Here is a 55749-nt window from a genome sequence, read left to right on the forward strand (position 1 = left end):
AGCTGTGTTCGGGCGCGGGGGGGCCCGCCGCCGCGGGCCGCCGCCCCCCCCCCCCCCGCCGGGGCCGTACGCGAACCGGGTCGGCCGCCGCCGCTCGCCGAGGGCGAAATCTCCGCTCCGACCAGGGGATTCGTTCGGGGATTCCCGGTCGACACCTCCTGACGAACTGTACGTCCTGTACATTTTTTACAGACGACAGGCCCCGAGGAACGAGGTACGCCATGACCAGCCGTCCCGCCGCCCGCTATGTCCTTCCCCAGCTCACCGAGCGGACCAGTCGGGGCGTCCGGACCATGGATCCGTACAGCAAGCTGCTGGAGGAGCGGATCATCTTCATCGGCACCCCGGTGGACGACACGGCGGCCAATGACGCGATCGCCCAGTTCCTCCATCTCGAACACGCCGACCCGGACCGGGACATCGCCCTCTACCTCAACTCCCCCGGCGGCTCGCTCAGTGCGGCGCTGGCGGTCTACGACACGATGCAGGTGATCACCTGCGATGTGGAGACGACCTGTATCGGCCAGGTCGCCGCGGCGGCAGCCCTGTTGCTCGCGGCCGGGGCGCCGGGGAAGCGGATGGCGCTGCCGGGGGCGCGGATCGTGCTCCGGCAGCCCGCCCTCGACGAGCCGATGCGGGGGATGCCGTCCGATCTGGAGATCGAGGCGCGGGAGTTGCTGCGCCAACGGGCCGTGGCGACGGAGGTGCTGGCCCGGCACACCGGCCGGACGGAGCGGGGGGTGGCGGCCGATCTGGAGCGCGATCTCTTCCTGGACGCGGCGGGCGCGAAGGAGTACGGCCTGGTGGACCAGGTGATCGGCAGCCGGAAGAGCTCTGGGCCCGGCGGCTCGCGATGACCCCTGCCGTACCCCGTCCCGAGCTTCCGCCGCTGCCCGCGCTCACCCGTGCCGAGGGGGAGTTGCTCGATGCCTATCTCGCCGTCGCCGATCTGGTGGGCCGGATCAATCCGGCCCGTTCGGAACATACGTACGGCGCCCTGCGGGCCGCTCAGGCGCTGGTGGCGCGGGCGATCGAGCTCCGGGACGCCCTGACGCTGATGCATCGCCGGGGCGAGAGCGAGCTGCATACCGCGACTCTCGCGCAGGCTTTGCGCGTACTCGACGGCGAAAGGCGGACATTCCGGGTCACGATCCCGAAGTCGCCGTCGCACTGACGCCCCGTCGGCCGTCCGTCAACCGCCGTTCGAGTGGGATAACTCCTCCCTCGATCGGTGGAGTCGAACCGCGGGTAACGACTACGGTCGAGTTGCGCCGGGCCGACGATCCCGCTAACGGAAAGTCCTATCCCCGGCCTGGTGAGCGACCCTTCGGGTGTCCACGGAGGCGCGCCGCGCCGGCCCGATTCATACGAACGGCGCATTCGTGGCGAAACTCACATATCGCCGTTTTGGCTTCGAAATCCGGCACTTGATGGGTCAAGATCCGTGGGACGACAAGCCCCCGTCACCTCGGCGGGGCGGTCCGGGCGGACGCCGAGTCCTGCCGCTGTCCCGGATGACTGGTCGACAGAAGTGCATTCGGCAGGAGTGGAGGACCCAGGCAGTACGGGACGGCCGGAGCGATCGATCCGGAAGTCCCTAGGGGTGAAGCCGCGCCAGCGGCCGGGCACCTTCGTCCGCCCGAACCCGACAGGTCATCCTTCACAGGCGGCTGACGAAGGGTTGCGCATGAGTGCGCAGATGAACGTCCCGTCCCTGCTCGGCCGGGCGGGCACCGTGTCCGCCCTGACGATCGCGGCGCTCGGTGCCTCGATGGTCGTACCGGGCGGTACGCCGGAGGCGCAGGCCGCCGCCACGGCGCACGCGGGCAAGGCTCTGAAGGTCGCCGCGTCCAAGAAGGGGGCACCGTACAAGTACGGCGCGGCGGGCCCGTCCCGCTTCGACTGCTCGGGGCTGACGGTCTACTCGTACAAGCAGGCAGGGAAGAAGCTCCCGCGGACCGCGCAGCAGCAGTACAACAAGACCCGCAAGATCTCGGTGAAGTCGCGCCAGGCCGGAGACCTGGTCTTCTTCCACGGCAGCGGCGGGGTCTACCACGTCGGGATATATGCCGGGAAGGGGAAGATCTGGCACTCGCCCAAGCGGGGTTCCTGGGTGAAGCTGGACAAGATCTGGACCAAGAGCGTGTCGTACGGGCGCGTCAAGTGACGCTCCGGCGGAGCTGAGCCGCGTAGTGGCCCCGGGGGGGGGATCCTCCTCCGGGGCCGCCGCGCGTCCTGGGTGCCCCGGCGCCGCCCGGGCGGCGGAGCGCCGGTGCCTACGGCTCACCGGGCCCGCGGCCCCGGTCCCGGCCCTGGTTCCGGCTCTGGTTCCGGTCGGCGCCGTCCCGGGCCGTCGGGGCCCACGGCAGGGCGACCCAGACGGTCTTGCCGCCGTCCGGCGTCGGTGTGACCGTCAGCCGGCCGCCGCTGTGCGCGGTGAGGCTGCGGACGATGACCATCCCCCGCCCGTTGTCCTGCCGGACCGCGGCGGGCAGCCGCTGCGGCCGGCGGGGATGGCTGTCCGTCACCCCGATCCTCAGCTCCTCGTCGCGCTCCAGCAGCAGATCGACGGTGAAGGTGGGCGACTGGCCGAAGGTGTGCTGGACGGCGTTGGTCGTCAGTTCGGAGACGATCAGCCGGATGGTGTCGGCCATGTCCCCACCGGGCGGCAGCCCCCACTCGGCGACGACTTCGGTGACATGTCCGCGCGCCACGGACACCGACCCGGGGTCGCTCGGCAGAGTGATCGAACTCTCCAGCAGATCCGCCATGGCGACGCCGTCCCTTCCCAGCCGCGGCCGTGCCTCGGCCGCGCCTCCGACGTCCCGGTCTCCCGGCTCCCGGCGGCCCGGGGCGGGGCCGCTCGGACGGCTTCGGCGGGGCACCGAGCGTCGGACTGCCCTCATCCTGCCGCCGCAGGCACGATCCGCCAAGATCTGTGGACAACTGTCGCCCGAAGCGGTGAACTCTGCCACGCAAGACCGTTTTTAGCCATACCCATACGCAAATGTCCGGCCTCGGTGCGCCGTTCAGCGCTCCGGAGCCGGGCGGACGGGTGTCCGGCCCGGAGGCAGGGCCTCGGGCGGCGCGGTGCCGATCACGGTGGCGACCGCCGCGGCGATCTGCTCGTCCGTGAGATCGGCCCGGGCGGTCAGCCGGAGCCGGGAGACCCCGTCCGGAACCGACGGGGGCCGGAAGCACCCCACCTGGAGCCCCGCCGTCCGGCAGTCGGCGGCCCAGCGGACGGCGGCCTCGGGCGAGGGTGCCCGTACCGACACCACCGCCGCGTCGGGGCGCGCGGCGGTCAGCCCCGCCCCGGTGAGCCGGGCGTACAGTTCGGCGGCGACCGCGCGGACCCGGTCGGCGCGGCCCGGTTCCCGTGCCAGCAGCCGCAGCGACGCCCGGGCCGCGCCCACGGCCGCCGGGGCGAGTCCGGTGTCGAAGATGAACGTCCGCGCGGTGTTGACCAGATGGGCGATGACCCGGGCCGGGCCGAGTACCGCGCCGCCCTGGCTGCCGAGGGACTTGGAGAGGGTCACGGTCGCCACCACGCCCGGGTTTCCGGCGATCCCGGCGGCGTACGGCGTACCGCGCCCGCCGGGCCCGAGGACGCCGAGCCCGTGCGCGTCGTCCACCAGGAGCGCCGCACCGCGTTCGGCGGTGATCGCGGCGAGTTCGGCCAGCGGTGCCGCGTCGCCGTCGACTGAGAAGACCGCGTCCGTGACGACCAGCGCCCGGTACCGGGGGCGGGCGTCGAGGATCTTCCGTACGGCCGCGGGGTCGCCGTGGGCGGCGATCTCGGTCTCGGCCCTGGCGAGCCGGCAGCCGTCGACGATCGAGGCGTGGTTGGCGGCGTCCGAGACGATCAGGGACCCCGGTCCGCCGAGCGCCGTGACGGCGGCCAGATTGGCGGCGTAGCCGGAGGCCAGTACGAGGGCGGCCTCGAAGCCGCAGAACGCGGCGAGTTCGCGTTCCAGGGCGGCGTGCGCGGTGGTGCTTCCGGTGACCAGCCGCGAGCCGGTGGCGCCCGCGCCCCAGCGGTGCGCGGCGGCAGCGGCGGCGGCCACCACCTCGGGGTGCCGGGTGAGGCCCAGATAGTCGTTGCCCGCGAGATCGAGCGTCTCCGGGTCGGCGGTGCGCGGCCGGAGCGCGCGGACCAGCCCGGCGCGCTCCCGGCGCGCGGACTCGTCGTCGAGCCAGCCGAAGGGGTCATCGGGCATCTGTCGCGCTCCCCCGCTCGTTCCCGTGGGTTCCGCCGCCGGGCGGTCGTGGCCGCCGCGCGGGCGCCGCTCCGGCGTCCGCCGTCGACCAGTTCGTTTTGTAGGCAGCTCACAGAGGCTAACCGGGTGCGCCCCGGCTCCACATGTGGTCATACACACACTTCGTCGGCGGTCTGTTGTGAGATTCCGACTTTCCCGGGGGGAGTCCGGTACGCCAGGATCGGCGCCATGGAGCTTCTCGACAGGCTGGTGGAGAAGGGGCTGCGGCGCGAGCCGCCGACCCGGGACGAGGCGCTGGCGGTTCTGGCGACCTCCGACGACGACGTACTCGATGTGGTGGCCGCGGCGGGCCGGGTGCGCCGCCAGTGGTTCGGGCGGCGGGTGAAACTCAACTATCTCGTCAATCTGAAGTCGGGGCTCTGTCCCGAGGACTGCTCGTACTGCTCGCAGCGGCTGGGGTCGACCGCGGGCATCCTCAAGTACACCTGGCTCAAGCCGGAGGAGGCGTCCGAAGCGGCCGCCGCCGGGGTCGCGGGCGGCGCCAAGCGGGTCTGTCTGGTGGCGAGCGGCCGGGGTCCGACCGACCGCGATGTGGAGCGGGTCTCCCGCACCATCGAGACGATCAAGGAACGGAACGAGGACGTCGAGGTCTGCGCCTGTCTCGGGCTGCTCTCCGACGGGCAGGCGGAGCGGCTGCGGGCGGCTGGCGCCGACGCGTACAACCACAATCTGAACACCTCCGAGGCGACCTACGCGGACATCACCACCACCCACACCTACGCGGACCGGGTGGAGACCGTCGGGCGGGCGCGGACGGCCGGGCTCTCGCCCTGCTCCGGGCTGATCGCCGGGATGGGTGAGACGGACGAGGACCTGGTCGATGTGGTCTTCGCCCTGCGGGAGCTGGATCCGGACTCCGTTCCGGTGAACTTCCTGATCCCCTTCGAGGGCACCCCGCTGGCGAAGGAGTGGCATCTGTCGCCGCAGCGCTGTCTGCGGATCCTGGCGATGGTCCGGTTCGTCTGCCCCGATGTGGAGGTACGGCTCGCCGCGGGCCGGGAGATCCATCTGCGCACCCTTCAGCCGCTCGCGCTCCATCTCGCCAACTCCGTCTTCCTCGGCGACTACTTGACGAGTGAGGGGCAGGCGGGCCGGGCCGATCTGGAGATGATCGCCGACGCGGGGTTCGAGGTGGAGGGCGCCGGGACGACGACACTGCCGCCGCACCGGGCCGCCGCCGGGGGCTGCGGCGGGTCCCACGCCCATGCGCCGTCCGGGGCCGACGCCGCCGCTACCGGCGAGGCGGCCGGTGGCTGCGGCGGGGCGGCCGGATGCGGCTCGGTCTGCGGCCCGTCCGCCGAAGCCGACGTGACCGCGGACACCGGAGGCACCGAGCGGGCCGGGGATGCCGGGGGTGCCGGAGACGGTACGGAGGCGGACGCGCCCGGCGCCGGATCACGGCCGCGCCCCGATCTGGTGGCGGTACGCCGCCGGGGCGCGGGCACCGAGGTGGCCCCCAATGCCTGAGCTGCCGGTCCCGGAACTGCTGGCGCTCGACCGGGCCCATGTCTGGCATCCGTACGCCCCGATGCCCGGCCGGACCGACCCGCTCGTCGTCTCCTCCGCGTCCGGCGTACGGCTGCGGCTCGCGGAGCCCGTACACGGCCGCCGTGAGCTGATCGACGGCATGGCGTCCTGGTGGTCGGCGCTGCACGGCTACAACCACCCCGTCCTCAACGAGGCCGCGCGCGGCCAGCTGGACCGGATGAGCCATGTGATGTTCGGCGGGCTCACCCACGAGCCCGCCGTTCGGCTCGCGACCCGGCTGGTGGAGATCACCCCCGAGCCGCTGCGCCATGTCTTTCTCAGCGACTCGGGATCGGTCTCCGTCGAGGTCGCGGTGAAGATGTGCCTCCAGTACTGGCGTTCGGCCGGGCGGCCCGCGAAGCGGCGGCTGCTGACCTGGCGCGGCGGCTATCACGGCGACACCTGGCAGCCGATGTCGGTCTGCGACCCCGGCGGCGGGATGCACCGGCTCTGGTCCGGGGTGCTGCCCGAGCAGTTGTTCGCCGACGCGCCGCCGTCCGGTTTCGACGACTACGACGCGTCGTACGCGGACCATCTGCGGGAGATGGTGGCCGAGCACGCCGACGAGGTGGCCGCGGTCGTCGTGGAGCCGGTGGTGCAGAACGCGGGCGGCATGCGGTTCCACTCCCCGGCCTATCTGCGGGTACTGCGGGAGGCGTGCGACGAGCACGGCGTCCTGCTGGTCTTCGACGAGATAGCGACCGGATTCGGCCGTACGGGCACCCTGTTCGCGGCGGAGCACGCCGGGGTCTGTCCCGATGTGATGTGTCTGGGCAAGGCGCTGACCGGCGGCTACGTCTCGATGGCGGCGACGCTCTGCACGCCGCGGATCGCCGACGGGATCTCCCGGGGCGAGTTCCCGGTCCTGGCGCACGGCCCCACGTTCATGGCCAACCCGCTGGCGGCGTCGATCGCGTACGCCTCGATCGGGCTGCTGCTGGACCAGGACTGGGCGTTCGAGGTCAAGCGGATCGAGGGCGCGCTGCGGGAGGGGCTGGCACCCGCGGCGGAGCTGCCGGGGGTGGCCGACGTCCGGGTACTCGGCGCGATCGGGGTGGTCCAGCTCGACCACCCGGTGGACATGGCGGCGGCCACGGCGGCGGCGGTGCGCGCCGGTGTCTGGCTGCGGCCGTTCAACGATCTGGTCTATGTGATGCCGCCGTTCGTGATGGACGACGAGGACCTCGGCACCCTGTGCGAGGCGGTCGTGGCGGCGGCGACGGCGGGATGAGGGGCGCGATGCGGAACGGTACGGACCCGGCGGTCGTGGTGGTCTCCGGGACGGGCACCGAGATCGGGAAGACCGTGGTCACGGCCGCGATCGCGGCGCTCGCGCGGGCGCGCGGGCGGAGCGTGGCGGTGGTGAAACCGGCCCAGACCGGAGTCGGGCCCGGTGAGCCCGGTGATGTGGCCGAGGTGGCGCGGCTGGCGGGCCCGGTGCGCGGCGTCGAACTGGCGCGCTATCCGGAGCCGCTGGCTCCGGCGACAGCCGCCCGGCGGGCGGGAGCGGTGGCCGTACGGCCCCGGGACGCCGCGGACGCGGTCGCGAAGGCGGCGGTCGAACACGAACTGGTACTCGTGGAGGGCGCGGGCGGGCTGCTCGTCCGGTTCGACCCGGACGGCGGCACCCTGGCAGACGTCGCCGTACTGCTGGCCGCGCCGGTACTGATCGTGGCACCCGCCGGGCTCGGCACCCTCAACGGTGTCGCGCTCACGGCGGAGGCGCTGCGGGCCCGCGGGGTCGAGCCGCTGGGGGTCGTCGTGGGCAGCTGGCCGGACGACCCCGATCTGGCGGCACGGTGCAATCTGACCGATCTCCCCGTGGTCGCGGACGCGCCGCTGCTGGGCGCGGTGCCCGAGGGGGCGGGCACGCTCCCGCCCGAGGTGTTCCGGGACCGCGCGGCCCGGTGGCTGGCCCCGGAACTGGGCGGGGTGTGGGACGCGGCGGCCTTCACCGCGGGCCTCGACGTGGCCTTCACGGCCGCGGAATAGGCCGCAGGGCGGCGGCCCCGGCCGCCCAGGGGCGGGTCCCGCGGCGGTTCCGGTCCGTAGGCCGTGTCGTCGAAATGGCGCCGTCCGCCCGAAGGGCGGGGCCCGCGGCGTCCGGTGCGTACGGTCGCGATGGCGGTGGGGTCCCCCGGCGGAGCCAGGGGGGGCGGTTTCCCTCGTACGGGACGTACTCGGGACATCCCGACAACGCCGGGGGGGCACGCCCTCTGGGCTCCGCCCCGGGAGGACCTCACCGTGCCCGAAGGGCTACGGGGGAGAACGCGCGTGCCGGGCGCCACGGGCCGGGCGCGATTTCGACGACCCGGCCCGGGCGGCGCCGGGCCGTGACCCGGCGCCCCGAACCGGCGCGGGGCGACCCGTGGTGGTGTCCCGTACCGGAACCGGAGGAGAATGGGGGCTGACGCGCCCGCCCGCCGAGGAGGCCCGCGATGACCGTGCGCCGAACGTCCGCGCCGTCCCGGGACGGCGTGCACCACCCCGTCTTCTCCCGGTTCTACGCCCGCCTCAGTACCCGGCTCGACACCCGGGCCGGGATCGTGGACCACCGTCGTGAACTGCTCGCCGGGCTCTCCGGCCGGGTGATCGAGATCGGTGCGGGCAACGGTCTGAACTTCGCGCACTACCCGCGGGCCGTCTCGGAGGTCGTGGCGATCGAGCCGGAGCCGGTCCTGCGGGGGCTGGCGCTGGAGGCGGCGCGGCGGGCCGGTGTACCGGTCGACGTGGTGCCGGGGACGGCGGAGGCGCTGCCGGTGAAGTCGGAGGCGTTCGACGCCGCCGTGGTGTCGCTGGTGCTCTGCTCCGTACGGAGCGTCCCGCGCGCCCTCGCGGAGCTGCACCGGGTCCTGCGGCCCGGCGGTGAGCTGAGGTTCTTCGAGCACGGACCGGCCTCGTCCCGGGGGATGGTCCGGGTGCAGCGGGCCCTGGACGCGACGGTGTGGCCCCGGCTCTTCGGAGGTTGCCACACCTCGCGGGACACCCTGGCGGCGCTGGACGAGGCGGGGTTCGACCTGGGCGCGTACCGCCGGCTGACGGTGCCCGAGGGCGGCGAGCGGCTGCCGACGTCCGCGTGTGTGCTGGGGGTGGCCCGGCGTCCGTTCCCGGCTCCGGGCCCGGAGGGCCGGGGCGCCGCTCCCGGCGGGGAGCCGGGGACGCCCGGCTGACCGTTCCCGTCCGGACGGCGGAACGGGGAACCCCGGTACGGGGCCCGTCCGTTGGGCGGATGTGCTGACCACCGTGCTGTGGACGACCGGCGGACTGGCCGCCGCGGGCTCGGCCGCCCTGCTCGCGGACCGGGTGCTGCTGTGGATGGAGGCTCGCCACTGGATCTACTGGCGGAGAACGAAGACGCTCTCGTCCATCGGCGCCGACTTCCTCCAGGAGTCGGATCCGACGGCCCGGGCCGTCAGTACCTCCATGGAGCGGGAGCGGGTCCGGCGGAACGTCCGGCCGGCCGACGAGCCGCCGTTCCGGGTGGATCTGGACGCGGGGACCGTGGTGGTACGCCGTCCCCGGCAGGACGGGGACGGATGACGGCGGGCTCCCCGGGTCGCGGCCCGTGACCCGGGCCCGGCCGCGTACGGGCCGGAATCCGGTGGCGGGCCGAGCTCTCGCCGTGTTTGGGTCGCGCCATGAGCGATCTCCGCATATACACCCGTACCGCCCGGATCGACGAGGCCGGAGCCGTGCTGCGGTTCTGGCGGGAGGCGGCGGAGGGGACGAGCATCACCGACGACCCCGAGGGCGTCACCGCGTTGATCACCCGGGATCCGGAGGCGCTCGTCCTCGCCGAGACCTCGGACGGCACCCTGGTCGGTACGGTGATCGCCGGGTACGACGGGTGGCGCTGCTCCCTCTACCGGCTCGCCGTCCACCCCTCGTACCGCAGGCGTGGTGTGGGTTCGGCGCTGCTGGCGGCGGCCGAGCGCCGGTTCACGGCCGTGGGCGGCCGGCGCGGCGACGCGATGGTGCTGGAGAGCAACGAGCCCGCGCACCGGGCCTGGGCCGCCGCCGGATATCACCGCGAGGACCACTGGCGGCGCTGGGTGAAGCCCTTCGCCCCCTCGGAGGTCTGAGCCCCGGACGGGCCGCCGTCCCCGGGAAGTCCGGAGCCGCCCCGGAGGCCGGGGCCGTTGTCCCTCGTACGGGGGACACGCCCCGAGGGGCCCGCCGGGCGGCGGGCCGGACCGCCGCGCCGCCCGTGGCGTACACCACGAGCCCTCGGCACGGAGGGGTCGGGGATGTCACGATGGAACGGGTGCCGTCGCACCCGGTCCACTCCCCCGGCTCCGCCCGCGGACCTTCACCGGGACTCCGCGAAGGAACTTTGCCGCTCCTTTACTATGGGTGGACCAACTGTCGTCATCGAGGAAAGGTGTGAGCGTCCGTCCATGGACGAGCCTCCCAGTAGCAGACATCGATTCCGCCTCCCGAGCCCGCCCCGCCGTGGGACGGAGGTGACCCGATGACCGAATTGCTCCTCCTGTTCGTGGCGCTGCTGCTCTCCCTCGCGTGTGGTGTCTTCGTCGCGGCGGAGTTCTCCCTCACCACCGTGGAGCGCGCGGACCTCGAAGCCGCCGTCGCCCGCGGTGAACGGGGCGCCGCCGGTGCCCTCAAGGCCGTGAAGGGTCTGACCTTCCAGCTCTCGGGCGCCCAGCTCGGCATCACCGTGACCAATCTGATCGTCGGCATGCTCTCCGAGCCGTCGATCGCCAAGATCATCCGGGGCCCGGTCGAGGACCTCGGTCTCTCGCCGTCCGTGGCGTCCTCCGTGGCGCTCGTCCTCGGTACGGCCGTCTCGACGGTCGTCCTGATGGTCGTCGGCGAGCTGGTCCCGAAGAACTGGGCGATCTCCTCGCCCCTCGCGGTGGCGAAGGTGGTGGCTCCCCTCCAGCGGTTCTTCACCGCCGCCTTCAAGCCGCTGATCAGCCATCTCAACAACACGGCCAACCGGATCCTGCGCCGGCTCGGCATGGAGCCGACCGAGGAGCTGGCGTCCGCGCGCAGCCCCCAGGAGCTGGTCGCCCTCGCCCGGCACTCGGCGAAGGAGGGCGCGCTGGAGGCGGACACCGCCGAGCTGTTCGTCCGTACGCTGAATCTGGCCGAGCTGACGTCGGAGAACGTGATGACCCCCCGGGTCCAGGTCACCGCCCTCGACGTCCAGGCCACCGTGGAGGACGTGGCCAACGCGACCCGGGCCACCGGCCTCTCCCGCTTCCCGGTCTACCGCGGCAATCTGGACACCGTCGTCGGTATCGCGCATATCAAGGACGTCCTGGCGATCCCCGCCGACCAGCGGCCCCGCAAGAGCGTCTCCGAGGTGCTGCGCGAGCCGCTGCTGGTCCCGGAGACACTGACCGTGGACCGGCTTCTCGACCGGCTCGGCGGCCGTTCCACCATGGCCGTCGTCATCGACGAGTACGGCGGCACGGCCGGTGTCGTGACGATGGAGGACATCGTCGAGGAGGTCGTCGGCGAGGTCCGTGACGAGCACGACCCGCAGGAGACCCCGGATCTCGCCCCCGCCGGGCGGGACGCCGACGGCCGCGCACTGTGGTCGGCGGACGGCGCCGCCCGCACCGACCAGCTGGTCCGGATCGGCCTCAAGGCCCCCGACGGGCCGTACGAGACGCTGGCCGGAATGATCGCCACCGAACTCGGCCGGATCCCGGTCGAGGGCGACCGGATCGACCTGCTGGGCTGGCGCCTCGACGTGGTCGACGCGTCGGGCCGACGGGCCGCGCGCGTGCTGATGCACGCACCGCTGCCCACGGCGGAGGACGAGCCGCGGGACGGCGTACGGAAGGCCCGGGTGGGGCACGGCACCGCCGGCCCCGAATCCGGCCGTGACGGCGGGGAGGCCGGACGATGACCACGATCCAGTTGCTCATCGGCCTGGCGACCCTGGTCGTCAACGCCTTCTTCGTCGGCGCGGAGTTCGCCCTGATCTCCGTGCGCCGCAGCCAGATCGAGCCGGAGGCCGAGGCGGGCAACCGCCGGGCCAAGAGCGTCCTGTGGGGTCTGGAGCACGTCTCCGCCCTGCTGGCCGCCGCCCAGCTCGGCATCACCCTGTGCACCCTGGTGCTCGGTATCGTCGTCGAGCCCGCCATCGCCCATCTGCTGGAGCCGGTCTTCCACTCCCTGGGCGTACCGGAGGGGCTGATCCATCCGATCTCGTTCATGATCGCGCTGGCTCTCGCCACCTATCTGCACATGCTCCTCGGCGAGATGGTGCCGAAGAACATCGCCCTGGCCGAACCGACCCGCACGGCGCTGATCCTCGGCCCGCCGCTGGTCGCCATCGCCCGGGCGCTGCGTCCGGTGATCTTCACGATCAACGCCTTCGCCAACACCCTGCTGAAGCTGATGCGGGTGGAGACGAAGGACGAGGTCGCGGCGACCTTCTCGGACGACGAGCTGGCCCGGATGGTCGACGACTCGGGTGACGCGGGGCTGCTGGACGGCCGCGCCGCCGGACGGCTCCGGGACGCCCTGGAGCTGGGCCGCCGCCCGGTCCGGGACGTGGTGATGCCGGAGGAGCGGGTGGTGTACGCCCGCGCCGGGACGACTCCGGAGCAGCTGGAGCTGCTGTCGGCGGAGTCCGGCTTCTCCCGCTTCCCGGTGATCGACTCCAGCCGCACCATCCTCGGCTACCTCCATGTGAAGGACGCCCTGGACGCGGTACCGCGCGATGTCGCCTTCCCGGTGACGGCCATGCGGCCGATCGCCCGGGTCCGGGCGACGACCCCGCTGGACGACGTCCTGACGGCGATGCAGCGCAGCGGTACGCATCTGGCCGCGGTCCTCGACGAGGACGGCGCCCCGGAGGGTCTGGTGACCATGGAGGACGTGCTGCGCGAGCTGGTCGGCCGGACGGACTGACGTCCCCCACCGCACGGCCTCGCACGGCCTCGTGTCACGGCGGCCCGTTCCGTACTCCTCCGGGGAGTCGGGGCGGGCCGCCGCCGTTTCCCCGGGGGCGCCGGGCGGGACCGGGCCGGGCTCTCCGCCCGGAGGCGGGGCGGGTGCCCGTCGAGTCCCCGCCCGGGACGGGGGCGAGCGGCGGCCGGGCTCCCGCCACCTCGTGCCGGGGCGAGCCGCCGCCGGACCCCGCTCGGCGACCGAACAGCCGGGGTCCCGCCCGGAACGTGCGGCGGCGCGTCCCCGACCCGGGGCGGGGACGCGCCGGACCGGGCCCCTCGCCCGGGCTCCCCGGCGGTCCGCCACCGGGTTTCCGCCCGGAGCAGGGCAGACCGCCCGGCCGGGGCGAGCCGCCGCCGGATCCCGCTCGGCGACCGCACAGCTGGGGCCCCGCCCGGAACGCGCGGCGGCGCGTACCCGAGTCCCCGCCCCGGACCGGGCCCCTCGCCCGGGCTCCCCGGCAGACCGCCACCGGGTTTCCGCCCGGCCGGGGCGGGCCGCCGCCGTTTCCCCGGGGGCGCCGGGGCGGAGCCGGGCCGGGCGGCCGGGAGCCGGGGCGTACCGCCGGGTTTCCCGGCCACCGGGCGGCGGCCGGTAAGCACCCGTTCCGCGTTCCGCGACCCCCGCGGCCGGGCGGCTACCGCGCGGTAGGATCGCTCCGCCATGGAGATCAGCAGCGACCCCGCGACCCACCCGGGCCCCAGCAGTCTCGTCGCCCTGGGCGACTCCTTCACCGAGGGCATGTCGGATCTGCGGCCGGACGGCTCGTACCGCGGCTGGGCCGATCTGCTGGCCGCCCGGCTCGCCGCCCGCTCCCCCGGCTTCCGCTACGCCAATCTGGCGGTACGCGGCAAACTCCTCGGGCAGATCGTCGACGACCAGGTCGCCCCGGCGGCGGCCATGCGGGCCGATGTGGTGACCTTCGTCGGCGGGCTCAACGACGTACTGCGGCCCCGGATCGACATGGACCGGGTACGCGCGCTGCTGGACCGGGCGGTCGGCACCCTGGCCCCCGGCTGCGGCCGGCTCGTCCTGATGCACAGCCCCGGCCGCCACGGACCGCTGCTGGACGCGGGCAGGCCGCGGATGGAGGAGCTGTACGCCCATCTGGACGCCCTGGCAGCCCGGCACGGCGCGGTGGTCGTCGATCTGTACGGCGCCCCGGTGCTGGGCGATCCCCGGCTCTGGGACGCGGACCGGCTGCATCTGACCGCCGAGGGGCACCGGAGGGTGGCCGAGGCGGTCTGGCAGGCCCTCGGTCTGCCCGCCGAGGAGGACTGGCGGGCCCCGCTGCCGCCCGCCGCCCCGCCGGGCTGGGGCGACCGGCGCGCGGCGGACTTCCGGTTCGCCCGCCGCCATCTCGCGCCCTGGATCGGCCGCAGGCTGACCGGCCGCTCCTCGGGCGACGGCCGCCCGGCCAAGCGGCCCGAACTGCTCCCGTACGACTCCGGCACCGACGCCTTCCCCCGCTGAGCGGGCCCGGAGCCGCGGGGTCCGGCGCCCCGGCGGCTGGTCCGTACCGCGGACCGGCGCACTGGCCTGGGCGGATCGCCAGTAGAATCCGGCCACGTGACTGCTGTGTCTGCGAAGCCCCGCATCCCCAATGTCCTGGCCGGCCGGTACGCCTCCGCCGAACTGGCCGCCCTGTGGTCCCCCGAGCAGAAGGTGAGGCTGGAGCGGCGGCTCTGGCTCGCGGTGCTGCGCGCGCAGCGCGATCTGGGGATCGACGTCCCCGAGGCCGCCCTCGCCGACTACGAGCGGGTGCTCGACCAGGTCGACCTGGCGTCGATCGCGGAGCGCGAGAAGGTCACCCGGCACGATGTGAAGGCGCGGATCGAGGAGTTCAACGCGCTCGCGGGTCATGAGCAGGTCCACAAGGGCATGACCTCCCGCGATCTCACCGAGAACGTGGAGCAGCTCCAGATCCGGCTCTCCCTCGAACTGGTCCGGGACCGTACGGTCGCCGTGCTCTCCCGGCTCTCCCGGCTCGCCGCCGACAACTCCGAGCTGGTGATCGCGGGCCGTTCCCACAATGTCGCCGCGCAGGCGACGACGCTGGGCAAGCGGTTCGCCACCGCCGCCGACGAGCTGCTGGTGGCGTTCGGGCGGCTGGAGGAGCTGATCGCCCGCTATCCGCTGCGCGGTATCAAGGGCCCGGTCGGCACCGCCCAGGACATGCTGGATCTGCTCGGCGGCGACGCGGAGAAGCTGGCGGAGCTGGAGCGGCGGGTCGCCGGGCATCTGGGCTTCGGCCGGGCGTTCACCTCGGTGGGCCAGGTCTATCCCCGCTCCCTCGACTACGACGTCGTGACGGCGCTGGTCCAGCTGGCCGGGGCGCCCTCGTCGCTGGCGAAGACGATCCGGCTGATGGCCGGGCACGAACTGGTCACCGAGGGCTTCAAGCCGGGCCAGGTCGGCTCGTCCGCGATGCCGCACAAGATGAACACCCGCTCCTGCGAGCGCGTCAACGGCCTGATGGTGATCCTGCGCGGCTATGCCTCGATGACCGGGGAGCTGGCGGGCGACCAGTGGAACGAGGGCGATGTGTCCTGCTCGGTGGTGCGCCGGGTCGCGCTGCCGGACGCCTTCTTCGCCCTGGACGGGCTGCTGGAGACGTTTCTGACGGTCCTGGACGAGTTCGGCGCCTTCCCGGCCGTGATCGCCCGGGAACTGGACCGCTATCTGCCGTTCCTGGCCACCACCAAGGTCCTGATGGGCGCGGTGCGCGCCGGGGTGGGCCGGGAGGAGGCGCACGAGGTCATCAAGGAGCACGCGGTGGCGTCGGCGCTGGCGATGCGGGAGCGGGGCGCTGAGCGGAACGAGCTGCTCGATCTGCTGGCGGCGGACGCGCGGATCCCGCTGGACCGGTCGGCGCTGGACGCGCTGATGGCGGACCGGCTGTCGTTCACGGGTGCCGCCGCCGCGCAGGTCGCGGAGGTGGTGTCGCGGGTGGACGAGGTCGTGAAGCGGTATCCGGCCGCCGCCGGGTACGCCCCCGGCGCGATCCTCTGACGGCCGTCGGCGTCCGTGCCGCTGCCGTCGCCGGAGGAGCTGCGGGCCGCCCGTGACAGCACCGTGGACGATGTCGTCGCACCCGGGCTCTCGGTGCTGTTCTGCGGGATCAACCCGAGTCTGATGTCCGCGGTGACCGGCCACCACTTCGCCCGGCCCGGGAACCGGTTCTGGCCGGTGCTCCGGCTGTCGGGGTTCACCCCCCGGCAGCTGGCCCCGGCCGAGCAGGGCGAGCTGCTCTCGTACGGACTGGGGATCACCAATGTGGTGGCGCGGGCGACCGCGCGGGCCGACGAGGTGTCGGCGGCCGAGTTCCGCGAGGGTGGCCGGGTCCTGCGGGAGAAGGTGGCGCGGCTGCAGCCGGGTTGGCTCGCGGTGGTCGGGGTGACGGCCTACCGGGTCGCCTTCGCCGAGCCGAAGGCCCGGATCGGCCCGCAGGAGCGGACGATCGGGGAGACCGGGATCTGGGTGCTGCCGAACCCGAGCGGGCTCAACGCGCACTGGACCGCGCGGACCATGGCCGAGGAGTACGGGCGGCTGCGGACGGCCGCCGGATGATTCGGCGGCCTGGCGCGTCCCCGGCACCCCCGGAGCGGCCGTCCCCGGGGCAGCCGGGGCGCCTGTTCCCGGGGCGACCGGAGGGTTCGCGCCCGGCGTGCCGCCTTGCCCCGGGCCCATGAACGGTGCGACGGGGGCGGTCAACGAGTACCATCCGGCAGACAACGCGCCCGGGCTGCACGAGCCGGGGCTGGAAGGACACACGGTGGGGCGGCTGACCGGCGGAGACCCGTCCTTGCTGCGGCGGATCAACTCCGCGGTGGTACTCCATGCGCTGCGGGGCGCGGGATCTCCCACGCTCACGGATCTGACCCGGGCCACGGGCCTGTCCCGGCCCACGGTCGAGGGCGTGGTCGAGGGGCTCATCGAAGCGGGGCTGGTGGCCGAGAGCGTGCCCGAGGAGGGCGGCGCCCGGCGCCAGGGCAGGCCCGCGCGCAGATTCCGGTTCCGGGTGGAGGCGGGGCATCTGCTGGGGATCGAGATCGGCCCGCACCGGGTGGCGGCGCTGCTCTCGGGTCTCGACGGGCGGATCATCGGCGCGGCGTCGCGCGATGTGCCGGACACCGCGTCGGCCGACGACCGGCTGGACCGGGTCCGGGTGGTGGTCGCCGACGTACTGCGGCGGACCGGGGTCTCCCGGTCCAATCTGCGGGCCGTCGGGGTGGGTTGTCCGGGGATCGTGGAGACCGACGGAACGGTTCGGCTGGGGGTGGCGCTGCCCGGCTGGACGGGGCTCGCCCTCGGCCAGCGGATCCAGCGCTCGTTCCGCTGCCCGGTCCTGGTCGAGAACGACGCCAACGCCGCCGTCGTGGCCGAGAAGTGGAAGGGCGTCGCCAAGGACTGCGACGACGTGGTGTTCGTCCTGGCCGGGCTGAGCCCCGGGGCGGGCTCGCTGATCAACGGGCGGCTGCACCGGGGCTTCGGAGGCGCCGCCGGGGAGATCGGGGCGCTGCATCTGCTGGGCCGGGAGATGCGGCCGGAGAAGCTGCTGTCGCCGACGGACGAGCCGTTGCACCCGCTGGACGAGCAGGCCGTGACCGAGGTCTTCGCCCTGGCCAAGCACGGGGACCTACGGGCCCAGGCCGCCGTCGACCGCTATCTCCACCGGCTGGTGCACGATGTGGCGGCGCTGGTGCTGGCGCTCGATCCCGAGCTGGTGGTGATCGGCGGCTGGGCGGCCGGGCTCGACGGGATCCTCGCCCCGCTCCGGAGCGAGCTGTCGCGCTACTGCCTGCGCCCGCCGCGGGTGGTGCTGTCCCTGCTGCGGGAGGCGGCGGTGGCGACCGGCGCGCTGCGGATCGCCCTCGACCACGTCGAGGACGAGCTGTTCGCGGTGGAGGCCATGGCGGCGCGCAACTGACGCCGGGAGCCGTCAGGGGCGCGGGGCCCCTGACGGGGCGCACGACCGGCCGTCGGGGCCCTAGGCCGTATCGTCAAAATCCCGCCTGGCCCGCGACGCCCGGCACGCACATTCTCCCCCGTAGCCCTTCGGGCACGGGGGCGCCCCCAGCGTTGTCGGGATTTCCCGAGTACGCCCAGTACGAGGAAAACCGCCCCCTGGCTCCGCCGGGGGGACCCCCACCGCCATCGCGGACTGCACGCACCGGACGCCGCGGGCCCCGCCCTTCGGGCGGACGGCGCCACTTTCGCAACACGCCCTAGCGGGCGGAAGCCGTACGGGAGGGCCCTCCCGCGCCCGATGCCGCGCCCGGGTCCGGATCGAGGGGCACGCCGACACCTCCGCCGGGCCGTACGGTGCCGAATGGCGAACCGGCCGCCGCCGGGCCCTGATCCGGTGGGGGACGGATCGGGGCACCGGCGGCGGCCGGTCGGTGAGCTGTCGGGCCCGGGACGGACGGTGATCCTCCGTCCCGAGCCGCGCGGGGCGGCTGCCCCGGGTCGTGTCCGGGAAGTTCCGAACACCGGCGCGCGTACACGAGTTGCCCTCCGGCGGTGGCCGTACGGAGGTCGCCGTGGGGGGCGGACCCGTACGGAAACCGGCTCAGGAGGCCCGGCGTTCCTCGGTGTGGTGGCTGATCCGGACATCGCCGGAGTCGCCGAAGGTCAGCCGGCAGGTGTCCGCCCGGTAGGTGGCGACGGAGACCGCGACCGTACGACCCTGGGAGAAGTAGCGGGTCGTGACGACGAGTACGGGCGAGCCGGGCAGCCGGTCCAGTTCCCTGGCGTCGTCGGCCCGGGCCGAGCCCAGTTCGACGGAGCGGTCCTGGCCGTCGAGTTCGAGGCGCTGCAACTCCCGCAGGACGCACCGGGCACGGGCCGCGCCCGAGGGCACGTCTATGGCCGACAGGTCGGGCACGGAAGCGGCGGGCACATAGAGCTGTTCGGCGGCGAGCGGCTGGCCGTGGCTGACCCGCAGCCGCCGCAGGGCGTACGTCTCCTCCCCCGCCGCCGTCCCCAGGATCACGGCGACCGCCGCGGGCGGTGCCGTACGGTCGCAGTCGAATGCCTGCCAGGCGTCCTGGGGGGCGCCGGGCCAGGTGTGCTGGGTCGTCGAGACGTCCACACCGAGCCGGGGCGGGGCGACCGTGGTGCCCACCCCGCGACGGCGCTGGAGACGCCCTTCCAGTTCGAGCTGTTCGAGGGCCTGGCGGAGCGTCGCGCGGGCGACCCCGAAACGGGCCGCCAGCTCACGCTCGTTGGGCAGGATCTCCCCGACCGCGAAGTCCGAGTCGAGGGCTTCACCGATCACGTTCTTCAGGTGCCAGTACTTCGGCTCCGGCACAGTTTCCAGCTGCGTGGTCCCCACCCTGATCCTCCGCGATCGCCGTGTCAGCGGCGGCTATTCCGCGCCTTTGTTTACGTTCTTTTTTAAAGGTTCCTGCACTATGCCCTGTGACCATAGGGCGGCCCGGAAACTTGGTCAAGACCAATCCTGCCCTGGTTACGCTCTGAAGTCGACCGGTTCCCCTGCGCGTTCACGAGCTGTTAGCACCCCGGACAGGAAGATGCGGAAACCAATCCGAAGGTTTCCGGACACCGCCCCCGACGTGCGGGAAATCCGCGTCAGACCAGCAAGGGGGCGGGGCGGTTTCCGGACGGCGGAAGATCCTTCAACGCACCCAGCTTGTCGGGGTTGCGAAGGATGTACACACACGAGATCCGATCGTCCACAACACCCAATTGGAGTACGGAATCGGGCATTCCGGCGGAGAGCACGAGAATCGAGGGGACGCCGTTGACCACCACGGGCCGGAACTCCATGTCCACCGGCGGGCGTCCGGCCGCGCCGATGAGGAACCGGCCCACCTTGTCGGCGCCCTCGATGACCCGCAGCGGTGCCTTGGACTTGCCGCCGCTGTCGCCGACCAGGGTCGCGTCGGGGGCGAGCAGGACGAGGAGTTCACCGAGATCGCCGCCCCCGGCGGCGGCCAGGAACCGCTCGGTCACCTCACGGCACCGGGCGGGGTCGACGTCGTACCGGGGTCTGCGGTCCTCGACATGGCGGCGGGCCCGGCCCGCCATCTGCCGTACGGCGGCCTCGGAACGGTCGAGCGCGGCGGCGATCTCCGCGTACGGGAAGCCGAACGCCTCACGCAGTACGAACACCGCGCGCTCGGCGGGCGACAGCGCCTCCAGCACCACCAGGACGGCGAGGGAGACGGTGTCGGTCAGCACGGCCCGCTCGGTCGTGTCGGGGACCGGGCCGCCCGGTGCTCCGAGGGCGGCGGTGGGGACGGGTTCGGGCAGCCAGGGGCCGGGGTACGACTCGCGGCGGGCGCCGATCTGCCGCAGCCGGTCGACGGCCAATCGCGTGGTGATCCGTACCAGGAAGGCCCGCGGTTCCAGTACCCCGGAACGGTCTCCGGCCGACCACCGCAGCCATGCCTCCTGGACCACGTCCTCGGCGTCGGCGATCCGGCCGAGCATCCGGTAGGCCACACCCGTCAGCAGCGGACGGTGCTCCTCGAAGACATCGGTCAGAGCGTCGGCAGCGGGGTCGTTCACCACCGTCCCATCCCAGCTCACGGGAGTCGGTGTGTCCAGGAGAACGGGGCCGTGCGGGCGTCGGCGTGACGGGACTCACGGTCCGGGGCGCGGACGGCGGACGCCGGGGCGCCGGAACTCCGGGATGCGGACGAGGGAGGCGCGGGGCGCCCGGTGAGCCGGTGGCGCCGACGGGGACCTGTCACAGGGTCCCCGTCGGCGTCCGGCGGCGACGCTCCGCCGCCGGTCCCCCGAGGGGTCGGGCGGGCCGTCACCCGAGGGTGACGACCCGCCCCGGGGGCCGCTGTTACCGCTTCCCGGGAGCGGATGCCGGGCAGGCGCCGGGCGCCGCCGACGGGGAGTCGCCGGAGGCTTCGGGCACTTCGGGCACTGCGGGCGGGGCGTCCCCGGACGCCCGGGCGCGGCTCCGGCGCAGGGTGAGGACCCCGGAGCCCAGGGCCGCCCCGGCGCCGACCAGGACCCCGCCCGCGGCCTGGGCGGCGCCGAACGCGCCCACCCCCACCAGCGGCGCGGTCAGGGCGGCGGAGACCGGGATCATCCCGGTGAACAGGGTGGCGCGTTCGGTCCCGATCCGCTGGACGCCCATGTACCAGGCGACGAAGCCGATCACGGTGACCACCGCCGCCTGCCAGAGCAGGGCGGCCGTCTCGGCGCCGGTCGGTACCCGGACCAGGCCGGCCCCGTCCACGATCAGTCCGATCAGCACGGACTCGACGGCGGCCACGGCGCAGACACAGGCCGTCAGCAGCCGGGGGCCGAGGGGCCGCAGGACGGGCGCCGCCAGGACGGCGAAACCGACCTCGCCGACGAGCGCGGCCACCGACCAGACGATGCCCGCCGTGTCGGTACGCCCCCAGCCCTGGACGGTGAAGGCCCCGGCGGCCACCAGCAGCGCCCCGTACAGCACCGGCCGGGTGGGGCGGCGGCGGCTCGTCAGCGGCACCAGGACGGCGACCACCACCGGCGCGCAGCCGACGAAGACCCCCGGAACAGCCGGTTCCGCGGTGCGTTCGGCGGCCAGTACCGCCAGATTGAATCCGACCATGCCGATCCCCGCGACCAGCCCGATCCGGACCCACTGGCGGGTCGTGAGGGCCCGGACGGGGCCGAGGGCCGCACGACCGCCCACCAGGGGCAGCAGGAGCAGGAAGGCGAGGCCGTAGCGGAGGGCCTGGCCGCCCGCGTAGGGGTAGTCGCCGAGCACGCTGTTGGCGGTGAAGGAGGCCCCGACCAGGGCGTAGGCGAAGGTGACGAGGAGGATGCCCTGGACGGCCGCGGCACGGCCGGGGACGGGGGCCGGGTCCGCCGCGGCGGGGGCCCGGGTGGCGCGTTGCTTCATGGACACGACGCTAGGGACCGGGGCGGTCCCCTTTAAGGTCCACTTCCATGACGTCATCGAGGACCACTTCCCGCCGCCCGGCGGCGGACGGAACACCTCCGGGCGGCGGCTTCGCCTGGGAGCTCCTGCTGCCGACGGCCGCCGCCCCGGCCCGGCGGCGCGGCCGGGCCCTCCAGGAGGCGCTGCGGGACGCCGTCCGGTCGGGGCGGCTGGCGGCGGGGACCCGGCTGCCGTCCAGCCGGGCGCTCGCGGCCGATCTGGGGGTCTCCCGGGGACTGGTCACGGAGGCGTACGAACAGCTCGTCGCGGAGGGGTACCTCCGCAGCGGCCGGGGTTCGGGCACCTGGGTCGGGGACGCGGTGCGCTCCGGTGTTCCGGCGGCCCAGGGGCCCGTACGGGGGCGGCGGTCGGCCGTGGTGGACTTCCGGCCGGGGTCGCCCGATCTGTCGCTCTTCCCGAGGGCCGCGTGGGCGGCCGCGTTCCGGACCGTGGTCGGTGAGCTGCCGCACCGGGGGCTGAGCTATCCGGACCCGCGGGGGCTGCCCGGGCTGCGGACGGCGCTTGCGGCGCTGCTGACCCGGCGGCGCGGGGTGGTCGCCGACCCGGACTGTCTGGTGGTGTGCGCGGGCGTCACCCAGGCCACGGCCCTGCTAGGGCTCGTCCTGCACGGGCACGGGGAGCGGGCGATCGGGGTGGAGGATCCTGGGAGCCCGGTCCACGGTCCGGTGTTCGCGGCGTGCGGGCTGCGGATGACGGGGCTGCCGCTGGACCCGGAGGGGCTGGCGACCGGGCCGTTGCGGCGGTCGGGGGTGCGGACGGTGATGACCACGCCGTCGCACCAGTTCCCGACCGGAATCGCCTATTCGGCCCGGCGCCGGGTCGAACTCCTCGACTGGGCGCGGTCCGTGGACGGGCTGGTGGTGGAGGACGACTACGACGGGGACTTCCGGTACGACCGGGCCCCGGTGGGCGCGCTCCAGGGGCTCGACCCGGACCGGGTCGCGTACACCGGTTCGGTGAGCAAGTCCCTGGCCCCGGGGCTGCGGATGGGCTGGCTGCTGGTGCCGCCGCGACTGCTCGACGAGGTCGTGGAGCGCAAACGCACCATCGATCTCGGCAATCCCTCCCTCGACCAGGCGGTGATGGCCCGGTTCGTCGAGCACGGGGACTACGACCGGCAGCTCCGGCGGTGCCAGCGGGCGTACCGGGAGCGGCGGGACATCCTGGTCGGGGCGTTGACGGAGCGGTTCCCCGGGGTCGAGGTGAGCGGGATCGCCGCCGGGCTGCACATCATCGCCCGGCTTCCGGAACGGTACGGTCCGGAGGAGCGTTTCATGGCGGCGGCACGGGCGGCGGGGGTGTCCGTACGGCCGCTGACGGAGCACGAACTGACCCCGGTCGCGGAACCGGGGCCGGGGGTCAGGCTGGTGCTGGGCTACGCCCATCTGGCGCCGTCGGAGATCGTCCGGGGGGTGGATCTGCTGGCGGCGGGGGCCGACGGCTGAGGCCGGGCGGGGGCGGCGGTCCGGCCGGGCGGCACGGGTGTCCGATCCGGTTGCCCGGCCGTTCATCCGGGGTTGGGGCGGGCGTACGGCCGGGACGTTAGGCAGGGACCGCCACCGTTTCCGGCTCCTCTCGGAGGTTCACGATGTCCCTCGGCACAGGCGATTCCCCCGGCATGTCCTCACCCGGTCCGTCCACTTCTCGTACGTCCGGCCCGGACGTCCCTGCGGGCCCGGGAGCGGGTACGGGTACGGGAGGCGGTACGGGTACGGGGCGGCGGGCCCTGCTCCGGGGGACGGCCGCCGCGTCCGCCGCGCTGGTGGTGCCGCTCGCGGCGGCACCGGGCGCGGGGGCCGTACCGGGCCCGGCGCCGGGGCTGGTGCTGGGGGGACGGCCCCGGGCGTCCTGGGGCGTCCAGTCCGGTGGGGTGACGTCGTCGTCCGGTCTGGTGTGGGCGCGTTCGGACCGGCCCGCGCGGATGATGGTGGAGTTCTCCCCGACCCGTTCGTTCCGGCGGGTACGACGGGTGCCGGGGCCGTTTCTGGGCCCCGGCACCGACTTCACCGGGACGACGGCGCTGCGCGGACTGCCCGCCGGTGAGGAGGTCCACTACCGGGTCGTCCTCGCGGACCCCGGTGACGGGCGCCGGACCGGGGAGCCGGTGTACGGCTCGTTCCGTACCGCGCCCGACCGGCGCCGCGACGGGGTCCGCTTCCTCTGGTCGGGCGATATCGCGGGCCAGGGTTGGGGGATCAATCCAGATATCGGCGGATTCCGGGTCTACGACGAGATGCTGCGGCTGGATCCCGACTTCTTCCTCTGCAGCGGGGACTCGATCTACGCGGACGGGGTGGTCGAGCCGTCCGTGACCCTGCCCGACGGCCGGATCTGGCGCAATGTCACCACCGAGGAGAAGTCGCGGGTGGCGCAGTCGCTCGACGACTTCCGGGGCAACTTCCGCTACAACCTGCTCGACGAGAACGTCCGCCGGTTCAACGCGCGGGTGCCGACCGTGGCGCAGTGGGACGACCACGAGGTGCGGAACAACTGGTATCCGGGGCAGATCCTGGACGACCCCCGCTATACGGAGAAGCACGTGGACGTGCTGGCGCGGCGGGCGCTGCGGGCCTTCGCGGAGTACTTCCCGACCCCGACGCTGCCGGTCTCCGGCCGCCGCCCGGACCTCGGGTACGAGGGCCTCGCGGGTCGGGACTCCGGCGGGCCCGGCGGACCCGGCCCGTCCGGCGGCCGGATGCACCGGGTCGTCCGGTACGGGCCGCTGCTGGACGTCTTCGTCCTCGACATGCGCTCGTACCGGAATCCGAACTCGCCGGGGCGGCGGGCCGATGACGAGCAGGGCATCCTCGGCGCCGGACAGCTCGCCTGGCTGAAGCGGGAGCTGGCCCGGTCGCGGGCGGTCTGGAAGGTGCTCGCGGCGGATATGCCGATCGGGCTGGTCGTTCCCGACGGGTCGGCGGACTTCGAGGCGATCGCCCAGGGCGACCCGGGCGCGCCGCTCGGGCGGGAACTGCAGATCGCCGAGCTGCTGCGGTTCGTCAAGCACCGGCGGATCACCGGCACGCTCTGGCTGACGGCCGATGTGCACTACACCTCCGCCCAGCACTACGCGCCGGAGCGGGCCGCGTTCCAGGACTTCGCCCCGTTCTGGGAGTTCGTCTCCGGGCCGCTGGCGGCGGGCGGCTTCCCGGCCAACGCGCTGGACGCGACGTTCGGGCCCGAGCGGGTCTTCGTCCGGGCGCCCGAGCGGGCCAATGTCTCGCCGATGGAGTCGCCGCAGTACTTCGGTGAGGTGGAGATCGACGGCGGCAGCGGCGCGCTGACGGTACGGCTGCGGGCCGAGGGCGGGCAGGTGCTGTTCAGCCGGGTGCTGGAGCCGGGGCGCGTCGGGCAGTGACGGCAGTACGGCGCCGGTCGCTTCGCCCCCCGCCGGTCGAGCGGGTCGGGGCGGCTCGGCGGCGGCCCCGGCGTGCGGGCCCTGGGCGTCGGGCTCGCGGCGCGTCACGGCGGATCCCGGCCGGTGGGGGCCACGGTGGCAGTCACGGTCCGGGGCTGGCGAGTTCTCGCCAAACCGGACTCGGGGACGGACAATCGGCACTGGTCGAGCCGGGTTCCCCAGGGTAAGGGCCCGGGGAGTGCCGAGGGGGCGAACCCCTCAGGAAGCCGCCGGGTGGGGTCCGTTGTCAGTGTCGGGCCCTACGGTCCGTTCCATGACACGCACAGTGCAGGCGCTCGCCTACACCCGTCCCTCCGCGCTCAGCGCCGCGGCGGACGGGGACCTTCTCGGCCTGGAGACCTCCGGGGGACTGACCCCGGCGGGGGCCGAGGACAGCCCGAACTTCTTCTCCGGTTTCCTGGAGTCGCCGCAGACGGCCGCCCGGGGGCTGCTCGCCGTGGCCGATGTGGCGGCGGCCCGCTATGTCCGGCCGGAGCTGCGGCGGCTGCTGGACCCGGTGGTGACGGGGAACGGCGACCGGCTGCGCTTCGAGTCGTTCTCGGGCTGCTGCGGGGTGTACGCGCGGCTCGACGTACTGCGGGACGGTCTCGGTGGCACGGAGACCGGGCGCGGCACGACCAATGTGGATGTCAACGATCCGCTGCGGAACGCCCTGTCGCGGCTGACCGGCGACAGCCCGCTCCATCTGCGGGTGGGCCCCGGTGAGATGGCCGTGACGACCCTGGACGGCTCGATCGTGGAGAAGAAGGTCCCGCTGCCGGACCGCTGGCTGCGCGGATTCGCGGAGGCCCAGGTGGCGACGGCCGGGTTCGATCTGCGGGCCGAGCTGTCGGCGGCGGAGGCGGTGCGGTTCCTGCGGTCGCTGCCCCGGTCCCGGACGGGCGGCTCCTCGCGCGGCGCGATGTGGGTGGTGCCGTCGGGCCGGACCCTGCGGCCGACGACCCGGCCGGTGGCGGGCGCGGTGTGCCTGCCCGGGCCGGAGCGGCTGGAGGCGTTCGGACGGCTGCTGCGGCAGGCGAAGTCCCTGCGGGTGTACGGGCCTTCGGTGGTCGACGGCGCGCCGGTGCCGACGGCGTGGGAGCTGACGCTCCCCGGGATGCGGCTGACGCTGACGCTCTCGCCCGACGCCTGGCGGGGCTTCTCCGGCGAGGGCGGGGTACTGGAGTCGCTCTCCGCCGACGAGGCCGAGCAGGACGCCGAGCTGCTGTCGGTACTGCTCGCCTGGGAGCCGGAGATCGATCCGGCGGAGCTGGCGGACCGCTCCGGTCTGCCGGTCGCCCGGGTGAAGGCGGGGCTGGTCCGGCTGGGAACCTCGGGCCGGGTGGGGTACGACGTCGCGGACGCGGCCTACTTCCACCGCGAGCTGCCGTACGACGCCGGGCGGGTGGAGCGGCACAACCCCCGGCTGACCTCGGCCCGGGAACTGCTGGCGGCGGGCGCGGTCACCGTGGACCCGGACGGCCTGTCGGCGGCGGTGGCCTCGGGGGACCGGGTCTACCGGGTGCGTGACACGGGCCGGCGGATGAGTTGTACCTGTGTCTGGTGGGCGGAGCATCAAGGGGGGCGGGGGCCCTGCAAACACGCCCTGGCGGTCCGGATGGCCCGGCGGGGCCCGGCGGCCGGACGCGGGGAGTCCGGCGGAGCCGCGGTCGTGCCGTCGGGCGCGGCGGTGACCGGCGGGACCGTGACGGGCCGGGGAGGCGCGCGATGAAGGAGCTGATGGAGGCGGTCCGCAAGGGCCGGGCGCACAAGGTTCCCGGGCTGCTGGAGCCGCTCGGACCGGCGGAGCGCAAGGAAGTGCTGGCGGAGCTGAAGAAGTTCCGGGCCGAGCTGCGCGACTGGAACTGGCAGCGGTGGGATGAGCGGTCCAAGGCGTCGATCGCCGTCCTGGTCGCGGGAGCGGGCTGCCAGCCGGGCGCGGTGGCGGCGGCGACCTGGATCGGGGCCGCCCAGCTGCGCCTCGGGCGGGCCGTGCCGTCCAAGCTGATCCTGGAGGTGCTGGCGCACCGGGACGACGTATGGGTGGGGAAGGTGGCGCACAAGCTCGCGACCCGCGCCTCCAGCACCCCGGACGACGTCCGGCTGATCGAGGCGCTGGTGGCCCGCTCGGGCTGCGAGATCCCCACCGCCGACGGGCATGTGACGGGCTGGGTGGGGATGCTCTCCCAGCGGGGCGGCCAGGTCATCGCCGCGATGGCCGACGACCCCAGGGCCGCGGTGCTGGCGCCCCGGATCTTCGGGCTGTCCCGGATCCCGGCCACCATCCTGTGGGAGGGCTTCCGCGAGCCCGGTGATCCCTGGCCCGCCGGGATCGCGGAGCTGGCCCGGCGGGGGCTGGTGGAGCGGTCGGCGCTGCTCGACGCCTGCGTCGCCCGGATCCTGCGCGGCGGGCGGCCGGGCGAGATGACGTTCTGTCTGGCGGTGCTACGCGCCCTGGAGCCGGACGGCGCGGAGCTGCGGGCCAGGATCCCGGACTGGCTCGGCATGGTCTCGGACGGCACCCCGATGGTGGCGACGTACGCCCAGAAGACCCTGACCGAACTGGAGCAGCGGGGCGAGCTGCCGGAGGACGCGCTGGTGGCGATGGCGGAAGCCGTGCTGTTCCGGCCGGAGAAGGCCCTGGTGCGCTCCCAGCTCACCCTGGTCGACCGGGTGCTGAAGCGACGGCCGGAGGCGGCGGAACGGCTGCTGCCGGTGGTCGGCGAGGCGTTCGGCCAGCCGGACACCGGGCTCCAGGAGCGGGCGCTGAAGCTGGTGGCCCGCCATCTGAAGGACGTCGGGCCGACGGTCCGCGAGGACCTCGCCCTGGTCGCCGACCGGCTGAGTCCGGCCCAGCGTGAGGAGGCCCGGGCGCTGCTGGGCGGCTACGGGATGGCGGAGGACGAGCCGTACGAGGAGGTGCTGCCGCCGGTCGTGCCCCCGCGGGCCGTCGAACCGGCGCCGGCGTCGGTGGCCGAGCTGGTGGAGCGGGCGCTGGTGGTCCGGTGGTCCGGGGAGCGGGCCCTGGACTTCGAGCGGGTGATCGACGGGATGGTCCGGCTGGGCGCGGAGGACCTGCGGGCCCTCGCGGTGGCGCTGCGCGAGGCGATGCCGGAGCGTTGGTGGGCCGCCGAGCCGGACGGCGGGACCCGCTACCGGGAGGGTCACTTCCGGGAGGAGGATCCGCAGCTCGAATTCCTGATGGCGGCCCTGGCGACCCGGCTCCCCTTCGACATCGAGGCGCTGCGGAAGGACGGCAAGGACGCCAGATGCCCGAGTGAGGCGCTGGAGGCGCTGCTCTCGGCCCGGCTGCGGGAGATCGCCTACCGGCTGCTGACGGATCCGCAGCCGTTTCTGCTGGCCACCCCCACCCTGGACACCGGGGCGCTCGATCCCCTGGTTCTGGTGGAGCGGCTGCGGGAGTACGGGCGGCTCGGGGCCGAACCCGGCCCGGTGGACTTCGGCCAGGCCCTGTTGAGGGTCCGGCGGGGCGCGGGTGGTGTCGCGGCCGAGCGGGCCGCGGAGCTGGGCACACCGGAAGGCGACCGGCTCGCCGCCTGGCTGCGGGGCGAGGGGCCGGAGCTTCCGGCGCTGCGGACGCCGGGCACGGCGTCCGGTCCGGCGGCGGGCGGGGACACCGGTGTCGTGGCGAGGATGCTGCTGACCCCGTTGCGCGACGTCCGGGAGCTGCTGACGGTGAAGCAGTCGTTCCCGCGCCCGTTCCACTGGCTCGGCCGCGAGGTGCGGCTGCACCCCTGGTGCCGTCGCATGACCCGGTGGCAGTCCTTCTGGCGGTTCGCCCTGCCGTACGAGCGGGAGGCGCTGGCGTACTGGCTGCGAGACGGCCTGGACATGTGCGGCAACGGGGAGAGCCGGGGGATCACGGCCGGGCTGCTCGCGTTCGCCGAGGCGGAGGCCGGTGACGGGCCCGCGGGGCCGGAGTTGCACCGGTCGCTCGGTGTCGGGCTGAACGCCGAGCGCACAGGCGACCGGCTGGCGGCCGTGGACGCGCTGCTGTCGCTGGCGGCCCGGGAGCAGCTCGATCACGCCCGATTGGCGGTGGAGCTGACGGATTTGGTGGATCATGGGGTGATGAAACCGACCCGGCTCGCCGACGCGCTGGACACGGCCGCTTCCGGCGGCGCGTACGAGACCGTCTGGTCGGTGCTCGCCCCCGCCCTGCCCGGTCTGGTGCGGTCCGTCCCGGGCAACCGGGGTCTGGGCCGGATCCTCGCGGTCGCGGCGGAGTGCGCCGAGCGCAGCCGTCCGGCGGTCGCCGAGGAGATACCGGGACTGGCGGAGCTGGCCGGGCGGAAGGGCACCTCGCAGGTGGTGGTGCAGGCCGCACGGCTGGCCCGGGCTCTCTCCGGCACGGCTTCCCCGGCGGTGCCCGTACCGACGGACACCATCGACCAAAAGAGTACATAGGACATCAAATGCACGCTTTACCCATCAGTCACACATCGTTTGTGATCACGCAACACGCCACCGCCACAGTGGTGGGCATGACTGATGCGAACTCAGCGGTGAGCGCCCGCCGATCCCATGACCGACGACGGGCCCTCATCGGACTGACCGCGGTGCTCACGGCAGCGATCGCCGCCGGGGCGCTCGCCCGCCGGACCGAACAGACCGCAAACATCCCGGCCGGTCCCGCCTTACTGACGGCGGCCTTCCTCGCCGCCGGGGCCACCGTCTTCGTGGCCCTGCGGCGATGGGGACGACGGCGCGGCACGCACCCGCCGGACGGTGCGCCCGGTGCCGGTGATCCCGGCGCCCCGGGCGGCGTACGGGCCGACGGCACCGCGGGCGCCACCGGCGCCGGTGGCGCGGCGGGCCGGGAGGACGGCGGAACCGTCCTGAGACGGGTACGGACGACCGTCCGGGACGAACCCGGCGCGCTGGCGGCGCTCTGCGCGGCCCTCGCCGACCTGCGGGTCGACGTGATCACCCTCCAGACGCATCCACTGACCCGGGGCACGGTGGACGAGTTCCTGCTCCGTACGCCCGGGTCGCTGCAGCCGGACGCGCTCCGGGCCGTGATCCTGCGGGCGGGCGGCACGGATGTGTGGATCGAACGCGCCGACGAACACGACCTGGTCGACACCCCGACCCGGGTCCTGGGTCTGGCGACCCGGACGGCCCTCGACCCGGCCGAGCTGCCGCTGGCGCTGCGGCAGTTGCTGGGCCGCTGCACCGTCCGCTCCCGGCCGGAACCGGCGCCGGAGGCCGACCCGGGCGGGGAGCGGGCACCGGTGGAGGGCGTACTGGAGGGGACCGTGATCCGGCTGCGGGATCCGCGGGGCGGCACGGTCACGGTGGAACGGCCGTATCTGCCCTTCACACCGACCGAGTTCGCCCGGGCCCGGGCCCTGATGGAGCTGGACGCCCGGCTGGATCCCCGGACCCCGCGCGGCGAGGAACCGCACACCTTGCCGGAGGGCGAGGAGATCGTGGTGCGCCGGGCCGACGAGAGCGATCTGGCGGCCGCGAAGGAGCTGCATCTGCGGTGCTCGGAGGGGACACTGCGGGCTCGCTACCACGGGCCCGTCGGCGATGCCCACCGCTATCTGGACCATCTGCTGAGCCCGCGCCACGGGCGGACCCTCGCCGTGGAGACCACGGCCGGGCGGCTGGTGGCGCTGGGGCATCTGCTGTGGGACGGGGACGAGACGGAGATCGCCCTCCTGGTGGAGGACGCCTGGCAGCGCCGGGGCATCGGCTCCGAACTCCTGGGGCGGCTGGTCCTGCTGGCCGCGGAGACCGGTTCCCGGGGGGTGTACGCGGTGACCCGTTCGTCGAATACGGGCATGGTCGCCGCGATGCGGGGGCTGCGGCTGCCCCTCGACTACCAGGTGGAGGAGGGCACCCTGGTGATCACCGCCCGGCTGGACACCGCGGCCAGGGACTCGCTCCTGCTCTGCGAGGCGACGGACCGCTGAGACCGCCGGACCACCGACAGGGGCCGGTTCCGGGGACTCGGAAGGGGCGGGGCCGATCGCGGCCCGGCACGTGGCACCGGTCCCGTACCGGCCATCCCCTGGCTTCGGGACCGGTCACCGACCGTCGAGAACGCGCCAAAGATCTCGCCGCCGCACCCGGAACGGAAAGGCCCCCGGCGTCCGTCCCGGGTTGGTAGTCGGATCCGCTTCCGGGCGGTGGGATGACCCCGTAGCCGGAGCGGGCACGGCGGTACGGGTGGACAGGATCCGGGCCGCTACCCGGCGCCCGGGAGCGGGTGCGGGAGGCCCGGGCCCGGGCCGGTTCCGGCGCCCCGGCCGGGACCGGTGGACCGGCGAAGGGGCCGGGATCCCGGGGGTGCCGTCCGGCCCGGGCGGGCCGACCGGTTCGTCCGCATTACCCGAACGGGTGATGTGGCCGGGTTCGCTCACCGCCCGGGCGGGCCCGCCCCGGACTCGGCCGCCGGGGCCGCCCGGGGAGGAGCCGGAACCGTACGGGAGCCGCCGAGAGCCCGGGAGCGGGGCCGGGCACGGCGGCCGAGGCGCCGGGGCGGGCTCGCCGCCCGCCGTGGCGGCTCGGCGGCACGGTGGTTCACCGGCCATCGGGCGGTCGTTCAGGGGGCCGCGGGTCCCCCACGATGGTGACGCCGCCACCCCCGCTCATAGAGGATGTGTGCATGTCAGTCACCGCCAGCACCCCGCTGCCCCGTCAGGTCGCCGACAGCTATCTCGACGCGCTCATCGCCCTCGACCCGATCACCGGCACCTATCTCGGGGTCAAGGAAAGCGCCGCGCTGCTGCCCGACTTCTCCCCCGAGGGCCAGGAGGCCCGCGCCGCCCTCGCCCGGAGGACCCTCGCCGAACTGGCGGAGGCCGAGAAACGTCCCGGCGCGGAAAGCGACGCCGAGCGGCGCTGCGGCCGGCTGCTGCGGGAGCGGCTCACGGCCGAACTCGCGGTACACGAGGCGGAGGAGGGCCTGCGGGCGGGGAGCATCCTCGACTCCCCGGTCCACCTGGTGCGTACGGTGTTCACGGTGACCCCGACCGCCACCGAGGAGGACTGGGCGACGGTCGTCAGGCGGCTGCACGCCGTCCCGGCCGCCCTGGCGAGCTATCGCGCCGCCCTCGCGGAAGGTCTTGAGCGCAAGCTGTACGCCGGGCCCCGGGCCACCCGCACCACCGTCGACCAGATGACGGAGTGGATCGGGACGGGCCGGGGCTGGTTCGGGGAGTTCGCCGCCGACGGCCCCGAATCCCTCGCCCCGGAGATGGCCGAGGCGGCCGGGGCCGCCAACGGCGCGCTGGCCGCGCTCCGGGACTGGATGCGGGACGTCTACGCCCCGGCCGTGGCCGACGCCCCCGACATCGTGGGGCGGGAGCGCTACGCCCGCTGGTCGCGCTACTACAACGGGACCGATCTCGACCTGGACGAGGCGTACGCGTACGGCTGGTCGGAGTACCACCGGCTGCTGGCGGAGATGCGGATCGAGGCCGACCGGATCCTGCCGGGCGCGGGCCCCTGGGAGGCGCTGGCCCATCTCGACGTCCACGGCCGCCACATCGAGGGCGTCGAGGAGGTCCGGAGCTGGCTGCAGGGCCTGATGGACCAGGCGATCGAGGCGCTGGACGGCACCCACTTCGAACTCGCCGAGCGGGTCCGCCGGGTGGAGTCGCGGATCGCTCCTCCGGGCAGTGCGGCGGCCCCGTACTACACCGGCCCGTCGGAGGACTTCTCCCGGCCCGGACAGACCTGGCTGCCGACGATGGGCGCCACCCGGTTCCCGGTCTACGACCTGGTGTCGACCTGGTATCACGAGGGCGTGCCCGGCCACCATCTCCAGCTGGCCCAGTGGGCGCATGTGGCGGACCAGCTCTCCCGCTACCAGGCCACGGCCGGCGGTGTCAGCGCCAATTGCGAGGGCTGGGCGCTCTACGCGGAGCGGCTCATGGACGAACTGGGCTTCCTCGCCGACTCCGAGCAGCGGCTGGGTTATCTGGACGCGCAGATGATGCGCGCGTGCCGGGTGATCGTGGACATCGGTATGCATCTGGAGCTGGAGATCCCGGCGGACTCGCCGTACCACCCCGGGGAGCGCTGGACGCCCGAGCTGGCGCAGGAGTTCTTCGGGCGGCACAGCGGGCGCCCGGCGGAGTTCGTGGAGAGCGAGCTGACCCGCTATCTGTCGACGCCCGGCCAGGCGATCGGCTACAAGCTCGGCGAGCGGGCCTGGCTGCTGGGGCGGGAGAGGGCCCGGGCGGCGCGCGGTGACGCCTTCGACGCGAAGGCGTGGCACATGGCGGCGCTGTCGCAGGGCTCGCTCGGTCTCGACGATCTCGTGGACGAGCTGTCGAAGCTGTGATCCGAGACGGCCGGTGGGCGGGTCCGCCCACCGGCCGTCCCCGGGGATCCCGCCCGCCGGTATCACCGAGGGGCACCGGGTGACCGGGTCAGCGGCGGAAGCCGCCCTCGGAGTTGATCACCTCGCCGGTGATCCACTCGGCTTCGTCGGTGGCCAGCCAGGCGATCAGCCGGGCGGGGTCGTCCGGCATACCCCAGCGGCCGCCCGGGAAGCGGTCGGCGACCGCCCGGTAGTCGTCACCCGCCATGTAGTCGGTATCGACGGGGCCGGGGTTGACCGCGTTGACGGTGACCGCGAGATCGGCCAGATGGGTGGCGAGTGAGCGGGTCACCGAGGCGTTGGCCCCCTTGGCGAGGGCGTACGCCAGCTCGCCGGGCATGCCGCCCGCGATGTCCTGGCCCGAGGTCATCAGCACCACCCGGCCGCCGGGTGTCCTGGGCGGCAGTCCGGCCCGCAGCCGGGCGTACGCCTGGACCAGCAGCACCACCGAGCGGGTGTTGACGGCGAAGTGGGCGTCCAGCATCGACGCGTCGATCTTGTCGAGTGTGCCGTCGTGGCCGCTGAGTGCGTGGTTGGCGACGACGATGTCGAGACGGCCGCCGAACGCCTCGGCGGCCGTGGCGATCAGCGCCGCGGGCGCCGCCGGGTCGGACAGGTCGGCGGGGCCGTGGAACACCGGGGCCCCGGGGTCGCCGAGGGCCGCGCGGACCGCTTCGGCGACGGCCTCGGGGCCGCCGGGTTCGGCGCCCCACTCCGTGGCCTCGTCGTGCGGAACGTGGTGGTGGAGGTAGACCCCGGCACCGTAGGCGGCGAGCCTGCGGGCCACCGCGTATCCGATGCCGCCTCTTCTGCTCGCGCCGGTCACCAGGGCGGTACGGCCGCGGAGCGGCAGGGGGTCGCGGCGCAGCGCCGCGGGCTCGGGATGGGGAAGCATCGGCATGACGCCCCATCATGAGTGATCACGGCGTGGTCGGCATCCGGTTTTACGGGCGGCCGGTGCCGGGCCGGTCAGCAGCCGCAGTCGGCCGTGTCGGCGGGCGCGGTCAGCGGGTCGGGGGCGCGGCGGTCGCCGCCGTCCCGGGTCTCGTATCCGAAGCCTTCCCGTACCCAGTACTCGAATCCGCCGAGCATCTCCTTGACCCGGTAGCCGCGTTCGGCCAGGGCGAGGGCGGCCCGGGCGGCGCCGTCGCAGCCGGGTCCCCAGCAGTAGGTGACGACGGGCACGGCCGGGTCGAGGAGCCGTTCGGCCCGCTCGGGGAGGAGGGCGGTGGGCAGATGCCGGGCGCCGGGGATGTGCCCCTGGTCCCAGGCGGCGGTGGAGCGGGTATCGACGAGGACGAACCCGGGATCCTCGCCGGTGGCCAGGGCGGCGGCGACGTCCGATACGTCGGTGTGGAAGGCGAGGCTCGCCCGGAAGTACGCCGCCGCCTCGGCGGGTGGGGCCGGAGGTGTACGGAGGACCGCGTTCGGTGCGGTGACGGCGGGGGTCTCGATGGTCGCGATGGGGTTCATGGCGGTGAATCTACGGGCGCCCGGACCGCCTCTGAAGGCACTTTCCCCGGCATATGACTTGATCCGCCGGGGATTCCACGGTTCTCTTCCCCTCATGAGCGACTATGTACCGGACGCCACCGACTGGCGTCTGCTGGAGGTCCTCCAGCGTCACGGCCGGGCCGGTTTCGCGGAGCTGGCGCGGGAGGTCTCGATGTCGGCGAGTGCCGTGACCGAACGGGTCCGCAGGCTGGAGGAGGCCGGGATCATCACCGGTTACGGCGCCGTGGTGGACCGGGGGAAGCTGGGTCTGGCCATCACGGCCTTCGTCCGGCTGCGATATCCGAACGGGAACTACAAGCCGTTCCACGATCTGCTGGACACCACCCCGGAGATCCTGGAGGCGCACCATGTCACGGGCGACGACTGCTTCGTACTGAAGGTCGCCACCCGCGATATGGGTCATCTGGAGCAGGTCACGGGGCGGATCGGCGCCCTGGGTGCGATGACGACCAGTGTCGTCTACTCCTCGCCGCTGCCGGGGCGGCCGGTCAGCCGCTGAGTCACGGGCCGGGCGGCGGCCCCGGCCGGGCGGTGGTCACCGGGCCGTGTCCCGTCGTTCCCGGCCAGTACCAGCAGACTCAGGCCGAACATCAGTACGCCCAGTGGCAGATGGACCGACGGGACGTGCGCGATACCGACCAGGACCTGGACCGTCGCGAGGGCGAGGAAGCCCGACGCGTACAGGACGGGTCGGGGCGAACCGTCGTGCCGTCTCCACACCAGGACCGCCACGAGCAGATAGAGCATCGTCGTCCCGTACGTCACCCGGGCCCCGGCGTCGTGCAGTTGCGCCCCGAAGGAGGTGTCCGGGAGCAGTCCGGCGGAGATCGCCTGGAGGAAGATGGTCAGGGTCTGCAGGGCGATCGCGATCCGCAGGAACGTGGCGCCGGGCCGCTCGTTCGCCGCGGCCGTCCGCGTGGTCATATCACTGTCCCCTTGTCCGCCGTCGTCGGGCAGTAGATCGGTAAGGTCTCACCAGCCCGACGAAACGGGGCGGCGAAAGGTAAGGCGATGGGGGCGGCCGGAGGCACGGACACCGCCGGGACCGGCGGGGACGCGATAGCCGGGGAGCAGCGGCGGCTGCTCAATGTCGCGTACCGGCTGCTCGGTTCGGTGACCGAGGCCGAGGACGCCGTTCAGGACGCCTACGCCCGCTGGTACGCGCTGTCGCCCGGCGGCCGGGCGGCGATCCGGTCGCCGGGTGCCTGGCTGACGACGGTGACCAGCCGGATCTGTCTGGATCTGCTCGGCTCGGCCCGGTCCCGCCGGGAGCGCTATGTCGGCGCGTGGCTGCCGGAGCCGCTGCCCGGCCGGGCCGGGCGGGATCTCCGGGGCGGCCCGGGGCGCGCCGGCGCCGCGGACCCCGCCGACCAGATCGTCCTGGACGAGTCGGTGACCACCGCCTTTCTCGTGGTGCTGGAGTCGATGACACCGGCCGAGCGGGTGGCGTTCGTGCTGCACGACGTCTTCCGGTATCCGTTCACCGAGATCGCCGGAGTACTCGGCCGCACCCCGGCGGCCTGCAAACAGCTGGCGGCGTCCGCCCGGCGACGGGTGGGCGGGGTACGTGCCCCGGTGGCGGCGGACGGCCGGGCCGAGGTGGTGAGGCGGGTCAAGGAGGCATGGGAGAGCCGGGACATCCCGGCCCTCGTCGGTCTGCTCGATCCGGCCGCCGTGATGACCGCGGACGGCGGTGGTCTGGCGGGGGCCGCGCCGCGCCCGGTCGAGGGCGGCGCGGGTATCGCCCGCTATATGGTCGCCGTCGCCGACGGGGCTCCGGGGCTCGAACTGCTGGAGCTGCCGGTCAGCGGTCTCCCCGGCCTGGTGGCCCGGCGGGCCGGGACCGTGGTGACCGTGGCCTCGTTCGGGATCGCCGACGGGCGGGTCACCCGGATCTGGGTGGTCCGCAATCCGGCGAAGCTGCGGCCCTGGGTCGGGGACGGCGGTCCGGCCGGGCCCTGACAGGACCGGCCGCTACTCGCCCGGCGCGCCGGTCCGGAGCCGTACGGTCGAGCCGTGGCGCTCCTTGACCACCTCCAGTTGGGTGGGGATGCGACGGCGCAGATCGGCGACATGGCTGACGATGCCGACGCTGCGGTCCCGTTCCCGCAGGGAGTCCAGGACGTCCAGCACCTCGTCCAGGGTCTGTTCGTCGAGGCTGCCGAAGCCCTCGTCGATGAAGAGCGTGTCGAGGCGGACGCCCCCGGCCTCTTCGGTGACCACGTCGGCGAGGCCCAGGGCGAGGGCCAGGGAGGCGAAGAAGGTCTCGCCGCCGGAGAGGGTGGCGGTGTCGCGTTCGCGGCCGGTCCAGGCGTCGATCACCCGCAGGCCCAGGCCGGAGCGCCCGCCGCCGGAGCGGGCGTCGGAGTGGGTGAGGGAGTAACGCCCGGCGGACATCCGCAGCAGCCGGTCGGTGGCGGCGGCGGCGACCTGTTCGAGCCGGGCGGCCAGGACGTAGGACTCCAGCCGCATCCGGTGTTCGTTCTGGGCGGAGGTGCCCGCGGTGAGGGCGGCGAGCCGGGCCACCCGGGCGTGTTCCGCGCGCAGGGGTACGGAGCCCCGGACGGCGGCTGCCGCCTCGGCGGAGAGGGCGTCCAGTTCGGCGGCCCGGTCGCGGGCGGAGGCCAGGGCGGCCGAGGCGTTCCGCAGGGCGCGGTCGGCGGTTTCCAGGGTCGCGGCGGCGGCCGTCGGGTCGGCGGGCGGCAGCGCGGCGGCGGCGAGGGTGTCGGGTTCGGCGAGCCGGTCGGCGACGGCGGCGGCCTCGGCCCGCCAGCGGTCGGCGGCGCGCTGGAGTTCGCGGTGTTCGGTGTCGTCGGCGACGGCCTCGGCGGCGGCTTCGGGGGTGGGAAATCCGGCCCGGTAGGCGGCGTCCGCGGTCCGTCCGTCGGCTTCCTTGAGGCGGCGGGCGGCTTCGTCGGCGGCGCGGACCGCTTCGGCGGCCCCGGCGGCGAGCCGGGCCCGGTGCTCCAGTTCGGCGGCGCGTTCGGCGACGGACCGGGCGCCGCCTCTGGCCCGGTCCAGCTCTTCGGTGAGGGCGGCCAGTTCCCGGTCGAGGGCTTCGCGTTCGGCGGTCCTGGCGGCGACGCGCTGGTCGACCCGGTGCCGGTCCTTCAGCCGTTCCCCGTGTTCGCGTTCGGCCCGGTCGAGGGCTTCCCGGGCGGCGTGGATCCCGGAGGCGAGGGCCCGGGCCTCGCCCAGGTCGCTCTCCACCCCGGCGACGAGGGCGGCGAGTTCGGCGGCTGACGGGTCGCGGGGGTCCGGCCCGGCCCCGGGGGCGTCGGCGGCCGGCCCGTCGTCCCGGGCCCGGAGGCGGGCGGCGGCGAGGGCCGTCCGGATCCGGTCCAGCCGTCGTTCGGCCCCGGACCGGTCCTCCTCGGCCCGGGTGTGGGTCTCGTAGGCCGCGTCCTCGTCGGCGGGGGCGACCGGGGCGGTGCCGGGACGGGCCGGGGCGGGGTGGTCGGCGGAGCCGCAGACGGCGCAGGGCTCGCCGGGGACGAGCCCCGCGGCGAGTTCGGCGGCGATCTGGGCGAGGCGCCGCTCCTTGAGGTCGAGCCAGGCGGTACGGGCCGTGAGGGCGTCCTCGCGGGCGGTCCGCAGCGCGTCCTCGGCGTCGTTCGCCTCGGTGGTGAGCCGGTCCCGTTCCCGGGCTGCGTCCCGGCGCAGCCGGGCGGGGCCGAGGAGCCCGGCGAGCTGTTCGGCGCGGGTGGCGGCCTCCTGGGCGGCGGCGAGCCGGTCCTGGTGGCGGCGGCGCAGGGCGTCCCAGCCGGCCAGCCATTCCCCGGCGTCCTGCCGGGCGTCGTCGTCGGCGCGGGCGGCCCGGTCGAGGGCGGCGCGCTCGCGGGCGATCGCGGCCCCGCGGTCCTCGGCGCGCCGGGCGGCCGCCAGGGCTCCGGCCTCCCGGCGGAGGTCTTGTTCGGTCCCGGCGAGGCGGGCGGGGTCGGCGTCGGCGAGTTCGGCGGGGAGGGCGGCCCGGGCGGCGATGAGCGCGGCGGCGGCGGCGCGGTGGTCCCGCTCGGCGGCGGCGCGGAGGGTGAGGGCGGGCGTCACCCGTTCGGCCCGGCGGGCCTCCTCCAGCCGGGCCAGGACCTCCTCGTGGGCGGGGCGGGCGGCCTCGGACGCCGCCCGGCGGCGGCGGGTCTCCTCGTACCGCCGCCGGAGCCGGTCGTGTTCCCGCGCGGTGTCGAGGGCGGTACGGGCCTCGTTCCGCCGGTCCTCGGCGAGGGCGACGGCGCCGCGCGCGGCGTCCAGCCGTTCCCGGGCGCCGGAGCGGGCGACGGCCGCCCCGGCGAGTACGGCGTCGGCGAGCCCGGGGTCACCGGGCCGTGCGTCGGGCGCGGGCCACTCCCCGGTGGTGTCGGCGGCGGCCTGGGCCATCCGGTGGGCGAGGGCGAGGAGCCGTTCGTCGCCGGTGCGGACCCGGGCCTCGGTGGTACGGCGCCGTTCGGCGAGGTTCTCCTCGACGGCGGCGAAGCAGCGGGTGTCGAAGAGGCGGCCGAGGAGTCTGCTCCGGGCCTCGGCGTCGGCGCGGAGGAAGCGGGCGAAGTCGCCCTGGGGCAACAGGACGACCTGGCAGAACTGTTCCCGGCTCATTCCGATGAGCTGTTCCAGCTCCTCGCCGATCTCCTGGTGGGAGAGGCTGAGGGCGCGCCAGGTGCCGCCGGGGGTGTCGTACTCCCGGAGCAGGCTGCGGGCCCGTTCGGGGGTGAAGCCGGTGCCCCGCTTCTTGCGGCGCTGCTGGGCGGGGAAGCGGGTGATCTCCAGCCGCCTCCCGCCGAGGGTGAGTTCGAGCAGGACTTCGGTGAAGACGTCGGCGGGGGCGTGGTCGCTGCGCAGGGGGGTGCCGGGGCTCTGCCGGGCGCCGGGGACGGTGCCGTAGAGGGCGAAGCAGACGGCGTCCAGTACGGAGGTCTTCCCGGCGCCGGTCGGGCCGTGGAGCAGGAAGAGGCCGTCGGTGGTCAGGGCGTCGAAGTCGATGTCCTGGGTGGTGCCGAAGGGGCCGAAGGCGGTGAGGGCGAGGCGGTGGAGCTTCATCCGGCGGCCTCCGCCTCGGCGGTGCGGACGGCGTCGAACGCCGCGTTCAGCACGGCCCGCTCCTCGGCGTCGGGGCCGCTGCCCCGGACATGGGCCACGAAGTCCTCCGCGATCTGCCGCCGGTCCCGGCCGCGCAGCCGCCGGGCGTAGGAGAGGGTGTCGTCGGCCGGGGGCCGGTCGGGGGCGAAGACGAGGCTGAGGGTGTGCGGGAAGCGCTCCGCCAGCCGGGCCATCGGCTCGGCGGGGCGGACCGGGTCGGTGAGGGTCGCCTCGACGAAGGACTCCTCGTACCGCTCGTGGGCCGGGTCGGCCAGCAGGTCGTCCAGGCGGCCGGTGAGCCGGGCCAGGGGCCTGGGCACGGGGCAGTCGATCCGTTCGGCGGTGACGGCGCCGTCCGGGCCGAGGTCGACCAGCCACATCGTCTTGCGGTGCGCGGCCTCGGAGAAGGAGTAGGCGAGCGGCGAGCCCGAGTACCGCACCCGGTCGGTGATGGTCTGGCAGCCGTGCAGATGACCGAGGGCGGCGTAGTCCACCCCGTCGAAGACGGCGGAGGGCACGGCGGAGACCCCGCCGACGGTGATGTCCCGCTCGCTGTCGCTGGCGGCGCCGCCGATGACGAAGGCATGGGCGAGCACGACGGAACGGGTCCCGGGCGGACGGGTGGCGAGATCGGCCCGGATCCGGTCCATGGCCGCCGTGACCACGGTCTCGTGTCCGGCCCGCTCGACCCCGAACGCGTCCTTGACCAGGGCCGGTTCCAGATAGGGCACCCCGTAGAACGCGATGTCGCCGTGGGCGTCGGCGAGGACGACGGGGTCGGCGCAGCCCTCGGGGTCGGTCCGCAGATGTATCCCGGCGCGCTCGATGAGTCCGGCGGCGACGCCGAGACGGCGCGCCGAGTCGTGGTTGCCGGAGATCATGACGGTCGGTACGCCCTCGGCGGCCAGCCGGTGCAGGGTCCGGTCGAAGAGTTCGACGGCGGCGAGCGGCGGCACCGCGCGGTCGTAGACGTCTCCTGCCACCAGCACCGCGTCGACCCGGTGGGTACGGGCCGAGTCGACGAGGTGGTCGAGAAACGCGGACTGGGCGTCGAGCATGCTCACCCGGTGCAGCGACCGGCCCAGATGCCAGTCCGACGTATGCAGGAATCTCATGATCCCCGAGAGTATCGGCGGGGTCTGACAGTCCGGGTGGAATCGGGGATCCCGCGGTGATCAGGCGTCGCCATACGCCTCGCCGCCCAGTTCGAGGGCCGCGGTCCCGGCGGTGGCGTCGGCGAGCCAGCCCCGGAAGGCGTCGACGTCGGCGTCCGGGAGGGCGATCTCGATGGCGACCCGCTCGGCGTAGCCGACGGAGCGGACGGTACGGCCGGTGGCGCGCAGATCGTTCTCCAGCTTCCCGGCCCGCTGGTGGTCGACCGTGACGACGGCCAGCCGGTAGCGGCGGCGGACGACGGTGCCGAGGGTGTCGAGCGCCTCGCCGACCACTCCCCCGTAGGCGCGGATCAGTCCGCCCGCGCCGAGCTTGACCCCGCCGTAGTAGCGGGTGACGACGGCGACGGCGTAGCGGACGTCCCGCCGGGTGAGCATCTGGAGCATGGGCACCCCGGCGGTGCCGCCGGGCTCCCCGTCGTCGCTCGCCTTCTGGACGGCGGCATCGGCGCCGATGACGTAGGCGAAGCAGTTGTGGGTGGCGGTGGGGTGCTCGCGGCGGATCCGGGCGACGAACGCCTGGGCCTCCTCCTCGGTCGCCGCGGGGGCGAGCGCGCAGATGAAGCGCGATCGGTTGATCTCGGTCTCGTGGACGCCCGCGCGGGCGACGGTCCGGTACTGCTCCTGCATCCGGCCACCCTATGCTTCACCCGATCGAGGGAGGCACGGAGGGGAATGCTCCGTGCGGGTGGTCCGTTGTCGCAAGCATGTACGGAGATGACGAGACCATCCGCAGGATCCTCACCTCGACGGGTAACACCTGGGCGGTGGTGGGCCTGTCGAACAACGAGTCACGGGCGGCGTACGGGGTCGCGCGGATCCTCCAGCGCTACGGCAAGCGGATCGTGCCGGTCCATCCGAAGGAGGAGACGGTCCACGGCGAGCGGGGGTACGCGTCGCTGGCGGACATCCCCTTCGAGGTCGACGTGGTCGATGTGTTCGTGAACGGGGCGCTGGCCGGGCAGGTGGCGGACGAGGCGGTCGCCAAGGGCGCGAAGGCGGTCTGGTTCCAGCTCGGCGTGGTCGACGAGGCGGCGTACGAGCGGACCCGCGCGGCCGGACTCGACATGATCATGGACCGTTGCCCGGCGATCGAGATACCGCGACTGGGCTGAGCCCGGACGGCCGGGGCAGGTCCTGTAATCCTTCCCGGAACCACCCCGGCCCCGGGCGGCCGGGTCGGGGCACGGACGCGTCGCGGACGGCCCGTACGGCCCGGGGGCGGTACGGCCCCCCGGAGTCGTACGTATCTGGGGCGGGTCAGACGCCGAGCCCTTCGAGGACGACGGCGTTGGGGAGGGCCGCCAGGGCCTTCCCCGGGACGATCAGCTTGCCGCGCCGCAGCCCGCTGCCGAGCAGCACCCACGGTGTGTCGGCGACTGCCGCGTCGACCAGTACCGGCCAGTCGCCGGGGAGTCCGATCGGGGTGATCCCGCCGTACTCCATCCCGGTCAGCCCGGTGGCGGTCTCCTGCGGGGCGAACGACACCTTGCGGGCGCCCAGCTGCCTGCGGACGACCCCGTTCACATCGACGCGGGTATGCGAGAGGACCACGGCGGCGGCGAGTGAGGTCTCGCCGCCGCGCTTGGCGGCGACGACGACACAGTTGGCGGACTGCCGGAGCAATTCCTCGCCGTGGTGGGCGACGAAGGCCGCGGTATCGGCGATCGCCGGGTCGGTGTCGACGTGGATAAGCTGGTCGGCGGGGATGTCGCCGGTCCAGTTCCGTACGGCGTCGGCGACCGGGGCGACCAGCACGTCGAGGGCGTCGGGGGCGGGCAGGGCGGTGTCGAAGGAGCCGATGGGAGCGCGCATGATCGCACGGTAGCAAGTGTCCGGGGGCCTCCCGGGCCGGCCTTCGCGGCACCACGCCCAGCCCCGACTCCCCTTACGCCGGGGCGGGTTGGGCCGTTGCCGTACCGCCCGCCCACCGCCCCGGCGGCTACGCAGGCCGCCCCCCACTCAGAGAGGCCCCCGAGCACGGTCCGGTCCGGCGCCGGGGCACCGACCGGCGCGCCCCGAGGTCAGCGGGCGGGCGGTACGGCCACGGCCATCTTCAGCGACACGGCCTCCGGGCCGTCATTGCGATAGGTGTGCGGCGCGTTCGCCTCGAAGACGACCGAGGCCCCCGCGGGCACGGTATGCGGCTCCCCGTCCACCACCAGGGTGAGTACGCCCGCCGTGACATGGATCAGCTCGATCGTGCCGTCGGGGTGGGGGTCGGACGAACTGCCGTCACCGGACTCCAGCCACCAGGACCACAGCTCCAGGGGCCCGCGCAGCTCGGTCCCGACCAGCAGTTCGTTGAAGCTGCCCGCCGGGGTCGACCACATCCGCATCGCGCCGCCCGGGGGCACTACCCGGACCTGGGGTCCGTGGTCGCGGTCGAGCAGGGTGGCGATGCTGACCCCGAGCGCGTCGGCCAGTTTCACCGCGATTCCGACACTGGGGTTCGTCCGCGCCTGCTCGATCTGGATGATCATGCCCCGGCTGACGCCCGAACGGGCCGCCAGGGAGTCCAGGGTGTAGCCCCGCTCGCCGCGCCAGCGCTTGAGATTCCGGGCGAGCGACTGCGTCAGATGATCGAGGTCAGCCACATTCCGTCCAAGATAGTAAATGACATAGTAGAAGATCCTGCACTACCGTGTGCTGCACCGCCGGGTCCAACACACTGTACTGCGAGGTCTCTCCATGGTCGCATTGTTCGCCCTGACCACCGCCCTGCTGATGGGCCTGGCCGACTTCGGCGGCGGACTGCTGACCCGGCGCGCCCCCGCCCTCACGGTCGTCGTCGCCTCCCAGGGCATCGCGGTCACCGTCCTCGGGGCGATCGTGCTGGCGACGGCGGCCTGGCGGGAGGCGGGCCCCCAGCTCTGGTACGCGGTGGCGGCCGGGGTCCTCGGCCCGGTGGCCCTGCTCTGCTTCTACAAGGCGCTGGCCCTCGGCCCGATGGGGGTGGTCTCGCCCCTGGGCTCCCTGGGGGTCGCGGTCCCCGTCACCGTGGGCCTGCTGCTCGGCGAGCGCCCGGGACCCGTGCAGTTCGCCGGAATCGGAGTGGCCGTCCTCGGCATCCTGATGGCGGGCGGGCCCGAGCTGCGCGGCGCGCCCGTACGGCGGAACACGGTGGCGCTGACCTGTGTCGCCGCCTTCGGCTTCGGCGCGGTGATGACCCTGATCGCCGAGGCGTCGACCAGCGTCACCGGGCTCTTCCTCGCCCTCTTCGTCCAGCGCGCGGTCAATATCGCCGTCGGTGGTACGGCCCTCGCGGTCGCCGCCCGCCGGGGCCACCGGGTACTTCCGGCGGACCGGGACGGCGGCGCCGGGGCGCTCCGGTCGGCGCTGCCGCTGCTGGCCTTCGTCGGACTGGCGGACGTGGCGTCGAACGGCACCTACGCCCTGGCCGCCCAGACCGGCCCGGTGACCGTCGCCGCCGTGCTGTCCCATCTCTATCCGGTCGTCACCGTCCTGGCGGCGCTGATCGTGCTCAAGGAACGGCTGCGGGCGGTGCAGGCCACCGGTGCGGGCCTGGCACTGGTCGGCTCGGTCCTGCTCGCGGGCGGCTGACGGACCGCTCCGGCGGCCCCGCCACCGCGGCGCCCGGGCCGACTCCGGCGACTGACCGATCAGGGCACGGGACGACACCGGCCGATGACGGCCAGGGCTCAGCTCTCCCCGGACGGCTCCCGGTCCCCGGAGTCCTCCGCGAGGGCGAGGAGTTCTCCCGGGGTCACCCCGTCGGGTACCGGAAGGGGCGGCGGGGTCCGCAGCGGGGGCCGCCAGCCCCGGACCGGGTCCCAGCTCCGGACCGCCCGCGCGGGCGCGCCCGCCACCACGGTGTGGTCCGGCACCTCGCCCCGTACCACCGCACCGGCCGCGACGACCACATTCCGTCCGAGCCGGGCGCCCGGCAGCACCACCGCGCCGGTGCCGAGCCAGCACCCCGGACCGATCTCGACGGGCGCGGAGCGCGGCCACTGCTTGCCGACGGGCGTCCCGGGATCGTCGTAGCTGTGATTGGTCGAGGTGATGTAGACATACGGACCGCAGTACGTGTCCCGGCCCACGGTGACCCGGCCGTCGGCGACGATATGACTGCCCCGGCCGAGGACCACCCCGTCGCCGATGGTCACGATCGGGTCGGGGCCCAGATCGAGCCCCGGCAGCATCCCCGCCGTCAGCGTGACCTGCTCGGCGATGACACAGTGCGCGCCGAGTTCGATCCACGCCTCGCCGAAGACCGTGCCCTGCGGGAACGCCAGCCGGGTGCCCGGCCCGATCGACCGGAAGCGGAGCCGCCCGGGGCGCTCGGCCGTCACCGCGCCCGCGGTCCGCACCCCGTCCCACAACCGGTGGACGGCACGGCTCGCCACCCCCTGCCACCAGGCGGAAGGCGAGCGGAACGAGAACGCGTTTCGGCCCTTGGACACCCGCACACGGTAGTCCGCCCCGGCCGTACGCTCCGGGGCCCGGGGCTGTGATGTTCACCCCACGCGCCGCCCGCGCCCGCATCCGGACCCTTTGGTCCCGGCCGGGCCCTGCGGGCAGGCCCCTCCACCCGCCATCGACCGCCGGGCCGATACCACGATCCCGGTCGCCGCCGAGGGACTTCGGGGCGAAGTCCTCCGTTCTGTGGGGAGTCGTCGCGGTCCGGGCTCGCCGACCACCGCCCGTGGCTAGCATGAGCGCCACGCCCGTGCAGAAGATCACCGGTCAACTCCCGGTGTCCGCGCACACGTTCGGCCGAGCGCCGGTCGGCCCCTTCTCGCCCGGCCTCCGCGGTCACCTACCCCGGTATCCGCCACGCACCCCGCACCTCCGGCGGTTCCGACAGCCTCCAGCAGCGAAGGACCCCATGTCCGTGCCAGCCCCGAAACCGCACCGGATACGAACACCGCGCCCGATGCCCCCGGCCGTACCGCCCCTCGCGGTCGCGCTGGCCGCCGCGGCCGGGGCCTGGGCGATCGCCGCGGCCCCCGCCACGGCCCGGGCCTGGGCCGCCGTCACGGTCACCGCGGCCTGGGCCGCGATCGCGACCGGGATCGTCGCCGCGACGCTCGCCGCCCGGCGGCTGCGGGCCGCCGCGGGCGCCGCCGACGAGGAGGCGCGGAGCCTGCGGTCCCGGATGTCCCGCGCCGACGAGGACGTCGTCCGGATGCTGGAGGTGACCCTGCCGCTGGTGGTGAAGCGGCTGCGGGACGGGGACCCCCTCGACCGGGTGCTCACCGAGGTCCCCGCCCCGGCCGACGCCGGGCTGCGGGCGGTCCTGCGGCTGTGCGCGGCGGAGGTCGCCAAGGGCGAGACCGTCGCCAGGGCGGCGACCGCCGACAGCGTCACCGCCGTCCGCCGCCTCGCGCGCGCCGCCGACGAGGTCGACCGGCTCACGGCGGTGACCCTGCCGGAGGTGGTGGCCCGGCTGCGGTCGGGCTCCGCCGCGGGGACGGCGCTGGCCTCCGTCGAACAGCCCGGCGACGACCGGCTGCGGGTACTGCTCGACGCGGTGGTCCGCGAGGTCGCCCTGAGCGAGCGGCGCGCCGCGGCCGTGATGGGCGCGGGCACCAAGACCCTCAGCCGGGTCCAGGCCCTGGCCGTCAGCATGCTCGCCGATCTGCGGGACATGCAGGATCGTCACGGCGGGGACACCTTCGGGGAGTTGCTGGGGATCGACCACAAGACGTCCCAGCTGGGGCTCGCGGCGGACCGGCTGTCGCTGCTGATGGGCGGCCGGACCGGCCGGACGTGGAACAAGCCGATCGGGATGGAGTCCGTGCTGCGGGGCGCGGTGGGCCGGATCTCGGCGTACCGGCGGGTACGGCTCCACTCCACCAGTACGGCCCGGATCGCGGGCTACGCGGCCGAGGGTGTGATGCACCTCCTCGCCGAACTGATGGACAACGCGGCCACCTTCTCGCCGCCCGTGGACGAGGTCCACGTCTATGTCGAGGAGCGGGCGGCCGGGCTGGTCGTCACCATCGAGGACAGCGGTCTGCGGATGGCGGAGGCCCAGCTCGAACGGGCCGAGGAGGCGGTTTCGGGCCGGGCGTCGGATCTCGCCTTCCTGCCCAGTACCCGGATCGGCCTGGTCGTGGTGGGGATGCTGGCGGTCAAGTACCACATGACGGTCACCTACCGGCCGTCGTCCCGGGGCGGTACGGGGGTGGTGGTCCTGCTGCCGCCACAGCTGCTGCACCAGGAGAACCGGGAGCCGGGGTCGGTGGTCGCGGCGGGGCCGACGGGGCCGGATTCCGGTACCCACCGGCCCGCCGGAGCCGCCGCGGCCATCACGAGTACGGGGCTCACCGGGGTACCCCGATCACCCGTCTCCCCGCCCGGGGCCCCCGGCGACCGGGGGCCGGGGGCCGGGCCGTTCCCCGCGGGCAGTACCGGGCCGGTACGGGAACATCCGTATGACGGCGGCACGGGCGCGGCCCCCCCGGCGGCCCCCGGATCCGCCCCGGGATCCTCCCCCGGCGAGCCGCCCGTACCGCCGTCCGCGGTTCCGCACGGCCCACCGGCCGCCGTCCTCCCCTTCGTCCCGACGCCCCGTCCGGCGGCCGGTGGCGGCGATGCCGCCGGTTCGGGTGGTCCGGGTCGTCCCGGCATGGCGACACCCAACGGTCTGCCGGTACGTCCCCGGGGGCGCACGATGGCGGCGGCGGACCGGGGCCGGACCGACGCCCCCGACCCGGCGGCCGTCACCGGTGCCCGGCCGGGGCGCGACGCGGGAGCCCGGTTCGGCGCCTTCCACCGCTCGATGAGAGCCCGGGGCAGACCGGGACACGACACCGCGCCGCCCACGGGGGCCGACGGTCCGGACGGAGGCGGCGGACCACCGGCCACGGCGGTCCGGAGCGCCGACCGTGCCGACGCCCGACACCTGACGACCGACATCTGACGCCTGACGACACCGCGAGACCGACCGAGAGACAGGAGGAAGGGGCCGTTGCTCCCGGCCACCGGTGGCGCCCGCCCCGTCCCGACCATGCAGACCACCGACACCAGCCTCACCTGGCTCCTGGAGGGCCTGATCGACCGCACCCGGGGCACCCGGCACGCCTTGGTGCTCTCCCGCGACGGGCTGAAGCTGTGCTGGACCCCGTATCTCACGCTTGATCAGGCCGATCAGCTGGCCGCGATCTGCTCGGGCATCCAGGCGCTGGCCCAGGGCGCGTCGGTCGAGTTCGGCGACGGCACCGGCGGCGTACGCCATTCGATGACGGAGTTCCACGGCGGACTGCTGTTCATCGTCGAGGCCGGGGAGGGCGCGCATCTGGCCGTGGTGGCCGAGGACGGCGCCGACCCCGGCGCCGTCGGTCACCACATGACGGAACTGGTCGACCAGATAGGACACCATCTGCGTGCCGAGCCCCGAACCCCGTCCGCCCCGGAGAGTCCCCGCCCATGACCCGTCTCCCCGTCGACCTGGGGGAACCGGACCGGCTCTACACCGTCACCGGAGGCCGCTGTGCCGTCGGTGCCGATACGGAGCGGACGTTCGACCTGGTGACCCTGGTGGTCGGCGAATGCGGCCCGGCACCGGGCATGCAGTCCGAGCACGCCCGGATCCTCGAACTGGCCCGGCACCCCGTCTCCGTCGTCGAGCTGTCGGCACAGCTCCGGCTGCCGGTGACGGTGGTCCGGATCCTGCTCGGGGATCTGCTGGCGACGGGCCGGATCACCGCCCGGCGGCCCCGGCCCGCCCGCTCACTCGTCGGCCTGCCCGACTCCGCCCTACTGGAGGAGGTGCTCCATGGACTCCGCAACCTCTGAGCTGCCCCCGTTCACCCCGCTGACGGATTCGGCCGATACCGGACTGAAGATCGTGATCGTGGGCGGGTTCGGGGTCGGCAAGACCACCTTGGTGCGGTCCGTGAGCGAGATCCGTCCCCTCAACACCGAGGAGGTGATGACCCAGGCGGGGGTCGGGGTCGACGAGACGGCGGGCCCGTCGGCCAAATCGACCACGACGGTCGCCTTCGACTTCGGCCGGATCAGCCTCAACGAGAGGATGGTGCTCTATCTCTTCGGGGCGCCGGGCCAGGAGCGGTTCTGGTTCCTGTGGGACCGCCTCTTCGCGGGCACGCTCGGCGCGGTCGTCCTGGTCGACACCCGCAGGATGAGCGATTCCTGGTACGCGATCGACCGGCTGGAGAACCACGGCACCCCGTTCGTGGTCGCGGTCAACCGTTTCGAGAACGATCCGGCGGTCTTCTCCCTGCGGGAAATACGGCAGGCGTTGTCGCTCGCGCCGCACGTCCCGCTGGTCGACTGCGACGCCCGGGTCCGTGCCTCGGGGAAGTACGTACTGCTCAGCCTCGTCAACCACCTCCGTGATCTGACTCTGGCCCGGGAGACCACCCCATGACCGACCGCAGTACGGCAGCCGCGCCGGATACCCTCGGCACCCCCGGCGCTCCGGCGGCGGACGAGCCCGGCCCGGTGGGCGCCGTGGTTCGGCGCGGCCCGGCCGTGACAGCCCCGGTGCCCGAAGGTGATCCGGCCACCGCCGACCGGGCCGACGCGGGCCGGACCGCCGACGACTCGGCGGCCGGTGGCGGCGCCGTCCCGCTGCTCGTTCCCGCCGACGGCGAGTCCCCGGCCACGATCCACGCCGACCTCAGACGGCGGCACGGCCGGGTCGCGCCGGTCGTCGCGGAGGACGGCGGCACCGCCTGGCTCGTCCTCGGCTATGCCGAGGTCGGCTATGTCACCGCCCACGAGGAGTTGTTCGTCCGGGACACGTCCCGCCCCGGCCCTTGGCCGGAGGCGGCGGAGGGCACGGGTCCGGCACCCGTCGCGCCCGGCCGCGGACCGGGGCGGCCGGGCCCGTCGGCGGCCCGGGCGCTGGCCGCGGTGGACCAGTTCGAGCTGGCCGAGGGCTGCCGGGGCGTGGCCCGGCGACTGGTGGACGGCTTCGCGGGCAGCGGACGGGCCGAGCTGATGTCCGCGTACGTCCGGGCCGTATCGCTGCGCGCGGCCGTCCTGATGTGCGGACTGCCGCCGGACGCGGGCGCCTTCGAGGGGCTGGTGGGCGATCTGCAGACCGCCCTCGCCGAGGACGGCCCGGCGGGGTGCGGCCCGGCCGGGACCGATGCCGTACGGGACGGTACGCATGTGGACCGCTCGGCGCGGGGCGGCGGGGACGAGCTGCGGCGGTCCGCCTATGTGCGGGCCGGGGAGCGGCTGCGCAGGCTGGTGGCGGCCCGGCGCTCCGAGCCCCGGCCGGATGTGATCTCACGGCTGCTGGCCGATCCGGCCGCCCCCGACGACGGCGCGGTGGTACGGGAGGTACTCGGCCTCGTCGCGGCGGCGCACCGGCCGACGGCGGACTGGATTGGGAACGCGTTGCGCCTGCTGCTCACGGACGAGCGGTTCGCCCGGGACGTCTCCGGGGGGCGGCTCAGTGTCGGCCAGGCGCTCAACGAGGTGCTGTGGCTGGACACCCCGGCGCAGACCGTCGGCGGGCGACGGGCCGTACGGGACACCCAGCTCGGCGGCCACCGGGTCCGGGCGGGCGACCGTGTCCTGTTGTCGCTCGCGGCCGCCAACACGGATCCGCAGATCTGGCCGGGCGGGCGGCCCGGGGGCGAGAACGCGGCCCATCTGTCGTTCGGCGGCGGTGGCCGGCGTTGCCCCTATCCGGCTCCGCTGCTCGCCGAGTCGATCGCCAGGACGGCGGTGGAGACCCTGCTGGAGCGGCTGCCGGACACCGTGCTCGCGGTGGACCCGGAGCGGCTGGCGTGGCGGCCCTCGGTACGGGAGCGGGGGCTGGTGGCGCTGCCCGTACGGTTCACCCCGGTGGTCCGCTGACGACGACCCGCCACCGGCGATCGCCGCGCCGCCGCGCCGCGTTTTCGGAGCTTCCTCCAAGAAATTTTTACCTTTTTTCCTGTTTTAGCCGACATTCTTCATCCAGGCGGCTTGCACCGTATCGTCCGGAACGCGAGTCTGGGCCCATCGACCCCGGCCTCCCCGGGGAAGAAGGAGCCACCGTGATCGCACCTCAGGAGCACCGCCGGACCCGGCCGCGCCCGGCCGTGCCCCCGCCCGCGGCCGTACCGCCGCCGGAGAGAGGGCCCGGGCCGGTACGGCTGGCCCAGTGCGCGATGTCCGCGACCCCGGAGTCGGCCCCCGCCCTGCGGCGCTTCGCCCGGACCGTCGCCCGGCACTGGCGGCTGGGCGACGAATGCCATGAGGCACTGTCGGTGATCGTCACCGAGTTGGTCTCCAACGCGGTACTGCACAGCGGCAGCGGCTGGGTGGCCGTGGCGCTCAGGGTCCGGGGCGACGTACTGACGGCCGAGGTCAGGGACGGCGGGCGGTGGAAGCACCGGTCCGGCAGACGTCGTGAGCCGCTGGACGCCGGTGCCGCCCACGGGCGCGGACTGCGGCTGGTGAACACCTTCGCGACCCGGACCCTGACCCGGCGGCTGCCCGCGGGCACCGTGGTGGCGGCGGAGATCGCCCTGGCGGGCGTCCGGACGGCCCGGCATGTGGCCAGCGGCGGCCCGTACCACGCGTTCAGTCCCTCGGGCGCACTCCGCGATGGCCATCGGCGAGTTCTCCGTACAGCTCCGCGTTGACCCGGATCAGCTCCCGGGCGTCGTCCGCCAGGGGGCGCTTGATCACGGCGGGCACCCCGGCCACCAGGGAGCCGGGCGGGACCTCCATGCCCTGGGGGACCACCGCGCCCGCCGCGATCAGGGAACCGGCCCCGATTCTGGCCCCGTTGAGCACGGTCGCGCCCATCCCGATCAGCACCTCGTCCTCCACGGTGCAGCCGTGCAGTACGGCGTTGTGCCCGACGGTCACCCGGGCGCCGATGGTCACCGGGAAGCCGGGATCGACATGGACGGTGCAGTTGTCCTGGACATTGGCCCCGGCACCGATGACGATCGGGCCGCAGTCGGCGCGCAGTACCGCGTGGTACCAGACACTGGCGCCCGGGCCGATCGTGACATCGCCGATGACGACGGCGGTGGGTGCCGTGAAGGCGCTCGGGTCGATGGCGGGTTCGATGCCGTTGAAGGCCGCGATCAACGGGGCCGCTGTCATGCCGTTCTCTCCCATGCGCCTCTCGTTCCCCTCGTTCCCGTGGAACTCCTCGCGCTCTCGCCCGGGCGGGAACGGTCGGAGTACCGCGCGGTACGCCCGCGCCCGGCGATCATCGCCGGACCGGGCCCGGGCCCGCCACCCCCTGTGGACAACTCCCGGGCGGTCCCGCGCCCCGGTCCGGCCGTACGGGGTCAGGAGTGGGGCCGCAGGGTCCAGGCGATGGTCATCACACCGGTGACATCGCCGTCGGCCCGCCGGATCTCGACCGTCACATCGAATTCGGGCCGCTCGCCCCGGTCCAGTTCGGCGAGGACGTCGGCGACCGGGCGGCCGAGCGTGGCGACCGCCGTGACCTCGCCCTTCGCCAGCTTCCGGTAGCCGATCTCGGCCCGTACGGCGAGTGGTACGGCCCGGTGGAGCTGGTCGCCGAAGGCGGCCAGCACGATCGCGCCGCTCGCCGACTCGGCGAGGGTGAACATCGCGCCGGCGTGCGGCCCGCCGACATGGTTGTGGAACTCGGCCTGGTCCGGCAGCCGCAGCACCGCGCGGTCGGCGGTGGCCTCGTCGAACTCCAGATTGAGGGTCCGGACCATCGGAACGGTGGCGGCGAGCATCTCGGCGACGGACTTCTGATCAGCGCTCATGGCCGCGATGTTACCCACGAGTAGGACCGTTGGCCATACCTTCGCGCCGGGCGACCGGCCGCCAGGGGCCGCCCGCCGGGACGGCGGGAGGGGCGAACCGCCGGACGGCGGATCCCGGCCACCCCTTAGGGTTACTCGCCATGTGGCCAGGACAGCAGCAGCCGCCCGGGGGCGAGAACCCGCAGCACCAGAACCAGCCGGGGCAGGGCGGACCCCCGCCCGGCCCGTACCAGCAGCCCGGTTATCCGCAGGCGCCGAACCCGTACCAGCAGCCGGGGCAGCAGCCGTACCCGGGACCGGCGGGCCCCGGACAGCCCAACCCGTACCAGCAGCCGACGGTTTCGCAGTACGCCGTCTCCGAACCTCCGACCCGGCCGCCGGGGGCGCCCCTGCCCTCCGGCGGGCCGGAGAAGAAGAAGACCGTCGTCGTCGCCGTAGCCGCGGCGCTGGCCGTGATCGCGACCGCCGTGGTCACCGGTGTCGTCGTCCTCAAGGACGACGAGCGGGACGACGACCGGGCCGGCGGCTCCGGCGCGTCGGCCGCGCCCAGCGGCACGGGCGACCAGGCCGCGTCCTCCGCGCCCGCGCCCCCGCCGCAGCCGACCGGGCCCAACCCCCGGGCGGGCAAGGACGCCGAACCGACGATCCCCGGCTGGAAAGTCGTGGTCAATCCCGGTCACGGCACGATGTTCGACGTCCCGCCGGAGTGGAATCTGATGGGCGCCGGAATGCAGTCCGGCTTCGAGGACGAGAAGAAGGGCGACGGATCGCCCGCCGTCGTCTTCTCCGCCCCGGCGCAGCTCAAGCCCACCTGGTGCCTGGCCGACCTCAACAAGGACGGCAAGATGGAGGACTGGAGCCTGGCCGCCGCGGGCACCAGGGGCGGCAGGGGCGCCAAGAGCACGGCCGACGCCGCGTACAACGACGCGTACAACTGGGCCTGGGCCGCCTATGCCCAGACCGATCCGGACGGCACCGTGAAGGTCGTCAAGCCGAAGGCGTTCACCACCACATCGGGGCTCTCCGGCAGTATGTCGACCGCTCGGGCCACCGGAACCAAGAAGCGCCATAAGTGCGAGACCGACGGCAAGTCGGTGGCGTTCAGCTTCAAGGACGCCCGGAGCGAGATCAAGACATTCGTGCTGTACGCCAATACCGGGATCAAGGACGAGTTGCCGGACGCCACGATCCAGCGCATCCTCGGCTCCGTACGACTGGCGGGTACGACCGCCGCGCCGTGATCCGGGCCCGGCCGACGGCCCCCGGCGAACGGGGGCCGGGCCGGGTGGCGGCCGTCAGCCGATTCCGAACGCGCCGTCGGGCGGCTCCGGCGATCCCTGCGCGTCGGCGTCGGTCACCGGCCGGGCGTCCCCGGCCAGCCGGGCCGCCGCGGCCCCGTACTCGACCCGGGCGGGAAAGGCGTCCGCCGCCGTCCGCCGGGCCAGCGCCGCCGTGTCGATGGGGCGGTGCGAGGCGAGCAGCAGCACATTGCCGAACCGCCGCCCCCGGAGGACCGAGGGCTCCGCGATCAGCGCCAGCTCCTCGAACACGGTTCCGAAGGTGGCGAGCTGGGAGCCGAGGAAGCCGAAGGGCGAGCCGTCGGCGAGATTGGCCGCGTAGACACCGTCCGGGCGGAGCACCCGCCCGGCGGCGCGGGCGAACTCGACGGAGGTGAGATGGGCTGGCACCCGTGAGCCGCCGAAGACATCGGCGACGATCACATCGGCGCTGCCCGGCGGCGCGGACTCCACATGGGCGCGGGCGTCGGCGGCGCGTACGGTGATCCCCGACGCCCCGGGAAGCGGCAGGTGTTCGGCCACCAGGGCGATCAGGCCCCGGTCCGCCTCCACCACCTCCTGGCGCGAGCCCGGCCGGGTCGCGGCGGTGTAGCGGGGCAGGGTGAGCGCGCCGCCGCCGAGGTGGAGCACGTCCAGCGGCGCGCCCTCGGGGGCGGCGGTGTCGAGGAGATGGGCGATCCGCCGGGTGTACTCGAACTCCAGATGGGCCGGGTCGTCGAGGTCCACATAGGACTGCGGGGCCCCGTCGACCGTCAGCAGCCAGGCCCGGGCCCGGTCCACATCGGGCAGCAGCCTGGCGGTGCCGTGGTCGACGGTCCGGACGACGGGTATCGCCTCCGGTTCGGTGCCGGGCGGGCCGGGTCGGTTGTTCTCCACTCCCCCATTGTCGGCGCGCGGGACCGGGCGCCGCACCAGGCCCCGGACCGGGGTCCGGTCGTGGGTTCGGCCAGGCGGCCGGATGATCCGCGGTACGGCCCCGGGACCCGTGTCGGGTCCCGGGGCCGCCGGACCGCCGTTCGCGGCGCCGAGCGCGCGGAGGCGCGGGCATCCGCCGTCGGCGCGCCGGTTCAGAGCAGGTCCGTCACCGTCCCGGCGCCGACCGTACGGCCGCCCTCGCGGATCGCGAAGCCGAGGCCCGGCTCCAGCGGGACGTCCCGCCCCAGTTCGACGGTGACCGTGACCGTCTCGCCGGGGTGGGCGACGGCCCGCTCGCCGAGGTCGACGTTCCCGACCACGTCCGCGGTCCGGATGTAGAACTGCGGCCGGTAGCCGGTGGCGACCGGGGTGGTCCGGCCGCCCTCGCGGCCCGAGAGCAGATACACCCTGGCCGTGAACCGCCCCCTGGGGGTGGTACTGCCCGGCGCGGCCACCACGTGTCCGCGGCGGACCGCGTCGCGGTGCAGACCTCGGAGCAGCAGCGCCACGTTGTCCCCCGCCTCGGCGTACTCCATCGGCTTGCCGAAGGTCTCCACTCCGGTGACGACGGTCTCGGTACCGGCGCCCAGCACCTCGACCCGGTCGCCGACCCGGATCGTGCCCCGCTCGACCGCCCCGGTGACCACGGTGCCCCGGC

The 55749-nt window shown here is 74.3% G+C and carries 50 protein-coding genes and 1 riboswitch (1 of these 51 only partly in view); of the genes, 32 read left to right on the forward strand and 18 right to left on the reverse strand.

Annotation, left to right across the window (positions count from 1 at the left end; genetic code table 11):
• Nucleotides 1–221: 221 nt before the first annotated feature.
• From AB0G74_RS21105 to AB0G74_RS21115, 3 genes are all read left to right on the forward strand, one after another.
• A complete protein-coding gene (locus AB0G74_RS21105) occupies nt 222–857 on the forward strand; it encodes an ATP-dependent Clp protease proteolytic subunit (protein WP_361148430.1) in 636 nt (211 codons plus the stop codon).
• Complete coding sequence (locus AB0G74_RS21110) at nt 854–1174, forward strand: hypothetical protein (protein ID WP_361148432.1); 321 nt, start codon at nt 854–856, stop codon at nt 1172–1174. The genes AB0G74_RS21105 and AB0G74_RS21110 overlap by 4 nt, the downstream gene beginning before the upstream one ends.
• A 348-nt stretch (nt 1175–1522) precedes the next feature.
• Nucleotides 1523–1684, forward strand: a riboswitch (cyclic di-AMP (ydaO/yuaA leader).
• A gap of 3 nt (nt 1685–1687) precedes the next feature.
• Complete coding sequence (locus AB0G74_RS21115) at nt 1688–2167, forward strand: C40 family peptidase (protein WP_358826099.1); 480 nt, start codon at nt 1688–1690, stop codon at nt 2165–2167.
• Between the two features lie 109 nt (nt 2168–2276).
• Here the strand turns inward: AB0G74_RS21115 and AB0G74_RS21120 are convergent, their stop codons facing one another.
• Nucleotides 2277–2771: an ATP-binding protein gene (locus AB0G74_RS21120; protein WP_361148434.1), complete on the reverse strand. Its 495-nt coding sequence runs from the start codon at nt 2769–2771 to the stop codon at nt 2277–2279.
• Nucleotides 2772–3029: 258 nt separating this feature from the next.
• Nucleotides 3030–4220: an 8-amino-7-oxononanoate synthase gene (locus AB0G74_RS21125; protein WP_361148436.1), complete on the reverse strand. Its 1191-nt coding sequence runs from the start codon at nt 4218–4220 to the stop codon at nt 3030–3032.
• Nucleotides 4221–4448: 228 nt separating this feature from the next.
• Here AB0G74_RS21125 and bioB point away from each other — a divergent pair, with 228 nt between their 5' ends.
• The 12 genes from bioB (at nt 4449) to AB0G74_RS21185 (ending at nt 17664) form a co-directional block, all read left to right on the forward strand.
• Nucleotides 4449–5747 carry a biotin synthase BioB gene (gene bioB, locus AB0G74_RS21130; RefSeq protein ID WP_361148438.1) on the forward strand — a complete coding sequence of 433 codons (1299 nt, stop codon included), beginning with the start codon at nt 4449–4451 and terminating at the stop codon, nt 5745–5747.
• Nucleotides 5740–7038, forward strand: coding sequence for an adenosylmethionine--8-amino-7-oxononanoate transaminase (locus AB0G74_RS21135; RefSeq protein WP_361148440.1), 1299 nt, complete (start codon nt 5740–5742; stop codon nt 7036–7038). The genes bioB and AB0G74_RS21135 overlap by 8 nt, the downstream gene beginning before the upstream one ends.
• An 8-nt stretch (nt 7039–7046) precedes the next feature.
• A complete protein-coding gene (gene bioD / locus AB0G74_RS21140) occupies nt 7047–7799 on the forward strand; it encodes a dethiobiotin synthase (protein ID WP_361148442.1) in 753 nt (250 codons plus the stop codon).
• Between the two features lie 446 nt (nt 7800–8245).
• Nucleotides 8246–8977 (forward strand): class I SAM-dependent methyltransferase, encoded by a 732-nt coding sequence (locus AB0G74_RS21145; protein ID WP_361148444.1) that lies wholly within the window; start codon nt 8246–8248, stop codon nt 8975–8977.
• A gap of 61 nt (nt 8978–9038) precedes the next feature.
• Nucleotides 9039–9347, forward strand: coding sequence for a hypothetical protein (locus AB0G74_RS21150; RefSeq protein ID WP_361148446.1), 309 nt, complete (start codon nt 9039–9041; stop codon nt 9345–9347).
• A 98-nt stretch (nt 9348–9445) separates the two neighbouring features.
• Nucleotides 9446–9889 carry a GNAT family N-acetyltransferase gene (locus AB0G74_RS21155; RefSeq protein ID WP_361148448.1) on the forward strand — a complete coding sequence of 148 codons (444 nt, stop codon included), beginning with the start codon at nt 9446–9448 and terminating at the stop codon, nt 9887–9889.
• Nucleotides 9890–10278: 389 nt separating this feature from the next.
• Nucleotides 10279–11685 carry a hemolysin family protein gene (locus AB0G74_RS21160; protein WP_361148450.1) on the forward strand — a complete coding sequence of 469 codons (1407 nt, stop codon included), beginning with the start codon at nt 10279–10281 and terminating at the stop codon, nt 11683–11685.
• Nucleotides 11682–12695 carry a hemolysin family protein gene (locus tag AB0G74_RS21165; protein ID WP_361148452.1) on the forward strand — a complete coding sequence of 338 codons (1014 nt, stop codon included), beginning with the start codon at nt 11682–11684 and terminating at the stop codon, nt 12693–12695. Before AB0G74_RS21160 ends, AB0G74_RS21165 begins: the two co-directional genes overlap by 4 nt.
• Before the next feature lie 702 nt (nt 12696–13397).
• Nucleotides 13398–14207, forward strand: coding sequence for an SGNH/GDSL hydrolase family protein (locus tag AB0G74_RS21170; protein ID WP_361148454.1), 810 nt, complete (start codon nt 13398–13400; stop codon nt 14205–14207).
• A 105-nt stretch (nt 14208–14312) separates the two neighbouring features.
• Complete coding sequence (gene purB, locus AB0G74_RS21175) at nt 14313–15746, forward strand: adenylosuccinate lyase (RefSeq protein WP_361148585.1); 1434 nt, start codon at nt 14313–14315, stop codon at nt 15744–15746.
• Nucleotides 15747–15761: 15 nt separating this feature from the next.
• Entirely contained in the window at nt 15762–16304 is a 543-nt protein-coding gene (gene mug / locus AB0G74_RS21180; RefSeq protein WP_361148456.1) for a G/U mismatch-specific DNA glycosylase, read from the forward strand.
• A 205-nt stretch (nt 16305–16509) separates the two neighbouring features.
• On the forward strand, nt 16510–17664 hold the full coding sequence (locus tag AB0G74_RS21185) for an ROK family transcriptional regulator (protein ID WP_361148587.1): 1155 nt from the start codon (nt 16510–16512) through the stop codon (nt 17662–17664).
• Nucleotides 17665–18306: 642 nt separating this feature from the next.
• Here AB0G74_RS21185 and AB0G74_RS21190 read toward each other — a convergent pair.
• The 3 genes from AB0G74_RS21190 to AB0G74_RS21200 all read right to left on the reverse strand — a co-directional run bounded on the left by AB0G74_RS21190 (nt 18307) and on the right by AB0G74_RS21200 (nt 21609).
• The gene (locus AB0G74_RS21190) at nt 18307–19071 is read right to left on the reverse strand and encodes a GntR family transcriptional regulator (RefSeq protein ID WP_361148458.1); all 765 of its coding nucleotides are present in this window, start codon (nt 19069–19071) and stop codon (nt 18307–18309) included.
• 257 nt (nt 19072–19328) lie between these two features.
• A complete protein-coding gene (gene sigJ / locus AB0G74_RS21195; protein ID WP_361148460.1) occupies nt 19329–20291 on the reverse strand; it encodes an RNA polymerase sigma factor SigJ in 963 nt (320 codons plus the stop codon).
• Between the two features lie 265 nt (nt 20292–20556).
• Nucleotides 20557–21609: an EamA family transporter gene (locus AB0G74_RS21200; RefSeq protein ID WP_361148462.1), complete on the reverse strand. Its 1053-nt coding sequence runs from the start codon at nt 21607–21609 to the stop codon at nt 20557–20559.
• A gap of 47 nt (nt 21610–21656) precedes the next feature.
• On the opposite strand from AB0G74_RS21200, the gene AB0G74_RS21205 reads away from it, so the two are divergent.
• The 6 genes from AB0G74_RS21205 (at nt 21657) to AB0G74_RS21230 (ending at nt 33386) form a co-directional block, all read left to right on the forward strand.
• Nucleotides 21657–23114: a PLP-dependent aminotransferase family protein gene (locus AB0G74_RS21205; RefSeq protein ID WP_361148464.1), complete on the forward strand. Its 1458-nt coding sequence runs from the start codon at nt 21657–21659 to the stop codon at nt 23112–23114.
• A gap of 143 nt (nt 23115–23257) precedes the next feature.
• Nucleotides 23258–25027, forward strand: a complete 1770-nt coding sequence (locus AB0G74_RS21210) for an alkaline phosphatase D family protein (protein WP_361148466.1) — start codon at nt 23258–23260, stop codon at nt 25025–25027.
• 313 nt (nt 25028–25340) lie between these two features.
• Nucleotides 25341–26798: an SWIM zinc finger family protein gene (locus AB0G74_RS21215; protein WP_361148468.1), complete on the forward strand. Its 1458-nt coding sequence runs from the start codon at nt 25341–25343 to the stop codon at nt 26796–26798.
• Nucleotides 26795–29494 (forward strand): DUF6493 family protein, encoded by a 2700-nt coding sequence (locus AB0G74_RS21220; RefSeq protein ID WP_361148470.1) that lies wholly within the window; start codon nt 26795–26797, stop codon nt 29492–29494. The genes AB0G74_RS21215 and AB0G74_RS21220 overlap by 4 nt, the downstream gene beginning before the upstream one ends.
• 77 nt (nt 29495–29571) lie before the next feature.
• Nucleotides 29572–31008, forward strand: a complete 1437-nt coding sequence (locus AB0G74_RS21225; protein WP_361148472.1) for a GNAT family N-acetyltransferase — start codon at nt 29572–29574, stop codon at nt 31006–31008.
• Nucleotides 31009–31703: 695 nt separating this feature from the next.
• Nucleotides 31704–33386, forward strand: coding sequence for a DUF885 domain-containing protein (locus AB0G74_RS21230; RefSeq protein WP_361148474.1), 1683 nt, complete (start codon nt 31704–31706; stop codon nt 33384–33386).
• Between the two features lie 88 nt (nt 33387–33474).
• Here the strand turns inward: AB0G74_RS21230 and AB0G74_RS21235 are convergent, their stop codons facing one another.
• Together AB0G74_RS21235 and AB0G74_RS21240 are read right to left on the reverse strand one after the other, a co-directional pair.
• On the reverse strand, nt 33475–34326 hold the full coding sequence (locus AB0G74_RS21235) for an SDR family oxidoreductase (protein WP_361148476.1): 852 nt from the start codon (nt 34324–34326) through the stop codon (nt 33475–33477).
• 68 nt (nt 34327–34394) lie between these two features.
• A complete protein-coding gene (locus tag AB0G74_RS21240; protein WP_361148478.1) occupies nt 34395–34898 on the reverse strand; it encodes a rhodanese-like domain-containing protein in 504 nt (167 codons plus the stop codon).
• A gap of 94 nt (nt 34899–34992) precedes the next feature.
• Between AB0G74_RS21240 and AB0G74_RS21245 the strand changes: the two genes are divergently transcribed.
• Nucleotides 34993–35439, forward strand: a complete 447-nt coding sequence (locus AB0G74_RS21245) for an Lrp/AsnC family transcriptional regulator (RefSeq protein WP_361148480.1) — start codon at nt 34993–34995, stop codon at nt 35437–35439.
• Here AB0G74_RS21245 and AB0G74_RS21250 read toward each other — a convergent pair.
• The gene (locus AB0G74_RS21250; RefSeq protein ID WP_361148482.1) at nt 35400–35864 is read right to left on the reverse strand and encodes a hypothetical protein; all 465 of its coding nucleotides are present in this window, start codon (nt 35862–35864) and stop codon (nt 35400–35402) included. The two genes, AB0G74_RS21245 and AB0G74_RS21250, sit on opposite strands and share 40 nt — an antisense overlap.
• A gap of 87 nt (nt 35865–35951) precedes the next feature.
• Here AB0G74_RS21250 and sigJ (AB0G74_RS21255) point away from each other — a divergent pair, with 87 nt between their 5' ends.
• Nucleotides 35952–36902 carry an RNA polymerase sigma factor SigJ gene (gene sigJ / locus AB0G74_RS21255; protein WP_361148484.1) on the forward strand — a complete coding sequence of 317 codons (951 nt, stop codon included), beginning with the start codon at nt 35952–35954 and terminating at the stop codon, nt 36900–36902.
• A gap of 12 nt (nt 36903–36914) precedes the next feature.
• Here sigJ (AB0G74_RS21255) and AB0G74_RS21260 read toward each other — a convergent pair whose 3' ends face one another.
• From AB0G74_RS21260 to AB0G74_RS21270, 3 genes are read right to left on the reverse strand one after another with little or no spacing between them, the layout of a single operon-like run.
• Complete coding sequence (locus AB0G74_RS21260; protein ID WP_361148486.1) at nt 36915–39971, reverse strand: SMC family ATPase; 3057 nt, start codon at nt 39969–39971, stop codon at nt 36915–36917.
• A complete protein-coding gene (locus AB0G74_RS21265) occupies nt 39968–41125 on the reverse strand; it encodes an exonuclease SbcCD subunit D (protein WP_361148488.1) in 1158 nt (385 codons plus the stop codon). Before AB0G74_RS21265 ends, AB0G74_RS21260 begins: the two co-directional genes overlap by 4 nt.
• A gap of 60 nt (nt 41126–41185) precedes the next feature.
• Nucleotides 41186–41812, reverse strand: a complete 627-nt coding sequence (locus AB0G74_RS21270; RefSeq protein WP_361148490.1) for a YigZ family protein — start codon at nt 41810–41812, stop codon at nt 41186–41188.
• 77 nt (nt 41813–41889) lie between these two features.
• Here AB0G74_RS21270 and AB0G74_RS21275 point away from each other — a divergent pair, with 77 nt between their 5' ends.
• Nucleotides 41890–42297 carry a CoA-binding protein gene (locus AB0G74_RS21275; RefSeq protein WP_361148492.1) on the forward strand — a complete coding sequence of 136 codons (408 nt, stop codon included), beginning with the start codon at nt 41890–41892 and terminating at the stop codon, nt 42295–42297.
• A 145-nt stretch (nt 42298–42442) separates the two neighbouring features.
• Here AB0G74_RS21275 and AB0G74_RS21280 read toward each other — a convergent pair whose 3' ends face one another.
• Nucleotides 42443–42997 (reverse strand): YbaK/EbsC family protein, encoded by a 555-nt coding sequence (locus AB0G74_RS21280; protein WP_361148494.1) that lies wholly within the window; start codon nt 42995–42997, stop codon nt 42443–42445.
• Nucleotides 42998–43206: 209 nt separating this feature from the next.
• Complete coding sequence (locus AB0G74_RS21285; protein WP_361148496.1) at nt 43207–43779, reverse strand: XRE family transcriptional regulator; 573 nt, start codon at nt 43777–43779, stop codon at nt 43207–43209.
• 94 nt (nt 43780–43873) lie between these two features.
• Between AB0G74_RS21285 and AB0G74_RS21290 the strand changes: the two genes are divergently transcribed.
• Entirely contained in the window at nt 43874–44746 is an 873-nt protein-coding gene (locus tag AB0G74_RS21290) for a DMT family transporter (protein ID WP_361148498.1), read from the forward strand.
• Between the two features lie 98 nt (nt 44747–44844).
• Here AB0G74_RS21290 and AB0G74_RS21295 read toward each other — a convergent pair whose 3' ends face one another.
• Nucleotides 44845–45615 (reverse strand): acyltransferase, encoded by a 771-nt coding sequence (locus AB0G74_RS21295; RefSeq protein ID WP_361148500.1) that lies wholly within the window; start codon nt 45613–45615, stop codon nt 44845–44847.
• Between the two features lie 467 nt (nt 45616–46082).
• Here AB0G74_RS21295 and AB0G74_RS21300 point away from each other — a divergent pair, with 467 nt between their 5' ends.
• The 6 genes from AB0G74_RS21300 (at nt 46083) to AB0G74_RS21325 (ending at nt 51762) form a co-directional block, all read left to right on the forward strand.
• Nucleotides 46083–48074, forward strand: coding sequence for an ATP-binding protein (locus AB0G74_RS21300; protein ID WP_361148502.1), 1992 nt, complete (start codon nt 46083–46085; stop codon nt 48072–48074).
• A gap of 87 nt (nt 48075–48161) precedes the next feature.
• Complete coding sequence (locus AB0G74_RS21305) at nt 48162–48584, forward strand: roadblock/LC7 domain-containing protein (RefSeq protein WP_361148504.1); 423 nt, start codon at nt 48162–48164, stop codon at nt 48582–48584.
• Nucleotides 48581–48949 (forward strand): DUF742 domain-containing protein, encoded by a 369-nt coding sequence (locus tag AB0G74_RS21310; protein ID WP_358826062.1) that lies wholly within the window; start codon nt 48581–48583, stop codon nt 48947–48949. Before AB0G74_RS21305 ends, AB0G74_RS21310 begins: the two co-directional genes overlap by 4 nt.
• On the forward strand, nt 48930–49544 hold the full coding sequence (locus AB0G74_RS21315; RefSeq protein WP_361148506.1) for an ATP/GTP-binding protein: 615 nt from the start codon (nt 48930–48932) through the stop codon (nt 49542–49544). Before AB0G74_RS21310 ends, AB0G74_RS21315 begins: the two co-directional genes overlap by 20 nt.
• Nucleotides 49541–50989, forward strand: coding sequence for a cytochrome P450 (locus AB0G74_RS21320; protein ID WP_361148509.1), 1449 nt, complete (start codon nt 49541–49543; stop codon nt 50987–50989). Before AB0G74_RS21315 ends, AB0G74_RS21320 begins: the two co-directional genes overlap by 4 nt.
• 182 nt (nt 50990–51171) lie before the next feature.
• A complete protein-coding gene (locus tag AB0G74_RS21325; protein ID WP_361148511.1) occupies nt 51172–51762 on the forward strand; it encodes an ATP-binding protein in 591 nt (196 codons plus the stop codon).
• On the opposite strand, the gene AB0G74_RS21330 is transcribed toward AB0G74_RS21325, so the two are convergent.
• Both AB0G74_RS21330 and AB0G74_RS21335 read right to left on the reverse strand, forming a co-directional pair.
• The gene (locus AB0G74_RS21330; protein WP_361148589.1) at nt 51701–52234 is read right to left on the reverse strand and encodes a gamma carbonic anhydrase family protein; all 534 of its coding nucleotides are present in this window, start codon (nt 52232–52234) and stop codon (nt 51701–51703) included. The two genes, AB0G74_RS21325 and AB0G74_RS21330, sit on opposite strands and share 62 nt — an antisense overlap.
• Nucleotides 52235–52425: 191 nt before the next feature.
• Complete coding sequence (locus tag AB0G74_RS21335) at nt 52426–52878, reverse strand: DUF4442 domain-containing protein (protein WP_361148513.1); 453 nt, start codon at nt 52876–52878, stop codon at nt 52426–52428.
• Nucleotides 52879–53018: 140 nt separating this feature from the next.
• On the opposite strand from AB0G74_RS21335, the gene AB0G74_RS21340 reads away from it, so the two are divergent.
• Nucleotides 53019–54119, forward strand: a complete 1101-nt coding sequence (locus AB0G74_RS21340; RefSeq protein ID WP_361148515.1) for a hypothetical protein — start codon at nt 53019–53021, stop codon at nt 54117–54119.
• 54 nt (nt 54120–54173) lie between these two features.
• Here AB0G74_RS21340 and AB0G74_RS21345 read toward each other — a convergent pair whose 3' ends face one another.
• Together AB0G74_RS21345 and tuf are read right to left on the reverse strand one after the other, a co-directional pair.
• Nucleotides 54174–55052 (reverse strand): fused MFS/spermidine synthase, encoded by an 879-nt coding sequence (locus tag AB0G74_RS21345; RefSeq protein ID WP_361148517.1) that lies wholly within the window; start codon nt 55050–55052, stop codon nt 54174–54176.
• Nucleotides 55053–55243: 191 nt separating this feature from the next.
• Nucleotides 55244–55749, reverse strand: the end of a protein-coding gene (gene tuf, locus AB0G74_RS21350; protein ID WP_361148519.1) for an elongation factor Tu. 664 nt of this gene lie beyond the right edge of the window; 506 of the gene's 1170 nt are visible here — the last part of the coding sequence; its start codon lies beyond the right edge, outside the window — the gene reads right to left on this strand; the stop codon is at nt 55244–55246.

It is taken from the genome of Streptomyces sp. NPDC020875 (genome assembly GCF_040641415.1).
Lineage (GTDB): Bacteria > Actinomycetota > Actinomycetes > Streptomycetales > Streptomycetaceae > Streptomyces.

What these genes read in the sequence shown, in the direction of transcription:
- AB0G74_RS21105 (WP_361148430.1), top strand. Translation starts at nt 222, where the DNA reads ATGACCAGCCGTCCCGCCGCCCGCTATGTCCTTCCCCAGCTCACCGAG.
- AB0G74_RS21110 (WP_361148432.1), top strand. Translation starts at nt 854, where the DNA reads ATGACCCCTGCCGTACCCCGTCCCGAGCTTCCGCCGCTGCCCGCGCTC.
- AB0G74_RS21115 (WP_358826099.1), top strand. Translation starts at nt 1,688, where the DNA reads ATGAGTGCGCAGATGAACGTCCCGTCCCTGCTCGGCCGGGCGGGCACC.
- AB0G74_RS21120 (WP_361148434.1), bottom strand. Translation starts at nt 2,771, where the DNA reads ATGGCGGATCTGCTGGAGAGTTCGATCACTCTGCCGAGCGACCCCGGG.
- AB0G74_RS21125 (WP_361148436.1), bottom strand. Translation starts at nt 4,220, where the DNA reads ATGCCCGATGACCCCTTCGGCTGGCTCGACGACGAGTCCGCGCGCCGG.
- bioB (WP_361148438.1), top strand. Translation starts at nt 4,449, where the DNA reads ATGGAGCTTCTCGACAGGCTGGTGGAGAAGGGGCTGCGGCGCGAGCCG.
- AB0G74_RS21135 (WP_361148440.1), top strand. Translation starts at nt 5,740, where the DNA reads ATGCCTGAGCTGCCGGTCCCGGAACTGCTGGCGCTCGACCGGGCCCAT.
- bioD (WP_361148442.1), top strand. Translation starts at nt 7,047, where the DNA reads ATGCGGAACGGTACGGACCCGGCGGTCGTGGTGGTCTCCGGGACGGGC.
- AB0G74_RS21145 (WP_361148444.1), top strand. Translation starts at nt 8,246, where the DNA reads ATGACCGTGCGCCGAACGTCCGCGCCGTCCCGGGACGGCGTGCACCAC.
- AB0G74_RS21155 (WP_361148448.1), top strand. Translation starts at nt 9,446, where the DNA reads ATGAGCGATCTCCGCATATACACCCGTACCGCCCGGATCGACGAGGCC.
- AB0G74_RS21160 (WP_361148450.1), top strand. Translation starts at nt 10,279, where the DNA reads ATGACCGAATTGCTCCTCCTGTTCGTGGCGCTGCTGCTCTCCCTCGCG.
- AB0G74_RS21165 (WP_361148452.1), top strand. Translation starts at nt 11,682, where the DNA reads ATGACCACGATCCAGTTGCTCATCGGCCTGGCGACCCTGGTCGTCAAC.
- AB0G74_RS21170 (WP_361148454.1), top strand. Translation starts at nt 13,398, where the DNA reads ATGGAGATCAGCAGCGACCCCGCGACCCACCCGGGCCCCAGCAGTCTC.
- AB0G74_RS21200 (WP_361148462.1), bottom strand. Translation starts at nt 21,609, where the DNA reads ATGAAGCAACGCGCCACCCGGGCCCCCGCCGCGGCGGACCCGGCCCCC.
- AB0G74_RS21205 (WP_361148464.1), top strand. Translation starts at nt 21,657, where the DNA reads ATGACGTCATCGAGGACCACTTCCCGCCGCCCGGCGGCGGACGGAACA.
- AB0G74_RS21210 (WP_361148466.1), top strand. Translation starts at nt 23,258, where the DNA reads ATGTCCCTCGGCACAGGCGATTCCCCCGGCATGTCCTCACCCGGTCCG.
- AB0G74_RS21215 (WP_361148468.1), top strand. Translation starts at nt 25,341, where the DNA reads ATGACACGCACAGTGCAGGCGCTCGCCTACACCCGTCCCTCCGCGCTC.
- AB0G74_RS21220 (WP_361148470.1), top strand. Translation starts at nt 26,795, where the DNA reads ATGAAGGAGCTGATGGAGGCGGTCCGCAAGGGCCGGGCGCACAAGGTT.
- AB0G74_RS21225 (WP_361148472.1), top strand. Translation starts at nt 29,572, where the DNA reads ATGACTGATGCGAACTCAGCGGTGAGCGCCCGCCGATCCCATGACCGA.
- AB0G74_RS21230 (WP_361148474.1), top strand. Translation starts at nt 31,704, where the DNA reads ATGTCAGTCACCGCCAGCACCCCGCTGCCCCGTCAGGTCGCCGACAGC.
- AB0G74_RS21235 (WP_361148476.1), bottom strand. Translation starts at nt 34,326, where the DNA reads ATGCCGATGCTTCCCCATCCCGAGCCCGCGGCGCTGCGCCGCGACCCC.
- AB0G74_RS21240 (WP_361148478.1), bottom strand. Translation starts at nt 34,898, where the DNA reads ATGAACCCCATCGCGACCATCGAGACCCCCGCCGTCACCGCACCGAAC.
- AB0G74_RS21245 (WP_361148480.1), top strand. Translation starts at nt 34,993, where the DNA reads ATGAGCGACTATGTACCGGACGCCACCGACTGGCGTCTGCTGGAGGTC.
- AB0G74_RS21250 (WP_361148482.1), bottom strand. Translation starts at nt 35,864, where the DNA reads ATGACCACGCGGACGGCCGCGGCGAACGAGCGGCCCGGCGCCACGTTC.
- sigJ (WP_361148484.1), top strand. Translation starts at nt 35,952, where the DNA reads ATGGGGGCGGCCGGAGGCACGGACACCGCCGGGACCGGCGGGGACGCG.
- AB0G74_RS21260 (WP_361148486.1), bottom strand. Translation starts at nt 39,971, where the DNA reads ATGAAGCTCCACCGCCTCGCCCTCACCGCCTTCGGCCCCTTCGGCACC.
- AB0G74_RS21265 (WP_361148488.1), bottom strand. Translation starts at nt 41,125, where the DNA reads ATGAGATTCCTGCATACGTCGGACTGGCATCTGGGCCGGTCGCTGCAC.
- AB0G74_RS21270 (WP_361148490.1), bottom strand. Translation starts at nt 41,812, where the DNA reads ATGCAGGAGCAGTACCGGACCGTCGCCCGCGCGGGCGTCCACGAGACC.
- AB0G74_RS21275 (WP_361148492.1), top strand. Translation starts at nt 41,890, where the DNA reads ATGTACGGAGATGACGAGACCATCCGCAGGATCCTCACCTCGACGGGT.
- AB0G74_RS21280 (WP_361148494.1), bottom strand. Translation starts at nt 42,997, where the DNA reads ATGCGCGCTCCCATCGGCTCCTTCGACACCGCCCTGCCCGCCCCCGAC.
- AB0G74_RS21290 (WP_361148498.1), top strand. Translation starts at nt 43,874, where the DNA reads ATGGTCGCATTGTTCGCCCTGACCACCGCCCTGCTGATGGGCCTGGCC.
- AB0G74_RS21300 (WP_361148502.1), top strand. Translation starts at nt 46,083, where the DNA reads ATGCCCCCGGCCGTACCGCCCCTCGCGGTCGCGCTGGCCGCCGCGGCC.
- AB0G74_RS21305 (WP_361148504.1), top strand. Translation starts at nt 48,162, where the DNA reads ATGCAGACCACCGACACCAGCCTCACCTGGCTCCTGGAGGGCCTGATC.
- AB0G74_RS21310 (WP_358826062.1), top strand. Translation starts at nt 48,581, where the DNA reads ATGACCCGTCTCCCCGTCGACCTGGGGGAACCGGACCGGCTCTACACC.
- AB0G74_RS21315 (WP_361148506.1), top strand. Translation starts at nt 48,930, where the DNA reads ATGGACTCCGCAACCTCTGAGCTGCCCCCGTTCACCCCGCTGACGGAT.
- AB0G74_RS21320 (WP_361148509.1), top strand. Translation starts at nt 49,541, where the DNA reads ATGACCGACCGCAGTACGGCAGCCGCGCCGGATACCCTCGGCACCCCC.
- AB0G74_RS21330 (WP_361148589.1), bottom strand. Translation starts at nt 52,234, where the DNA reads ATGACAGCGGCCCCGTTGATCGCGGCCTTCAACGGCATCGAACCCGCC.
- AB0G74_RS21335 (WP_361148513.1), bottom strand. Translation starts at nt 52,878, where the DNA reads ATGAGCGCTGATCAGAAGTCCGTCGCCGAGATGCTCGCCGCCACCGTT.
- AB0G74_RS21340 (WP_361148515.1), top strand. Translation starts at nt 53,019, where the DNA reads ATGTGGCCAGGACAGCAGCAGCCGCCCGGGGGCGAGAACCCGCAGCAC.